Source organism: Streptomyces sp. NBC_01233 (genome assembly GCF_035989305.1).
Taxonomy (GTDB): domain Bacteria; phylum Actinomycetota; class Actinomycetes; order Streptomycetales; family Streptomycetaceae; genus Streptomyces.
The window spans coordinates 2,180,711-2,230,000 of sequence record NZ_CP108514.1 but is presented as its reverse complement, the minus strand read 5'-3'; the positions used below and the strand labels follow the sequence as shown (position 1 = coordinate 2,230,000).

Annotated in this window: 39 protein-coding genes, 2 rRNA genes and 2 pseudogenes (2 of these 43 only partly in view); 35 read left to right on the top strand and 8 right to left on the bottom strand. The window is 72.0% G+C overall.

Annotated features, from left to right (window positions below):
• From OG332_RS10230 to OG332_RS10215, 4 genes and pseudogenes are all read left to right on the top strand, one after another.
• A 23S ribosomal RNA gene (locus OG332_RS10230) occupies window positions 1-2,218 on the top strand; it begins 905 nt to the left of the window's first position.
• 106 nt (window positions 2,219-2,324) lie between these two features.
• Window positions 2,325-2,441 (top strand): 5S ribosomal RNA (gene rrf / locus OG332_RS10225).
• 105 nt (window positions 2,442-2,546) lie between these two features.
• Window positions 2,547-4,121: pseudogene (locus OG332_RS10220) on the top strand (hypothetical protein); the annotation flags it as partial.
• A gap of 60 nt (window positions 4,122-4,181) precedes the next feature.
• On the top strand, window positions 4,182-5,054 hold the full coding sequence (locus OG332_RS10215) for a tetratricopeptide repeat protein (protein WP_327419170.1): 873 nt from the start codon (window positions 4,182-4,184) through the stop codon (window positions 5,052-5,054).
• Between the two features lie 69 nt (window positions 5,055-5,123).
• On the opposite strand, the gene OG332_RS10210 is transcribed toward OG332_RS10215, so the two are convergent.
• The gene (locus OG332_RS10210; protein ID WP_327413148.1) at window positions 5,124-6,395 is read right to left on the bottom strand and encodes a DUF1015 domain-containing protein; all 1,272 of its coding nucleotides are present in this window, start codon (window positions 6,393-6,395) and stop codon (window positions 5,124-5,126) included.
• An 86-nt stretch (window positions 6,396-6,481) separates the two neighbouring features.
• On the opposite strand from OG332_RS10210, the gene OG332_RS10205 reads away from it, so the two are divergent.
• The 4 genes from OG332_RS10205 to OG332_RS10190 are packed head-to-tail and all read left to right on the top strand — an operon-like array spanning window position 6,482 to window position 10,534.
• Complete coding sequence (locus tag OG332_RS10205; protein WP_327413147.1) at window positions 6,482-7,519, top strand: HAD hydrolase-like protein; 1,038 nt, start codon at window positions 6,482-6,484, stop codon at window positions 7,517-7,519.
• A gap of 50 nt (window positions 7,520-7,569) precedes the next feature.
• On the top strand, window positions 7,570-8,628 hold the full coding sequence (locus OG332_RS10200; RefSeq protein WP_327413146.1) for a FecCD family ABC transporter permease: 1,059 nt from the start codon (window positions 7,570-7,572) through the stop codon (window positions 8,626-8,628).
• 2 nt (window positions 8,629-8,630) lie between these two features.
• Window positions 8,631-9,704 carry a FecCD family ABC transporter permease gene (locus OG332_RS10195; RefSeq protein WP_442816341.1) on the top strand — a complete coding sequence of 358 codons (1,074 nt, stop codon included), beginning with the start codon at window positions 8,631-8,633 and terminating at the stop codon, window positions 9,702-9,704.
• Window positions 9,701-10,534 carry an ABC transporter ATP-binding protein gene (locus tag OG332_RS10190; RefSeq protein ID WP_327413145.1) on the top strand — a complete coding sequence of 278 codons (834 nt, stop codon included), beginning with the start codon at window positions 9,701-9,703 and terminating at the stop codon, window positions 10,532-10,534. Before OG332_RS10195 ends, OG332_RS10190 begins: the two co-directional genes overlap by 4 nt.
• Before the next feature lie 140 nt (window positions 10,535-10,674).
• Here OG332_RS10190 and OG332_RS10185 read toward each other — a convergent pair whose 3' ends face one another.
• Window positions 10,675-11,022, bottom strand: coding sequence for an SCP2 sterol-binding domain-containing protein (locus tag OG332_RS10185; protein ID WP_327413144.1), 348 nt, complete (start codon window positions 11,020-11,022; stop codon window positions 10,675-10,677).
• A 64-nt stretch (window positions 11,023-11,086) separates the two neighbouring features.
• On the opposite strand from OG332_RS10185, the gene OG332_RS10180 reads away from it, so the two are divergent.
• From OG332_RS10180 to OG332_RS10160, 5 genes are all read left to right on the top strand, one after another.
• Window positions 11,087-11,347: a hypothetical protein gene (locus tag OG332_RS10180; protein WP_327413143.1), complete on the top strand. Its 261-nt coding sequence runs from the start codon at window positions 11,087-11,089 to the stop codon at window positions 11,345-11,347.
• Window positions 11,348-11,354: 7 nt separating this feature from the next.
• The gene (locus OG332_RS10175; protein ID WP_327413142.1) at window positions 11,355-12,170 is read left to right on the top strand and encodes a TlyA family RNA methyltransferase; all 816 of its coding nucleotides are present in this window, start codon (window positions 11,355-11,357) and stop codon (window positions 12,168-12,170) included.
• A complete protein-coding gene (locus OG332_RS10170; protein ID WP_319730088.1) occupies window positions 12,167-13,075 on the top strand; it encodes an NAD kinase in 909 nt (302 codons plus the stop codon). The genes OG332_RS10175 and OG332_RS10170 overlap by 4 nt, the downstream gene beginning before the upstream one ends.
• Window positions 13,076-13,193: 118 nt before the next feature.
• Window positions 13,194-14,918 carry a DNA repair protein RecN gene (recN, locus tag OG332_RS10165; protein ID WP_327419168.1) on the top strand — a complete coding sequence of 575 codons (1,725 nt, stop codon included), beginning with the start codon at window positions 13,194-13,196 and terminating at the stop codon, window positions 14,916-14,918.
• Window positions 14,919-15,160: 242 nt separating this feature from the next.
• Window positions 15,161-16,288: a glycosyltransferase family 4 protein gene (locus OG332_RS10160; protein WP_327413141.1), complete on the top strand. Its 1,128-nt coding sequence runs from the start codon at window positions 15,161-15,163 to the stop codon at window positions 16,286-16,288.
• Between the two features lie 329 nt (window positions 16,289-16,617).
• Here the strand turns inward: OG332_RS10160 and OG332_RS10155 are convergent, their stop codons facing one another.
• A complete protein-coding gene (locus OG332_RS10155) occupies window positions 16,618-18,243 on the bottom strand; it encodes a PucR family transcriptional regulator (protein WP_327413140.1) in 1,626 nt (541 codons plus the stop codon).
• A 181-nt stretch (window positions 18,244-18,424) separates the two neighbouring features.
• On the opposite strand from OG332_RS10155, the gene OG332_RS10150 reads away from it, so the two are divergent.
• The gene (locus tag OG332_RS10150; protein ID WP_327413139.1) at window positions 18,425-19,987 is read left to right on the top strand and encodes an APC family permease; all 1,563 of its coding nucleotides are present in this window, start codon (window positions 18,425-18,427) and stop codon (window positions 19,985-19,987) included.
• An 11-nt stretch (window positions 19,988-19,998) separates the two neighbouring features.
• Window positions 19,999-21,633 carry a flavin monoamine oxidase family protein gene (locus OG332_RS10145; RefSeq protein WP_327413138.1) on the top strand — a complete coding sequence of 545 codons (1,635 nt, stop codon included), beginning with the start codon at window positions 19,999-20,001 and terminating at the stop codon, window positions 21,631-21,633.
• A gap of 7 nt (window positions 21,634-21,640) precedes the next feature.
• On the opposite strand, the gene OG332_RS10140 is transcribed toward OG332_RS10145, so the two are convergent.
• Window positions 21,641-23,023 (bottom strand): FAD-binding oxidoreductase, encoded by a 1,383-nt coding sequence (locus OG332_RS10140; RefSeq protein ID WP_327413137.1) that lies wholly within the window; start codon window positions 23,021-23,023, stop codon window positions 21,641-21,643.
• A 181-nt stretch (window positions 23,024-23,204) separates the two neighbouring features.
• Window positions 23,205-25,010 (bottom strand): glycoside hydrolase family 15 protein, encoded by a 1,806-nt coding sequence (locus tag OG332_RS10135; protein WP_327413136.1) that lies wholly within the window; start codon window positions 25,008-25,010, stop codon window positions 23,205-23,207.
• 472 nt (window positions 25,011-25,482) lie between these two features.
• Between OG332_RS10135 and OG332_RS10130 the strand changes: the two genes are divergently transcribed.
• The 14 genes from OG332_RS10130 (at window position 25,483) to OG332_RS10065 (ending at window position 41,850) form a co-directional block, all read left to right on the top strand.
• Window positions 25,483-27,135, top strand: coding sequence for a CTP synthase (locus OG332_RS10130; protein WP_327413135.1), 1,653 nt, complete (start codon window positions 25,483-25,485; stop codon window positions 27,133-27,135).
• Window positions 27,136-27,211: 76 nt separating this feature from the next.
• A complete protein-coding gene (locus OG332_RS10125) occupies window positions 27,212-27,865 on the top strand; it encodes an NUDIX hydrolase (RefSeq protein WP_327413134.1) in 654 nt (217 codons plus the stop codon).
• A 432-nt stretch (window positions 27,866-28,297) separates the two neighbouring features.
• On the top strand, window positions 28,298-30,310 hold the full coding sequence (locus OG332_RS10120; RefSeq protein WP_327419167.1) for a tetratricopeptide repeat protein: 2,013 nt from the start codon (window positions 28,298-28,300) through the stop codon (window positions 30,308-30,310).
• A gap of 152 nt (window positions 30,311-30,462) precedes the next feature.
• Window positions 30,463-31,578: an alanine dehydrogenase gene (gene ald, locus OG332_RS10115; protein ID WP_327386192.1), complete on the top strand. Its 1,116-nt coding sequence runs from the start codon at window positions 30,463-30,465 to the stop codon at window positions 31,576-31,578.
• 368 nt (window positions 31,579-31,946) lie between these two features.
• Window positions 31,947-33,065, top strand: coding sequence for a ParA family protein (locus OG332_RS10110; RefSeq protein WP_319726258.1), 1,119 nt, complete (start codon window positions 31,947-31,949; stop codon window positions 33,063-33,065).
• Entirely contained in the window at window positions 33,050-33,589 is a 540-nt protein-coding gene (locus OG332_RS10105) for a hypothetical protein (protein ID WP_319726256.1), read from the top strand. The genes OG332_RS10110 and OG332_RS10105 overlap by 16 nt, the downstream gene beginning before the upstream one ends.
• 417 nt (window positions 33,590-34,006) lie before the next feature.
• Complete coding sequence (locus OG332_RS10100; protein ID WP_327413133.1) at window positions 34,007-35,416, top strand: segregation and condensation protein A; 1,410 nt, start codon at window positions 34,007-34,009, stop codon at window positions 35,414-35,416.
• A complete protein-coding gene (scpB, locus tag OG332_RS10095; protein ID WP_319726253.1) occupies window positions 35,413-36,048 on the top strand; it encodes an SMC-Scp complex subunit ScpB in 636 nt (211 codons plus the stop codon). The genes OG332_RS10100 and scpB overlap by 4 nt, the downstream gene beginning before the upstream one ends.
• Window positions 36,048-37,514, top strand: a complete 1,467-nt coding sequence (locus OG332_RS10090; protein WP_327413132.1) for a pseudouridine synthase — start codon at window positions 36,048-36,050, stop codon at window positions 37,512-37,514. Before scpB ends, OG332_RS10090 begins: the two co-directional genes overlap by 1 nt.
• 118 nt (window positions 37,515-37,632) lie before the next feature.
• On the top strand, window positions 37,633-38,241 hold the full coding sequence (gene pnuC / locus OG332_RS10085) for a nicotinamide riboside transporter PnuC (protein WP_327413131.1): 609 nt from the start codon (window positions 37,633-37,635) through the stop codon (window positions 38,239-38,241).
• Window positions 38,238-39,317, top strand: coding sequence for an AAA family ATPase (locus tag OG332_RS10080; protein ID WP_327413130.1), 1,080 nt, complete (start codon window positions 38,238-38,240; stop codon window positions 39,315-39,317). Before pnuC ends, OG332_RS10080 begins: the two co-directional genes overlap by 4 nt.
• Window positions 39,314-40,081: an NUDIX hydrolase gene (locus OG332_RS10075; RefSeq protein WP_327413129.1), complete on the top strand. Its 768-nt coding sequence runs from the start codon at window positions 39,314-39,316 to the stop codon at window positions 40,079-40,081. Before OG332_RS10080 ends, OG332_RS10075 begins: the two co-directional genes overlap by 4 nt.
• Window positions 40,078-41,088, top strand: coding sequence for an ADP-ribosylglycohydrolase family protein (locus OG332_RS10070; protein WP_327413128.1), 1,011 nt, complete (start codon window positions 40,078-40,080; stop codon window positions 41,086-41,088). Before OG332_RS10075 ends, OG332_RS10070 begins: the two co-directional genes overlap by 4 nt.
• A 3-nt stretch (window positions 41,089-41,091) precedes the next feature.
• Window positions 41,092-41,850 carry a nucleotidyltransferase domain-containing protein gene (locus OG332_RS10065; protein WP_327413127.1) on the top strand — a complete coding sequence of 253 codons (759 nt, stop codon included), beginning with the start codon at window positions 41,092-41,094 and terminating at the stop codon, window positions 41,848-41,850.
• On the opposite strand, the gene OG332_RS10060 is transcribed toward OG332_RS10065, so the two are convergent.
• A complete protein-coding gene (locus tag OG332_RS10060) occupies window positions 41,839-42,519 on the bottom strand; it encodes a nucleotidyltransferase domain-containing protein (protein WP_442816130.1) in 681 nt (226 codons plus the stop codon). The genes OG332_RS10065 and OG332_RS10060 overlap by 12 nt on opposite strands.
• 260 nt (window positions 42,520-42,779) lie before the next feature.
• Between OG332_RS10060 and OG332_RS10055 the strand changes: the two genes are divergently transcribed.
• Window positions 42,780-44,006, top strand: coding sequence for an IS110 family transposase (locus OG332_RS10055; RefSeq protein ID WP_327419166.1), 1,227 nt, complete (start codon window positions 42,780-42,782; stop codon window positions 44,004-44,006).
• Window positions 44,007-44,037: 31 nt separating this feature from the next.
• On the opposite strand, the gene OG332_RS10050 is transcribed toward OG332_RS10055, so the two are convergent.
• Complete coding sequence (locus OG332_RS10050) at window positions 44,038-44,511, bottom strand: Rieske (2Fe-2S) protein (protein WP_327413126.1); 474 nt, start codon at window positions 44,509-44,511, stop codon at window positions 44,038-44,040.
• An 83-nt stretch (window positions 44,512-44,594) separates the two neighbouring features.
• Window positions 44,595-44,936 carry a DUF952 domain-containing protein gene (locus tag OG332_RS10045; RefSeq protein WP_327413125.1) on the bottom strand — a complete coding sequence of 114 codons (342 nt, stop codon included), beginning with the start codon at window positions 44,934-44,936 and terminating at the stop codon, window positions 44,595-44,597.
• 115 nt (window positions 44,937-45,051) lie between these two features.
• Between OG332_RS10045 and OG332_RS10040 the strand changes: the two are divergent.
• The 5 genes and pseudogenes from OG332_RS10040 to der all read left to right on the top strand — a co-directional run.
• Window positions 45,052-45,513: pseudogene (locus OG332_RS10040) on the top strand (YidB family protein); the annotation flags it as partial.
• 132 nt (window positions 45,514-45,645) lie between these two features.
• Window positions 45,646-46,734: a prephenate dehydrogenase gene (locus OG332_RS10035; protein WP_327413123.1), complete on the top strand. Its 1,089-nt coding sequence runs from the start codon at window positions 45,646-45,648 to the stop codon at window positions 46,732-46,734.
• Window positions 46,735-46,994: 260 nt separating this feature from the next.
• Window positions 46,995-47,702 (top strand): (d)CMP kinase, encoded by a 708-nt coding sequence (gene cmk, locus OG332_RS10030; RefSeq protein WP_327413122.1) that lies wholly within the window; start codon window positions 46,995-46,997, stop codon window positions 47,700-47,702.
• Window positions 47,657-48,346 carry a lysophospholipid acyltransferase family protein gene (locus OG332_RS10025; protein WP_327413121.1) on the top strand — a complete coding sequence of 230 codons (690 nt, stop codon included), beginning with the start codon at window positions 47,657-47,659 and terminating at the stop codon, window positions 48,344-48,346. Before cmk ends, OG332_RS10025 begins: the two co-directional genes overlap by 46 nt.
• A gap of 75 nt (window positions 48,347-48,421) precedes the next feature.
• Window positions 48,422-49,290: the 5' portion of a ribosome biogenesis GTPase Der gene (der, locus tag OG332_RS10020; protein WP_327413120.1), read on the top strand. 595 nt of this gene lie beyond the right edge of the window; the window shows 869 of its 1,464 coding nt (coding positions 1-869); it begins with the start codon at window positions 48,422-48,424; the stop codon falls past the right edge of the window.

Below are 49,290 nucleotides of genomic sequence, written 5' to 3'. Positions count from 1 at the left end.
GATAGCTGGTTCTCCCCGAAATGCATTTAGGTGCAGCGTCGTGTGTTTCTTGCCGGAGGTAGAGCACTGGATAGGCGATGGGCCCTACCGGGTTACTGACCTTAGCCAAACTCCGAATGCCGGTAAGTGAGAGCACGGCAGTGAGACTGTGGGGGATAAGCTCCATGGTCGAGAGGGAAACAGCCCAGAGCATCGACTAAGGCCCCTAAGCGTACGCTAAGTGGGAAAGGATGTGGAGTCGCAGAGACAACCAGGAGGTTGGCTTAGAAGCAGCCACCCTTGAAAGAGTGCGTAATAGCTCACTGGTCAAGTGATTCCGCGCCGACAATGTAGCGGGGCTCAAGCGTACCGCCGAAGTCGTGTCATTGCAGCAATAGGGCCAACGCCCGCTGTGATGGGTAGGGGAGCGTCGTGTGCCGGGTGAAGCAGCAGCGGAAGCTAGTTGTGGACGGTTCACGAGTGAGAATGCAGGCATGAGTAGCGATACACACGTGAGAAACGTGTGCGCCGATTGACTAAGGGTTCCTGGGTCAAGCTGATCTGCCCAGGGTAAGTCGGGACCTAAGGCGAGGCCGACAGGCGTAGTCGATGGACAACCGGTTGATATTCCGGTACCCGCTTTGAAACGCCCAATATCGAATCAGGCGATGCTAAGTCCGTGAAGCCGTTCCGGACCCTTCGGGGAAAGGAAAGTGGTGGAGCCGACGAACCAGACTTGTAGTAGGTAAGCGATGGGGTGACGCAGGAAGGTAGTCCAGCCCGGGCGGTGGTAGTCCCGGGGTAAGGGTGTAGGCCGAGGGGTAGGCAAATCCGTCCCTCATTAAGGCTGAGACCTGATGCCGAGCCGATTGTGGTGAAGTGGATGATCCTATGCTGTCGAGAAAAGCCTCTAGCGAGTTTCATGGCGGCCCGTACCCTAAACCGACTCAGGTGGTCAGGTAGAGAATACCGAGGCGTTCGGGTGAACTATGGTTAAGGAACTCGGCAAAATGCCCCCGTAACTTCGGGAGAAGGGGGGCCATCACTGGTGATCGGATTTACTCCGTGAGCTGGGGGTGGCCGCAGAGACCAGCGAGAAGCGACTGTTTACTAAAAACACAGGTCCGTGCGAAGCCGTAAGGCGATGTATACGGACTGACGCCTGCCCGGTGCTGGAACGTTAAGGGGACCGGTTAGTGCGCTTTCGGGCGTGCGAAGCTGAGAACTTAAGCGCCAGTAAACGGCGGTGGTAACTATAACCATCCTAAGGTAGCGAAATTCCTTGTCGGGTAAGTTCCGACCTGCACGAATGGCGTAACGACTTCTCGACTGTCTCAACCATAGGCCCGGTGAAATTGCACTACGAGTAAAGATGCTCGTTTCGCGCAGCAGGACGGAAAGACCCCGGGACCTTTACTACAGTTTGATATTGGTGTTCGGTTCGGCTTGTGTAGGATAGGTGGGAGACTGTGAAGCGGCCACGCCAGTGGTTGTGGAGTCATCGTTGAAATACCACTCTGGTCGTGCTGGATGTCTAACCTCGGTCCGTGATCCGGATCAGGGACAGTGTCTGATGGGTAGTTTAACTGGGGCGGTTGCCTCCCAAAGGGTAACGGAGGCGCCCAAAGGTTCCCTCAGCCTGGTTGGCAATCAGGTGTTGAGTGTAAGTGCACAAGGGAGCTTGACTGTGAGACCGACGGGTCGAGCAGGGACGAAAGTCGGGACTAGTGATCCGGCGGTGGCTTGTGGAAGCGCCGTCGCTCAACGGATAAAAGGTACCCCGGGGATAACAGGCTGATCTTCCCCAAGAGTCCATATCGACGGGATGGTTTGGCACCTCGATGTCGGCTCGTCGCATCCTGGGGCTGGAGTCGGTCCCAAGGGTTGGGCTGTTCGCCCATTAAAGCGGTACGCGAGCTGGGTTTAGAACGTCGTGAGACAGTTCGGTCCCTATCCGCTGTGCGCGTAGGAATATTGAGAAGGGCTGTCCCTAGTACGAGAGGACCGGGACGGACGAACCTCTGGTGTGCCAGTTGTCCTGCCAAGGGCATGGCTGGTTGGCTACGTTCGGGAGGGATAACCGCTGAAAGCATCTAAGCGGGAAGCCTGCTTCAAGATGAGTATTCCCACCTCCTTGAGAGGGTAAGGCTCCCAGTAGACGACTGGGTTGATAGGCCAGATGTGGAAGCCCGGTAACGGGTGAAGCTGACTGGTACTAATAGGCCGAGGGCTTGTCCTCAGTTGCTCGCGTCCACTGTGTTAGTTCTGAAGCAACGAACAGTTGCTGGTTTCTAGAGCTAGAACATAACTACAAAGTGTGCTTGTTCGCTCGAAACCGATAGGGTTTCGGTGGTCATAGCGTTAGGGAAACGCCCGGTTACATTCCGAACCCGGAAGCTAAGCCTTTCAGCGCCGATGGTACTGCAGGGGGGACCCTGTGGGAGAGTAGGACGCCGCCGAACAATCTTTCAAAGGACCCTTGGTCCAGCGTTCAACGCTGGACCAAGGGTCCTTTTTTTGTTTCACCTCTTTACGCCGAAGCGCGGCCATGGGTTGGTTGCGCGAGAATGACTAGCGGTACCCCGAAGACAGGAGCTACACCCATGTCCAACTCTCCCGACGATCGTCCGGAGCGCGAGCCTCGGCGCAACGACGGCGGTGACAGGGGCGGCTACCGCGGGGGCCGTGACGACCGTGGTGGCGACCGTCCCCCGTTCCGTCGTGACGACCGTGGTGGTCGGCCGGCCGGTGCAGGCAGTGGCGGCGGCTTCCGTCGCGATGACCGTGGCGGGCGTCCCGCCGGCGGTGGTGGCGGCGGTTTCCGCCGTGACGACCGCGGCGGCGACCGTCCCAGCTACCCCCGCCGTGACGACGACCGCGGTGGTCGTCCCTCCGGTGGCGGTGGCGGCGGTGGTGGCGGCGGTTTCCGTCGTGACGACCGTGGTGGGGACCGTCCGTCGTACCCGCGTCGCGATGACCGTGGTGGGGACCGTCCCAGCTTCCCGCGTCGTGACGACCGTGGTGGCGAGCGTCCCTCGTACCCGCGTCGTGATGACGAGCGCGGTGGTTTCCGCGGCGGTCGCGACGACCGTGGCGGCGACCGCCCGAGCTACCCCCGCCGTGACGACCGTGGTGGCGAGCGTCCCTCGTACCCGCGTCGTGATGACGAGCGCGGTGGTTTCCGCGGCGGTCGCGACGACCGTGGTGGCGACCGTCCGTCCTACCCGCGCCGCGATGACCGTGGCGGGGACCGTCCGTCCTACCCGCGTCGTGACGACCGCGGTGACCGTCCCACCGGTGGCGGTGGCGGCGGTTTCCGCCGTGACGACCGTGGTGGCGACCGTCCGTCCTACCCGCGCCGCGACGACCGTGGCGAGCGTCCCTCCGGTGGCGGTGGCGGCGGTTTCCGCCGCGACGACCGTGGCGAGCGTCCCTCCGGTGGCGGTGGCGGCGGTTTCCGCCGTGACGACCGTGGTGGCGACCGTCCGTCGTACCCGCGTCGTGACGACCGTGGTGGCGAGCGTCCCTCGTACCCGCGTCGTGATGACGAGCGCGGTGGTTTCCGCGGCGGTCGCGACGACCGTGGTGGCGACCGTCCGTCCTACCCGCGCCGCGACGACCGCGGTGACCGTCCCTCCGGTGGCGGTGGCGGCGGTTTCCGCCGTGACGACCGTGGTGGCGACCGTCCGTCGTACCCGCGTCGTGACGACCGTGGTGGCGAGCGTCCCTCGTACCCGCGTCGTGACGACCGTGGTGGGGACCGTCCCAGCTTCCCGCGTCGTGACGACCGTGGTGGCGAGCGTCCCTCGTACCCGCGTCGTGATGACGAGCGCGGTGGTTTCCGCGGCGGTCGCGACGACCGTGGTGGCGACCGTCCGTCGTACCCGCGTCGCGATGACCGTGGCGGGGACCGTCCGTCCTACCCGCGTCGTGACGACCGCGGTGACCGTCCCACCGGTGGCGGTGGCGGCGGTTTCCGCCGTGACGACCGTGGCGGCGACCGCCCGTCCTACCCGCGCCGCGACGACCGCGGTGGCGACCGTGGCGGGTTCCGTGGTGGCCGTGACGATCGCGGTGGTGACCGTGGTGGCTACCGTGGTCGCGATGACCGTGGCGGCGACCGTGACTTCCGCTCCGACCGTGACCCGGTCAAGCGGCTTCCGATCGACGAGGACGTCACCGGCCTCGAGATCGACGCCGATGTGCGCCAGGAGCTGCTGAGCCTGCCCAAGGGCCTGGCCGAAGAGGTCTCGAAGAACCTGGTCATGGTCGCGCGCCTGATCGACGAGGACCCCGAGCAGGCGTACGCGTACTCGCGCATCGCCCTGCGACTGGCCTCCCGTGTCGCCGCCGTCCGCGAGGCCGCCGGCTTCGCCGCGTACGCCACGCAGAAGTACAGCGAGGCCCTCGCGGAGTTCCGCGCCGCCAAGCGCATGACCGGCTCGGTCGAGCTGTGGCCCGTCATGGCCGACTGCGAGCGCGGCCTCGGCCGTCCGGAGCGGGCGCTGGCCATGGCCGGCGAGCCCGAGGTGCAGAAGCTGGACAAGGCCGGCCAGGTCGAGATGCGTCTGGTCGCGGCCGGTGCCCGGCGGGACCAGGGGCAGCTCGAAGCGGCCATCGTGACGCTGCAGAGCCCGGAGCTGGCCTCCAGCTCCGTCCAGCCGTGGACCGCGCGCCTGCGGTACGCCTACGCCGACGCCCTGCTGGCCGCCGGTCGTGAGGACGAGGCGCGCGAGTGGTTCGGCAAGACCCTCGAAGCGGACAAGGACGGGGCCACCGACGCCTCGGACCGCCTCGCCGAGCTCGACGGTGTCGAGTTCGTCGACGCTGCGATCGACCTGTCCGACGTCGATGTCGATGTCGACGGCGACAGCGACAGCGACGTCGAGATCGAGGACGAGATCGAGGACGAGATCGAGGACGAGATCGAGGACGAGGCGGAGATCGCCGCGGCCGAGCGCGCCTCCGACGTCGCCGAGTACTACGACGAGGACGACGAGGAGTACGAGCCGCTGGAGCAGTCCGCGACCGACGCCGACGCCGACGCGCAGGACTCGGGCCGCGACAAGGCCTGAAGCACGGTGAACGAATGAGAAGGGCGGTACCCCCGGTGGGGTACCGCCCTTCTTCATGTCCGGAGGCGTTCAGCCCAGGCCGCGCAGGACCAAGCCGGTGGCTGGTTTCGGTCCGAAGGAGGTGGACTTCCGGGGCATGGTGACGCCCTGGCGGGCCAGGTCCCGTACGACCTCTTCCCGTACGGGGTGCAGCAGGACGGCGGTGCCCCCGTGGCGTTCGGCCATGGCCACGGTGGACGCGGCGTCGTGGATGTACGTGATCTCCTCGGGGGCGTCCGGAACGTGCCAGAGGGCGTCGAGCAGGGTGGCGTGCAGGACGGTGGCGTCCAGCCGGCGCCAGGCCTCCGGGCGGTCGTGGCGGACCGTGCGGTCGAGGAGCGCCAGGTCGGGATCGGTGACCAGGTGGAAGGTGCCGTCGCCGGTGAGGAGGAAGGCGTTGCCCCGTTCCGAGGCGTCCGCGAGGGCGTCCAGTGCCAGCGGGAGCGGCCCGTCGACCGCAGTGATGCGGAAGTGGCCGCCGAGGGCGGCGAGGGCGTCGGCGACCGGGAGCCGGCGCAGCATCCGGTGGATGGCGCGGACCTGGAGCGGGTAGCGGGCGGTGTCCACGAGGAGGACCAGGCCGAAGTCCCAGGCCGTGGGGGAGCCGTGCTCCTCCTGGAGGCGCAGGTAGGTCGCCCAGCGGTGGTGGCCGTCGGCGATGAGGGCCTGGCGGTGGCTGAGATCCGCCGTGACGGTGGCCAGCTCGTCCGGGTCCGTGATGGCCCAGAGGCGGTGCTGGAAGCCGTCCTCGGTGGTGGTGGACAACAGCGGTGCGCGCCGGGCGGTCCGCTCGACGACCGCGGCCGCGCCCGTGTCGGGGTCGTCGCCCCGGTAGGTGAGCAGGAGCGGTTCGAGATTGGCGGAAGTGGCCCGCATCAGGCCGGCCCGGTCGGTGACCACGTCCGGCATGACGTCCTCGTGGGGGAGGACGATGCCGGCGTCCGCGGCGGACAGGGCGAGGGCGCCGATGACGCCGCGCTGGAGCAGGCCGGCCCTGTGCTGCTCGTACACGTAGAGCGCGGGCTCGGGGTCGGCGCTGAGGATGCCCTCGGCGAGCCAGTCGTGCAGGGTGCGGGCGGCCTGTTCGTTGCGTGCGGCCGGGGTGCCGGCCTGCGGGAGGATCAGGCGGACGATGTTGTGCGGGTCGGCGGATTCGAGGTGGTCGACTCCGTCGGGGCGCACGACCACGTCGTACGGCGGGGAGGTGACGGCCGCGAGGCTGCCGACACGCTCCGGGACGTAGCGCAGGCCATGGAACGGGATCAGTCGCAGCCCTTGGTCCGCGGTGCCAGGTGTGGTCATTGCTGCATGGTAAGTCGCGTCTCGCCATGCGGGATGATCGGGGCAGTGCAGAATCGGACAAGATCGATCCATGAGGAGCGGACGCGATGACCCGGCAGAGCAGGACCAGTCCCGCGGCGAGTGAGCAGAGTCTGCACCAGGCGTACGACACCGCCCTGCTGGACCTCGACGGGGTGGTGTACGCGGGCGGCGAGGCCATCGCGTACGCCGTGGAGTCCCTCGCCGCGGCCCGGGCCGACGGGATGCACCTCGCCTACGTCACCAACAACGCGCTGCGGACCCCGGACGCCGTCGCGGAGCACCTGAGCGAGCTGGGCATCCCGACGGAGGCCGCCGAGGTGATCACCTCGGCGCAGGCGGTGGCCCGGCTGATCGCAGAGCAGGTGGAGCCGGCGTCGAAGGTGCTGGTGATCGGCGGGGAGGGGCTGCGGGTCGCGCTGCGCGAGCGCGGGCTCGTGCCGGTGGACTCGGCCGAGGAGGCGGGCCTGGCGGCGGTGGTGCAGGGGTACGGAGGGCCCGATCTGCCCTGGGGGCGGTTCGCGGAGGCCTCGTACGCGATCAACCGCGGGGTGCCATGGTACGTGTCGAACACCGACCTGACGATCCCCGGGGCGCGCGGGATCGGGCCGGGCAACGGGGCCGCGGTGGAGGTCGTACGGATCGCCACGGGCGCGGAGCCGCAGGTGGCGGGCAAGCCGCTGCCCCCGATGCACCGGGAGACGGTGCTGCGGACCGGGGCGGAGCGGCCGCTGGTGGTCGGGGACCGGCTCGACACCGACATCGAGGGAGCCTTCAGCGGGGAGGTGGACTCGCTGCTGGTGCTGACCGGGGTGACGGACGCGGAGCAGTTGGTGCGGGCCGAGCCGAGGCACCGGCCGACGTACGTGGACCGGGACCTGAGGGGGTTGCTGACCGGGCAGCCGGAGGTGGAACCGGTCGCGGAGGGGTTCCGCTGCGGAGGCTGGACCGCGGTCGCGCTGAACCGCGGCGTGCTGGAGCTGCGCGGGGACGGCGGGGATCCGGTCGACGGGCTGCGGGCGCTGTGCGCGGCGGCCTGGACGGCGGCCGGGGACGGAGCCTGCACGCTGGATGCGGCGAAGGCGCTGGCCAGGCTGGGTCTTTAGGGCGCAAGGGGGGATCCGGCCGGGGTGCAGGCTAGGTTAGCCTAACCTGCGTGTTGGTCGAGAGTCCCCCCGAATCCGAACCGAGCGCGGCGCCCGAACGGGCCGCCGCCGCCCGCCCCCGCCATGCCGCCCGCGCCGCCGGTCTGCTCGCCGCCCTCGTGGTGCTGGCGCTGATCGCCGTCGTGAGCATCGCCGTGGGCGCCAAGCAGATGCCACTCGGCGAGGTCTGGCACGGCCTGTTCGCCTACGCGGGGACGCCCTCCGACGTGGTGGTGCGGGACCTGCGGGTGCCGCGCACGCTCCTCGGCCTGATGGTCGGCCTCGGGCTCGGTCTGTCCGGTGCCGTGATGCAGGCGCTGACCCGCAACCCGCTGGCCGAGCCCGGCATTCTCGGCGTCAACGCCGGCGCCGCGGCCGCCGTGGTCTCCGCGATCAGCTTCTTCGGCGCGACGTCGATCCGTGAGTTCGTGTGGTGGGCCTTCCTCGGCGCCGCCGTCGTCTCGGTCGTCGTGTACGTGCTCGGCGGCAGCCGCAGTGCGACCCCGGTACGCCTCGCGCTCGCCGGTACGGCGGCCAGCGCGGCCCTGGTCGGCTACATCAACGCCGTGCAGCTGATGGACAGCAAGGCGCTCGACAAGCTCCGCTTCTGGACGGTGGGTTCGCTGGCCTCGGCCAACATGGACACCGTCCGGCAGGTGGCCCCCTTCCTGCTCGTCGGCGCGGTGCTCGCGCTGTCGTTGGGCCGGCCGCTGAACGCGATGGCCATGGGCGACGACACGGCGCGGGCGCTCGGCGCGCACCTGACGCGGACCCGGATCGGCGCCGTGGTCGCCATCACCCTGCTGTGCGGTGCGGCGACCGCCGCGTGCGGGCCCATCGTCTTCATCGGGCTGATGATCCCGCACCTCGTCCGGGCGTTCACCGGTCCCGACATGCGCTGGGTGCTCGCGTACTCGGCCGTCCTGTCACCCGTCCTGCTGCTCGGCGCCGACGTCGTCGGCCGTGTCGTCACCCGGCCCGCCGAACTGCAGGTCGGCGTCGTGACCGCGCTCATCGGCGGCCCCGTCTTCATCTACCTGGTTCGGCGCAAGAGGATGGCCCAGCTGTGACCGTGACCGCGACCGTGGACGACACCTCTCGCAAGGGCCGGTCCGGGCCCCGTCCGCTGCACCTGCCCGGCGGGATCTCGCTGCGCGTCGAGGGGCGCGCGCTGGCCGTCGGGCTCCTGCTCGCCGCCGTGACGCTCGCGCTGGCCGTCGTGCTCATCGGCACCGGCGACTTCCGGATCGCACCGTGGGACGTCGTCCAGACCCTGCTGGGCAACGGCACGCCCGCCAACGACTTCATCGTCAACGACCTGCGGCTGCCGCGGGTCCTGGTCGCCCTGCTCGTCGGCGCCTCCCTCGGGATGGCCGGAGCGGTCTTCCAGTCGGTCTCCCGCAATCCGCTCGGCTCACCGGACCTGCTGGGCTTCGGCTACGGCTCGGTGGTCGGCGCGCTCGTCGTCATCATCCTGTTCAAGGGCGATGCCACCGAGGTGGCCGTCGGCGCGCTGATCGGCGGCCTGCTGGCCGGAGCCGCCGTCTACCTGCTGGCGTACAAGCAGGGCATCCAGGGCTACCGGCTGGTGCTGGTCGGCATCGGCGCCTCCGCCATGCTCATCGCCTTGATCCAGTACCTGATCACGAAGGCCCAGATGATCGAGGCCACCCGCGCCATGGTCTGGCTGACCGGCTCGCTGGCCGGCCGCGACTGGGCCCAGGTGTGGCCGCTGCTCGCGGTCTGCGCGGTGCTCTTCCCGCTCGTCCTCGGGCAGGGCAGGGCCCTGCGGATGATGGAGATGGGCGACGACGCCGCGTACGCCCTCGGGGTACGGGTGGAGCGGACGCGGCTGCTGCTGATGCTCGCGGCGATCCTGCTCACCACCGCGGCGAGCGCGGCGGCCGGGCCCATCAGCTTCGTCGCGCTGGCCGCGCCGCAGCTGGCCCGGCGGCTCACCCGCTCGCCCGGCGGGAACCTGCTGACGGCCGCACTGATGGGCTCGGTGCTGCTGATGGTGTCCGACTGGGCCTCGCAGCGCGCCTTCGGCGCCGACCAGTTGCCGGTGGGCGTGGTGACCGGGCTGGTCGGCGGTCTCTACCTGCTCTGGCTGCTCGTCACCGAGCGCAAGGCGGGACGTATATGAACCTGATGAGGAGTACGCAAGTGCAGCGGCTGACCGCGGAGAACGTGACGCTCGGCTACGACCAGCGGGTCATCGCCGAGAACCTGTCGGTGGAGATCCCCGACAACTCCTTCACGGTGATCGTCGGCCCCAACGCCTGCGGCAAGTCCACGCTGCTGCGGGCCCTGTCGCGGATGCTGAAGCCGGCCGCCGGGCGGGTGCTGCTGGACGGGCAGGTGATCGGGTCGATGCCGGCGAAGAAGGTCGCCAAGACTCTGGGGCTGCTCCCGCAGTCCTCGATCGCGCCGGACGGCATCACGGTGGCCGACCTGGTCGCGCGCGGCCGGTACCCGCACCAGGGGTTGCTGCGGCAGTGGTCGGCCGAGGACGAGCGGGTCGTGAACGAGTCCATGGCCTCGACCGGGGTCGCCGAACTCGCCGACCGCGCCGTCGACGAGCTGTCGGGCGGGCAGCGGCAGCGGGTGTGGATCGCGATGGCGCTGGCGCAGCAGACGCCGCTGCTGCTGCTCGACGAGCCGACGACGTACCTGGACATCCAGCACCAGATCGACGTGCTGGACCTGTGCGCGGAGCTGCACGAGAACCAGGGGCGGACGCTGGTCGCGGTGCTGCACGACCTGAACCACGCGGCCCGCTACGCGACGCACCTGATCGCGATGCGGGGCGGGAAGGTCGTGGCGGAGGGGCCGCCGGCGGAGGTGGTCACGGCGGAGCTGGTGGAGAAGGTGTTCGGCCTGAAGTGCCAGATCATCGACGATCCGGAGACGGGGACGCCGCTGGTGATTCCGGCTGCGCGGCGTTCGCGTGCGGGGGCTCACGTGGTGGTGTAGGGGTGCGGGCCGGCTGCTGGGGCGCCGCCCCGGACCCTCCCCCAGACTCCGTCCGGGGGACCTTCACGCCTCAAACGCCGGCGGGGCTGGAGTGGTGCGGGCGGGGCTGAAAGTTCGGGGTTCCGCGCCTTGAACACTGCCTACAGCAGGCTCTTGAGGCGTAGGAGGTCGCGGAAGCCGGCTTCCAGTTTGACTCGGCCGGAGGCCCAGGCCTTGGCGAACTTGAGGTCGCCCGCGACCAGGGCGACGAGGTCGTCGCCCGTCATCGCGAGGCGGATCTCGGCCTTGGCGGCCGGAGGGCCGGGGGCGACCGCGTCCACGCGGATGCGGCCTCCGTCGAGGCGGCCCGTGAACGTCTCGTCGAGGTCCGTGATGTGGCAGCTCAGGGAGCGGTCGAGCGCGGCCGCGCCGCGTACGCCGCCGTCGGCCCGGGCGAGATTGCCGGAGAGGGTGTCGAGTGCTTCGCGGCACTCCTGGATCGTAGCCATCGTGATCACGACCGTACCGCAGAGCCATGCGTGGTCGCGGGGCGCTTCGGGGTAGCGTCGGGGCATGACCGACGAAGCCCAGGGCGCAGCAGAAGCCGACCGCGAAGCCTCCGCCGGGCCCGCGGGGCCCGTGGCGCTGGGCGTTGTACGCACTCCCACCGGACACTCCGGCGTGGACGCGCGCCTGGCGCGCCTGGCGGACGCGGACCACCTCGCTGCGGACGGACACGTCGAGGTGTACGAGGATGTCCACCGGGGGCTGCGCGAGGCGCTGACGGCGCTGGACGCACCGCCCGTCCCCGGTCCGTACGAAAACAGGAGCTGAACCGAACGTGGCAGGAGTGGCACGCCGCCGCCTGGACGCCGAACTGGTACGCCGCAGCATGGCCCGCTCGCGCGAGCACGCCGCGCAGCTGATCGCCGCGGGCCGGGTGACCGTGGGCGGCACCACCGCGACCAAGGCCGCCACCCAGGTCGAGACGAGCGCGGCTCTGGTCGTCCTCAAGGACGACAGCGATCCCGACTACGTCTCGCGGGGCGGCCACAAACTCGCGGGCGCCCTGGCGGCCTTCCAGCCGCAGGGGCTGCGCGTGGAGGGCCGCCGCGCGCTGGACGCCGGGGCCTCCACGGGCGGGTTCACCGACGTGCTGCTGCGCGCGGGCGTCGCCCACGTGGTCGCCGTCGACGTCGGCTACGGGCAGCTCGCCTGGTCGCTGCAGAGCGACGACCGGGTGACGGTCAAGGACCGGACGAACGTGCGCGAGCTGACGGTCGAGCAGATCGACGGGACCGCGGTGGACCTCGTCGTCGGTGACCTGTCCTTCATCTCCATCGGGCTGGTGCTGCCCGCGCTCGTACGGTGCTGCGCGTCCGACGCGGACCTGGTGCTGATGGTCAAGCCGCAGTTCGAGGTCGGCAAGGACCGGCTGGGCAGCGGCGGAGTGGTGCGCAGCCCGGAGCTCCGGGCGGAGGCCGTGCGCGAGGTCGCGGCGCAGGCGGCGAAGCTCGGTCTGGGCGTCGTCGGGGTGACGGCGAGCCCTCTGCCGGGGCCGTCGGGCAACGTCGAGTACTTTCTGTGGCTGCGGGCGGGGGCACCGGCACTCGACCCGGCGGATGTTGACCGTGCAGTGGCGGAGGGGCCGCAGTGACAGATTCAACGGGGGAACGCACCGTCTTCCTGCTCGCGCACACCGGGCGGCCGGCGGCCATCCGCAGCGCGGAGCTGGTGGTCAAGGGGTTGCTGCGCTGCGGGCTGGGCGTACGCGTCTTCGCGCACGAGGCGGTGGACCTGCCGCTGCCGCCCGAGGTGGAGCTCGTGACCGAGTCCACCCCGGGGGTGCTCGACGGGTGCGAGCTGCTGATCGTGCTGGGCGGGGACGGGACCCTGCTGCGGGGCGCGGAGTTCGCGCGCGCCTCGGGGGTGCCGATGCTGGGCGTCAACCTGGGCCGGGTGGGGTTTCTCGCCGAAGCCGAGCGCGACGACCTGGACAAGGTCGTGGACCGGGTGGTGTCGCGCTCGTACGAGGTCGAGGAGCGGATGACCCTCGACGTGGTCGTGCGCACGAACGGCGACGTGGTCCACCGGGACTGGGCACTGAACGAGGCCGCGGTCCAGAAGGTGTCCCCGGAGCGGATGCTGGAGGTGGTCCTGGAGATCGACGGGCGCCCGGTGACCGGCTTCGGCTGTGACGGGATCGTCTGTGCGACTCCGACGGGCTCGACGGCCTACGCCTTCTCCGCGGGCGGGCCGGTGGTCTGGCCGGAGGTGGAGGCGCTGCTGATGGTGCCGATCAGCGCGCACGCGCTGTTCGCGAAGCCGCTGGTGACCTCGCCCACCTCGGTGCTGGCGGTGGAGGTGCAGAGCGGCACCCCGCACGGCGTGCTGTGGTGCGACGGCCGGCGGATGCTGGAGCTGCCGTCCGGGGCCCGAGTGGAGGTCCGGCGCGGGGCGGTGCCCGTGCGGCTCGCCCGGCTGCACCACGCGTCCTTCACGGACCGGCTCGTCGCGAAGTTCGCACTGCCCGTGTCCGGTTGGCGCGGGGCGCCCCACTAGCGGGTGTCCCGGCGTGTCGCCCTTCGCCCTTAATAGCACATCCGTTCGGAGAACTCGGGGCGGGTGACGTCACATGGCACCGGTGAAACCTCGGTATCGTCGTCCCGTGCTTGAGGAGATGCGGATACGGTCGCTCGGGGTCATCGACGACGCGGTGGTCGAGCTGTCGCCCGGTTTCACCGCGGTGACCGGCGAGACCGGCGCGGGCAAGACGATGGTCGTCACCAGCCTCGGGCTGCTGCTCGGCGGTCGCGCCGACCCGGCCCTGGTGCGGATCGGGGCCAAGGCCGCGGTGGTCGAGGGCCGCATCGTCCTGCGCCCCGGCGCGCCCGCCGCCCTACGCGCCGAGGAGGCCGGGGCGGAGCTCGACGACGGCGCCCTGCTGATCAGCCGGACCGTGTCCGCCGAGGGGCGTTCGCGCGCCCACGTCGGCGGCCGCTCCGTGCCCGTCGGCCTGCTCGGCGAGCTCGCCGACGACCTGGTCGCCGTGCACGGGCAGACCGACCAGCAGGGGCTGCTGCGCCCGGCCCGGCAGCGGCAGGCGCTCGACCGGTACGCCGGGGACGCCGTCGCCGTCCCGCTGGAGAAGTACGGCTCCGCCTACCGCAGGCTGCGCGCCGTCGCCGTCGAGCTGGAGGAGATCACCACCCGGGCCCGGGAGCGGGCCCAGGAGGCGGACCTGCTGCGCTTCGGGCTGGACGAGATCGCGGCCGTGGAGCCGGTGACCGGCGAGGACACCGAGCTGGCGGCCGAGGCCGAGCGGCTCGGGCACGCCGAATCGCTGGCCTCGGCGGCGCAGCTGGCGCACGCCGCGCTCGCGGGCAATCCCGAGGACCCGGAGGCCATCGACGCGAACATGCTCGTCGCGGGCGCCCACCGGGCCCTGGAATCCGTACGGTCGCACGACCGGGCGCTCGGCGCGCTCGCCGAGCGGATCGGGGAGCTGGGCATCCTGCTGTCCGACGTGGCCGGAGAGCTGGCGGGCTACGCCGACGACCTGGACGCCGATCCGCTGCGGCTGGCCGCGGTGGAGGAGCGGCGGGCGGCCCTGACCCAGCTGACCCGCAAGTACGGCTCCGACGGCACCGTGGAGGCCGTACTGGAATGGGCCGAGCAGGGCGCGGCACGGCTGCTGGAACTGGACGGCGACGACGAGCGGATCACGGAGCTGACCGTCGAACGCGACGGGCTGCGCTCCGAACTGTCGCTGCTGGCCCAGGCGCTGACGGACGCCCGGGTGGAGGCGGCGACCCGCTTCGCCTCCGCCGTGACGGAGGAGCTGGCCTCGCTGGCGATGCCGCACGCCCGGGTGACGATCGACGTCCGGCAGGCCGAGGACCCCGAAGGGGTGGACGTGGACGGCCGCCCGGTCGCCTACGGACCTTCCGGCGCGGACGAGGTCGAACTGCTGCTGGCCCCGCACCCCGGCGCCCAGCCGCGGCCGATCGCCAAGGGCGCCTCGGGCGGTGAGCTGTCCCGGGTGATGCTCGCCGTGGAGGTCGTCTTCGCCGGCTCCGACCCGGTGCCGACCTACCTCTTCGACGAGGTCGACGCGGGGGTCGGCGGCAAGGCGGCGGTCGAGGTGGGCCGGCGCCTGGCGAAGCTGGCCAGGTCGGCGCAGGTCGTGGTCGTCACGCACCTGCCGCAGGTGGCGGCCTTCGCGGACCGGCAGCTGCTCGTCGAGAAGACCAACGACGGGTCCGTCACCAGGAGCGGGGTCACCGTCCTGGAGGGCGAGGACCGGATCCGCGAGCTGTCGCGCATGCTGGCGGGGCACGAGGACTCGGTCTCCGCGCGGGCACACGCCGAGGAACTGCTGGCGGCGGCGCGCGCGGACGCGTGAGCCGGCCCGCGGCGACACGGATTCAGGAGGGCCCGGCGCGCACCGCGCGGGGGCCCTCCGCCGTGTCAGCGGCCGTTCGCGGGCGGGCCGCCGGGGTGACGCGATGCTAGGCCGTGTGGGTGAGGCTGGGGGGTGTCCGGCGGTATCTCGTACGGGATCCGCACCCGTATGGTCCCGGAACGCGCGTGCGGACTGGCATCCTTGGCGACATCTCTGACTCCCACACCCTGGAGCTTCGGCCCGTGAGCAGCTCCCCGGTCTCCACCTCCCTCCCGGCACAGCCCTACGGGCGCCAGCCGCTCCGCACCGTCCAGGTCCTCGGCGACGGCGCGGGCGCTGGCAGCTGCGCGCACGTACGGTCGCTCGCGACCGGGCTCGCCGCACGCGGCGTACGGGTCACGGTGTGCGCGCCCGTCCAGGCGGAGGGGGAGTACGACTTCACCGGCGCCGGGGCGCAGTTCGCGCCCGACGCGGCGGGCGTGCTGCGGGCCGCGTGCGCCGGAGCGGACGTCGTGCACGCGCACGGAGTGCGCGCCGGGATGCGCGCCGCGCTGGCCATACGGGGCCGCCGGGTGCCGCTGGTGGTGAGCTGGCACGGCGACGGGCCGACGGCCGCGGGCGCGCTGGGACGACTGAGCCGGATGCTGGAACGGCACGTGGCACGGGCCGCGGCCGTCGTCCTCGGGGCTTCCTCGGACCTGGTGGACCTCGCGCGGCTGCGGGGCGCCCGGGACGCGCGGCTGGCGCCGGTGGCGGTACCGGCGGGCCCGGACGGCCCGGACGGCCGGGGCGCGGCGGACCCGGACAAGGTGCGGGCGGAACTCGGGGCGGTCGGGCGGCCTTTGCTGATCACCGTCGGGAGCCTGGTCCCGCACCGCGGGTACTCCCTGCTGCTCGACGCGGCACGGGAGTGGCGGACGCTGGACCCGGCCCCGCTGCTGGTGGTCGCGGGCGAAGGGCCGCTACGGGCCGAACTGTCGCGGCGGATCGAGGCCGAGGGGCTCCCGGTACGGCTCCTGGGGCGCCGCCGGGACGCGGCGCAGCTGCTGGCAGCGGCGGACCTGGCGGTGCTGCCGAGCCGGCGCGAGGCGCGGGCCCTGCTGGCGCAGGAGGCGCTGCGGGTGGGCGTGCCGCTGGTGGCCACGGCGGTGGGGGGCGTGCCGGAACTGGTGGGGGAGGGTGCGGTGCTGGTCCCGCCGGGGGATGCGGAGGCGCTGGCCGCTGCCGTGACGGGCCTGCTGGCGGATCCTGCGCGGCGGGCGGCACTCGCCGATGCGGGGCGGGTGCAGGCGGCGACGTGGCCGTCCGAGGACGACACCGTCGCGCAGGTCCTGTCCGTCTACGACGAACTGATGGAACGCCGCCGGTAGCCTCCCGGCGGGGCTGAAAGACCGGGGCTCCGCCCCGGACCCTCCCCCAGGCTCCGTCCGGGGGGACCCCCGCGCCTCAAACGCCGGCGGGGCTGGATCTGCCCGGTGGGGCTGGATCTTTCAGCCGGTCCGGCGTTTGAGGACCGGGTCCGGGCAGGGCCCGGGTGGGGGTCCCTCCCAGACGGAGTCTGGGAGGGAGGTGGAAGGGCGGGTGGGGGACGGCCCCGCAGGGCCGCCTCCACGTGCCGCCCAGGGGCCGACGGACGGAGTCCGGCGCAGCCGTCCGAAGCCCGGGAGGCGCGCCGGCGCCGAGCGGTGCGAGGAGGGCGTCAAGAAGGAGACGGCGTGTGGCGGCGGGCGCGGAGGGCCAGGCTCAGGGAGAGGACCGTCTCCGGGTCGTCCAGGTCCGTTCCCAGGAGTTCCGAGATGCGGGCCAGGCGGTTGTAGAGGGTCTGGCGGTTGAGGTGGAGCTCGCGGGCCGTCTCCGCCTTGCGGCCCGCATGGGCCAGGTAGGTCTCCAGGGTGGGGAGGAGAGGGGGGCGGGACGTGGTGTCGTGGGTGCGGAGCGGGCCGATCGCCCGGTCCACGAAGGCCGCCAGGTCGGGGTGTTCGCGCAGCCGCCACAGGAGGAGGTCGATGTCCAGCCGTCGCGCGTCGTACCAGGGCCGGGCCGGCAGGCCGTGGGCCGCGGTGGCGGTCTCCGCGGCGTGGCGCAGGCCCGCCGAGGCGGCCGCCCAGCCGCCCGCGACGCCGACGACCACGGCCGGCGGTGCGGTGGCCCGGTCCAGGCCCGCGCGTTCGACGCCCGCCCGCAGCGCGGCCGAGACCCGGTCCGCCACCGCCGTGCGCTCCGACTCCGCCCGGAGGGACACGAGGAGGGGGACCCGGCCCTCGACCGGGCGGACGCCCAGCAGGACCGGCACTCCGACCGACGAGAGCTCCTCCAGGACCGCGCGGGCCAGGACGGCCCAGTTCCCGGACGGGCCGAGGTCCGAGGAGAGCCGCATGACCACCGGCAGCAGCGGCCCCGCGCCCGGCTTGAAGCCCAGGACGCGGGCCTGCGCCGGGGCGTCCTCCGCCGAGATGCGGCCCTCCGCCAGGTCCGTCAGGAAGTCGCCGCGGCCGCGCGCCGCCAGCTCCTCCTCCTGCCGTGCCTGCATCAGCACGACGGCGAGCACGCCGGCCGTGCGCTCGGCCGCCATCCGGTGCACCGGCAGCAGCGGAGCCGAGACCCCGACGAGGACGACGCGGGCCCGGACCGTTCCCGTGCCGTGCCCCCCGCCCGGTACGTCGACCACCACGGTGTTCGCCGACGGCTCGGCCTCGCGCTGGCCCCGTAGGCCCTCCCACACCTGCAGCGGGTCCGCGCCGGCGTCCCCGGCCACGTTGCCCGCCGCGTACAGCAGCTGCCCGTCGGGGGTCTCCAGGAAGACCGGGTTCCCGGTGAAGTCGGCCAGGATCCGCAGCACCTGCGGGATGCCCCCGCCGCCCAACAGGGCTTCCGTGCAGCGCCGGTGGACCTCCTCGGCCCGCTGCAGGAGCGCGTAGTGGTGGTTGACGATCTCGGTGTGGACCTCCTCCGTCACGGTGACGAAGGGGACCTCCCGGTGGAGCTGGACCAGGGGCAGCCCCGCCGTGCGCGCGGTCTCCACGATCGTCGCCGGCAGCCGGGTGAAGCGCGGTCCCAGTTCGACCACCAGCGCGGCGATCCCGCGGTCCGCGAGGCGGCGTACGAAGGCACGCTGCTCGGCGGGCCGGGTGCCCAGGCCGAGGCCCGTGGTCAGCAGCAGCTCGCCGCCCTTGAGCAGGGAGGCGATGTTCGGGACCTCGCCCGCGTGGACCCAGCGGACGGTCCGGCCCAGCCGGTCGGCGCAGGCCACCACCTCGGGCAGCCCGCTGCGCAGTCCCGGCAGCTCCAGTGCCCGCTGAACCGTGATCCCGCCCTGGTTGTCCATATCGCGGGACGCTACCGGGCGCCTTGTTCCGATCACATCACCCCCCGGTTAAGGAGGCCCGTGTACCCCCATCCGGCCCGACAACTCGTCGCCCCGGCAAGGAGATTATCGGACCACGTGCCGATTGTGGCGTGCGTCACCCAGGGAGAGAGTGGGCGCCCTCCACACGGAAGAGGACGCAATGAGCAGAGGCATCACGGGCGAGTCGCCGCAGGGATCCGCAGCCCCGCAGGTCCAGCGGCTCAAAGCCAACTCCGTCGGGCTGGTCGGCGTCGTGTTCATGGCCGTCGCCACCGCCGCCCCGATCACCGCGATGACGGGCAACCTGCCCATCGCGGTCGGCTTCGGGAACGGCACCGGCGCTCCCGCCGGTTATCTCTTCGCCACCCTGGTGCTGACGGTCTTCTCGGTCGGCTACGTCGCGATGGCCAAGCGGATCACAGCCGCCGGCGCCTTCTACGGATACATCTCGCACGGCCTCGGACGCATCGCCGGAATGGCGTCGGGGATGCTCGCCGTCCTCGCGTACATCGTCTTCGAAGCCTCGATCGTCGGGGTTTTCTCCTACTTCGCCAAGACCACCGTCCACGACCAGTTGGGCGTCGACCTGCCCTGGATCCTCTACGCGGTCGCCATGCTGGCCGTCACCGCCGCCCTCGCGCACTTCGACATCAACCTCACCGCCAAGGCCCTCGGCGTGATGCTCATCGCAGAGATCGCCGTGCTGTTCGCCGTCGCCACCGCCGTCCTGATCGCCGGCGGCGGCCCCGAGGGGATCCCGCTCGAACCCGTCAACCCGAAGAACGCCTTCACCGGTACCTCCGCGGGCCTCGGGCTCTTCTTCGCCTTCTGGTCCTGGGTCGGCTTCGAGTCCACCGCCATGTACGGCGAGGAGTCCCGCGACCCCAAGCGGGTCATCCCGAAGGCGACCCTCATCTCCGTGGTCGGCGTCGGCCTCTTCTACATCTACGTCTCCTGGATGACCATCGCGGGCAACGGCCTGGCGAAGTCCGTGGAACTGTCCGCCTCCGCCAGTCCCCTCGACCTCTTCTTCGCCCCCACCCAGGCCTTCATCGGCGCCTGGGCCGTCGACGCCTTCCAGTGGCTGCTGCTCACCGGCTCCTTCGCCTGCGGCATGGCCTTCCACCAGTGCGCCGCCCGCTACCTCTACGCCATCGGCCGGGAGGGCTTCCTGTCACCGAAGCTCGGCCGCACCCACACCAAGCACGGCTCGCCGTACGTGGCCTCGGTCGTGCAGACCGCCATCGCCACCGCGCTCGTCGCCGGCTTCTGGCTCACCGGCCAGGACCCCTACCTGCACCTCTACACGCTGCTCGCGATCCTCGGCACGATGGCGATCCTGATCGTCCAGACCCTGTGCTCCTTCGCCGTCGTCGGCTACTTCCGCAAGAACCACCCGGAGGACCGGCACTGGTTCCGGACGCTGACCGCGCCGCTGCTCGGCGGTGCCGGCATGATCGCCGTCGTGGTCCTGCTGGTGATCAACATGGAGACCGCGGCGGGCAGCGCGGCCGGCTCGGTCTTCTTCAAGCTGATCCCGTGGATCGTGGGCGCCGTATTCCTCGGCGGTCTCGGCCTCGGCCTGTGGCTCAAGGCGAAGGCGCCCGGGCGCTACGAGATCATCGGCCGGATCGTCCTGGAGGACGCCGCCGAGCGCCCGGGCGACGCCGCCCCGCCGGCCCGGACCGCCCCCGAGCCCGCCCCGTCCGCCGCGAACCTCTGAGGAGCCCCGCCATGGCCCGTACGCCCGTCATGCACGCGCTGCGCCGGCTCGCCGCCGAGCACGCAGCCGCCCGGCGCCTCGCGCTGCCCGCCTCCGAGGTCCGCGGCTCCACCCGCCGTGAACTCCTCGGGCGCGCGGCCGCTCTCGGCCTCGGCACCGCCCTCGCCTCCACCGCGGGGGCCGCGACCGCCCGCGCCACCGGAACCGCCCCCGACAAGAAGCCCGTCGGCCCGGCCCGCGTCGCCGTCATCGGCGCCGGCATCTCGGGCCTGACCGCCGCCCTCACCCTGAAGGACGCGGGCGTCGCCTGCACCCTCTACGAGGCCAACCCGAACCGGGTCGGCGGCCGGATGTGGACCGGGGCCGACCACTGGGCGTACGGGCAGACCTCCGAGATCGGCGGCGAGCTGATCGACACCAGCCACAAGAAGATCCTGGAGCTGTGCCGCCGCTTCGGTCTGCCCGTCGAGGACTTCCTCGGCGGCGGCCCCAACGGGGCCGAGGAGGTGCTCTGGTTCAACGGCGAGTACTACCCCCGCCACCAGGCCGACGAGGACTTCAAGGCCGTCTACCAGGCGCTGCGCCGCGATCTCTCCGAAGCGGGCGAGGTCGGCTGGAACAGCACCACGCCGACGGGCACGGCCCTCGACAACATGACCCTGTACGAGTGGATCGAGACCCGGGTCCCGGGCGGCCACGGCTCCCGGCTCGGCCGCTTCATCGACGTGGCCTACAACGTCGAGTACGGCGCCGACACCGACCGGCAGTCCGCCCTCGCCCTGGTCCTCCTGATGGGCTACCAGACGAACCCCGGCAACTTCAACGTCTGGGGCCTGTCCAACGAGCGCTACCACATCACCGGAGGCAACGACCGGCTGCCGAACGCCATCGCCGCGGCCCTGCCCGCCGGATCGATCGTGATGGGCCGCGAGCTGGTCGCCGTGCGGGCCAACGCCGACGGCACCCAGACCCTGACCTTCAACGACTCGGGGTCCGTACGCACCGCCGTCGCCGACCACACCGTCCTGTGCCTGCCGCTGCCGATCCTGCAGCGCATCGACACCTCGCAGGCCGGTTTCGACCCGCTGATGCGCAACCTGCTGCGCGACGCCCGGATGGGCCACTGCACCAAGCTGAACATGCAGTTCACCGCGCGGCCCTGGCGCGGCACCGGTCCCTGGCCGGGCGTCTCCGCGGGAGACTGCTTCACCGACTCCGACGTCCAGCAGACCTGGGACACCACCAAGGTGCAGCCCGGAACCGGCGGGATCCTCCTGCAGTACGGCGGCGGCACCCTCGCCGGATCGCTGACCCCCGCGACCCCCTTCGCCACGGAGGCCGACCCGTACGTACGCGCCCTCGCCGACCGGATGCTGACCGGCATCGACGCCTTCTACCCGGGCACCAAGGCCGTCTGGACCGGCAGGGCACAGCTCTCCGCCTGGCACCGCAACCCGTACTCGCTCGGCGCGTACTCGTACTGGCCCACCGGCTACCTGCACCGTTACGCCAAGTACGAGGGCACCGCGCAGGGCAACGTCCACATCGGCGGCGAACACTGCAGCTACGACTACCAGGGGTTTATGGAGGGCGGCGCCACCGAGGGCGAGCGCGCGGCGCGGGAGGTGATCGAGGCCCTGACCTGATCCCGGGTCAGGCCGGCCGGATGTTGTGGTTGAAGCGGAAGACGTTGTCCGGGTCGTACTGCCGCTTCAGCGCGCCCAGCCGCTGCATGTTCGCGCTGCCGAGGCCGGAGACCACCCGGTCTCCGCCCTCGTCCCCGGTGAAGTTCAGGTACACCGCGCCGGTGCTCCACGGCTCGGCGTCGGCCCGGACGTCCTTGACCCACTGCCGGCACCTCTCGTCGTCGGCCGCGTCCTCCCAGATCCCGAACGGGTGCACCGCCCAGGGCGCGTCGCGGTACGGCACCGGGTAGTCGGCCGGGCCGGAGGCGATCGCGCCGCCCTGCGGGAAGACCAGGTGCTGGGTGCCGGTCGGCACCGGCATGGACTCGGCGCGGGCGCAGAAGGCGTCCACGAACGCGTCCGGGAGACCGGTGAGGTACTCCGCCGACCAGTAGTTCCGCATGCCGGGCGGGTCGTCGATCATGCACTGGAGGTCGGCGTACGGGATGGCCGTGACGATCTCGGACTCGTGGGGGATCGCCAGCAGCGGCCGCGCCAGCTCGCGCATCTCCCCCTCCGGGCCCGCGTACGTCAGCAGCGCGCCGGCCAGCAGCAGGCCGACCAGGTGCGGCGGTACGAACTCCTCGGGCGGGCCGGTCACATAGAGGGCGGCGCCGGAGGCCTCCGGCGGTCCGGCCTCGATGACCTCCCGGAACGCGCGGACCACCTCGGGCCCGCGCTCCGGCAGGTACAGGACGAACGCGATCGACATGTGCGGCAGTTCGTGCAGGCGCAGGGTCAGCGAGGTGGCGATGCCGAAGTTCCCGCCGCCTCCGTGCAGCCCCCAGAACAGCTCGGGGTGGTCCTCGGCGGTCGCGTGCAGCAGCTCGCCGTCCGCGGTGACCAGGTCCACGCCCAGCAGGTTGTCCACCGCCAGGCCGAACTTCCGGTCCAGCCAGCCGGTTCCGCCGCCCAGCACGAAGCCGCCGACTCCGGTGGTGGAGGCCCGGCCGCCGGTGGTCGCCAGGTCGTACGGCTGGCAGGCCCGGTCCAGGTGGCTCATCGTGGCCCCGCCCTCGACGTGCGCGGCCCTGGCCGCCGGGTGGACCGTCACCTCGTGCATCCGCCGCAGGTCCACGACGAGACCGCCGTCGTTGAGGGACATCCCGGCCACGCTGTGCCCGCCGCCGCGCACGGCGACGTTCAGGTCCAGGTCTCTCGCGAAACGCACGGCGGTCACCACGTCCGCCGCGCTCTCGCACTGGGCGATGACGGCGGGTCTGCGGTCGATCATCGCGTTGAAGACCGTCCGGGCCTCGTCGTACCCCGGGTCCTCCGGGGTGAACACCGCGCCGGACAGGTCTTCGCGGAGCGCGGTCAGGGCCGCGCCCGCCTTCGAGAGGGGAGCCATGGCTGCCCCTTCCACAGGAGGGCATAGGACCCTTCCAGCGTAGGGGGCGGGGAGCGGCGGGGCGCGGTGAGCACCCCGTGCCCCGTACGCCCGGACGGGAGCCGGCCCGCAAGCCCGGGGCCCCGTACACGAGGTGGCCCGGCCCGCGTGCGCCCGGCCCGTGTACGCCCGGGGAGCGTGCTCACCCCCCGTAGGCCCCGCTCGCCGTCAGCCGCAGCGCCGTGTCGATGAGCGGAACGTGGCTGAAGGCCTGCGGGAAGTTCCCCACCTGCCGCTGGAGTCGCGGATCCCACTCCTCCGCCAGCAGACCCAGGTCGTTGCGGAGCGACAGCAGCCGCTCGAACAGCCGGCGCGCCTCGTCCACCCGGCCGATCATCGCCAGGTCGTCGGCCATCCAGAACGAGCAGGCCAGGAAGGCCCCCTCGTCGCCCTCCAGGCCGTCCACGCCGGCCTCCTCGCCCGCCGTCGGGTAGCGCAGGATGAAACCGTCGGGCGTGGACAGCTCGCGCTGGATCGCCTCGATGGTGCCGATGACCCGCTTGTCGTCCGGCGGCAGGAAGCCCATCTGCGGAATCAGCAGCAGGGAGGCGTCCAGCTCCTTCGACCCGTACGACTGGGTGAAGGTGTTGCGCTCCTTGTCGTAGCCCTTCTCGCACACGTCCTGGTGGATCTCGTCGCGCAGCTCGCGCCACCGCTCCAGCGGCCCGTCCGCGTCCCCGCTCTCGATCAGCTTGATCGTGCGGTCCACGGCCACCCAGGCCATCACCTTCGAGTGCACGAAGTGGCGGCGCGGGCCGCGCACCTCCCAGATGCCCTCGTCCGGCTGGTCCCAGTGGGTCTCCAGGTAGCGGATCAGCTTGAGCTGGAGCAGCGAGGCGTAGTCGCTGCGGGCGAGGCCCGTCATGTGGCCCAGGTGCAGGGCCTCGGTGACCTCGCCGTAGACGTCGAGCTGGAGCTGGCCCGCGGCGCCGTTGCCGACGCGGACCGGGCGGGAGTTCTCGTAGCCGGGCAGCCAGTCCAGCTCGGTCTCGCCGAGCTCCCGCTCGCCCGCGATCCCGTACATGATCTGCAGGTTCTCCGGGTCCCCGGCCACCGCGCGCAGCAGCCACTCGCGCCAGGCGCGGGCCTCCTCGCGGTAGCCGGTGCGCAGCAGCGAGGAGAGGGTGATGGCCGCGTCGCGCAGCCAGGTGTAGCGGTAGTCCCAGTTGCGGACCCCGCCGATCTCCTCGGGCAGGGAGGTGGTCGGCGCGGCGACGATCCCGCCCGTGGGGGCGTACGTGAGGGCCTTGAGGGTGATCAGGGAGCGGACCACGGCCTCCCGGTACGGCCCGTGGTACGTGCACTGGTCGACCCACTCGCGCCAGAAGTCGGTGGTCGACTCCAGGGCCGCCCCGGCGTCGGGGAGCTCCGGCGCGCCCTTGTGCGAGGGCTGCCAGCTGATGCTGAAGGCCATCCGGTCGCCGGGTCCGACGGTGAAGTCGGAGTACGTCGTCAGGTCCTTGCCGTACGTCTGGGCCTCGGTGTCCAGCCAGACCGAGTCGGGGCCGGCGACGGCGACGGTGCGCCCGTCGACCTTGTGCACCCAGGGCACGACCCGCCCGTAGCTGAAGCGCATCCGCAGCGCCGAGCGCATCGGGACGCGCCCGCTGATGCCCTCCACGATGCGGATGAGCTGCGGGGCGTGGTCCTCGCGGGGCGGCATGAAGTCGATCACGCGGACCTTTCCGCGGGGCGTGTCCCACTCCGACTCCAGCACCAGGGAGTCACCGCGGTAGCGGCGGCGGTCGGCACGCGGGGCCTCGGAGCCGGCCGGATACGCCGGGCCGATCCGCCAGAACCCGTGATCCTCGGTGCCGAGAATGCTCGCGAACACGGCATGGGAGTCGAAGCGTGGCAGGCAGAGCCAGTCCACCGCCCCGTCCCGGCAGACCAGCGCCGCGGTCTGCATGTCCCCGATCAGTGCGTAATCCTCGATGCGCCCGGACACGTTGCATCTCCAGTCGAACGGCCACGTCCGCCCCGAAGGGCGCTTGCATTGCGCGGTTGCGCGGTCACCTGTGGGTGGGGATCTCCGCGTTGAGCCCATGATTCCGCATATCGGCTCGGTTAGGCCGTCTGACGGACTGCCCGGCGGTGATGTGTGCAATATCCGAGCAGGATATGACGGCACCCTAGTGATCTCCTTAAGCCGCGGAAGAATGCGGATGGGCCGAACGGGTGAGGATGTGCCACGCGGCCCCGGCGCACTTCGGCGCCCTGCTACCAGCCGCTGACGCCGCGTGGCCGGAGGCGGACCGGCCCGGGCGCTGATAGGCTGGTACCCCGTGGACCGGTGGTCTGCCTGTGCGAATCAGGAGCCCCGAAACCGCAGCTTCGGCGCCCCCTGAGACCCTTCCGGATCGACGGAGGCCGGCGCCGGACGCACCTCACCTCGCGACCACGGGAGCCCCCTCTTGGCGATGCCGCCCAAATCCATGACGACCAAGCACATCTTCGTCACCGGGGGTGTCGCTTCCTCCCTCGGCAAGGGCCTGACGGCCTCCAGCCTGGGTGCGCTGCTGAAGGCGCGCGGTCTTCGGGTCACGATGCAGAAGCTCGACCCGTACCTGAACGTCGACCCCGGCACGATGAACCCGTTCCAGCACGGCGAGGTGTTCGTCACCAGCGACGGCGCCGAGACCGACCTGGACATCGGCCACTACGAGCGCTTCCTCGACGTCGACCTCGACGGCTCGGCCAACGTCACCACCGGCCAGGTCTACTCCACGGTCATCGCCAAGGAGCGGCGCGGCGAATACCTCGGTGACACCGTGCAGGTCATCCCGCACATCACCAACGAGATCAAGCACCGCATCAGGCGCATGGCGACCGAAGACGTCGACGTCGTCATCACCGAGGTCGGCGGCACCGTCGGCGACATCGAGTCGCTGCCGTTCCTGGAGACCGTCCGCCAGGTCCGCCACGAGGTCGGCCGCGACAACGTCTTCGTCGTGCACATCTCCCTGCTGCCCTACATCGGCCCCTCCGGCGAGCTCAAGACCAAGCCGACCCAGCACTCGGTCGCGGCCCTGCGCAGCATCGGCATCCAGCCCGACGCGATCGTGCTGCGCGCCGACCGTGACGTCCCCACCTCCATCAAGCGCAAGATCTCGCTGATGTGCGACGTGGACGAGGCGGCCGTGGTCGCGGCCATCGACGCCAAGTCGATCTACGACATCCCGAAGGTGCTGCACACCGAGGGCCTCGACGCGTACGTCGTGCGCAAGCTCGACCTGCCCTTCCGCGACGTCGACTGGACGGTGTGGGAGGACCTGCTGGACCGCGTCCACAACCCCGACCACGAGGTCAAGGTCGCGCTCGTCGGCAAGTACATCGACCTGCCCGACGCCTACCTGTCGGTGACCGAGGCGCTGCGCGCCGGCGGTTTCGCCAACAAGGCCCGGGTCCAGATCAAGTGGGTCACCTCCGACGACTGCAAGACCCCGGACGGCGCCGCGGCGCAGCTGGCCGACGTGGACGCGATCTGCGTGCCCGGCGGCTTCGGCGACCGCGGTGTCAACGGCAAGGTCGGCGCGATCACCTACGCCCGCGAGAACAAGATCCCGCTGCTCGGCCTGTGCCTGGGCCTGCAGTGCGTGGTCATCGAGGCCGCGCGCAACCTCGCGGGCATCGAGGACGCGAACTCCACCGAGTTCGACGCCTCCACCCCGCACCCGGTCATCTCGACCATGGAGGAGCAGCTGGCCTTCGTCGAGGGCGCGGGCGACCTGGGCGGCACCATGCGTCTGGGCATGTACCCGGCGAAGCTCGCCGAGGGCTCCATCGTGCGCGAGGTCTACGGCGACCAGGCGTACGTGGACGAGCGCCACCGGCACCGCTACGAGGTCAACAACTCCTACCGCGGCGAGCTGGAGAAGAAGGCCGGTCTGGTCTTCTCCGGCACCTCCCCGGACAACAAGCTCGTCGAGTACGTCGAGTACCCGCGCGAGGTGCACCCCTACCTGGTGGCCACCCAGGCCCACCCGGAGCTGCGCTCGCGCCCCACGCGCCCGCACCCGCTGTTCGCGGGCCTGGTCAAGGCGGCCGTGGAGCGGCAGCAGTCCGCGAAGTGAGCGCCTGACCGCATAACGTAGACAGCCGGGGCACGGATCGTGCCCCGGCTGTCGCGTTCTCGGGAAGGTATCGGCCATGGCCATGGGCAACGACATCGGCAACGACATCGTGGACACACCGGAGTCGTGGGAGGTCGTCGCCTCGCGCACCCCGTTCGAGGGCGCGAAGACGTCCGTCAAGTCGGACCAGGTCCGGATGCCCGACAGTTCGGTGGTGCGCCGCGACTACCAGGTGCACCCCGGCTCGGTGTGCGTGCTGGCCCTCGACGAGCAGCAGCGGGTACTGGTCCTGCGCCAGTTCCGGCACCCGGTACGGCACCGGCTGTGGGAGCTGCCGGCCGGGCTCCTGGACGTGGCGGGGGAGAACCCGCTGCACGCGGCCCAGCGGGAGCTGTACGAGGAGGCACACGTCAAGGCGGAGGACTGGCACGTCCTGGCCGACTTCTACACGTCCCCGGGAGGGTCGGACGAGGCGGTACGGGTCTTCCTGGCGCGGAACCTCGCGGAGGCGGAGGGGGCGCGGTACGAAGTCTCCGACGAGGAGGCGGACATGGAACTCGCGCGGGTGCCTCTCGGGGACCTGGTACGCGGGATCCTCGCGGGCGAGCTGGGCAACCCGGGGCTGGTGACGGGGGTCCTGGCCCTGTCAGCCGCCCTGGCTTCCGAGGGCGGCATCGAAGCCCTCCGCCCGGCCCTGGCCCCGTGGCGGGCCCGCCCGTACGAGGCGTAGCCCGCAGGCCGAGCCGCCGCCGGGGGCCCTGCCCCCGGCCCCTCCCCCGGACTTCGTCCGGGGGGACCCCAGCGCCTCAAACGCCGGCGGGGCTGAAAGATCGCCTCAAACGCCGGCGGGGCTGGGTGGTGCGGCGGGGCTGGAAAATTCAGCCCGTCCGGCGTTTGAGGACCGGGGTCCGGGGCGGAGCCCCGCGGAACGGTGGAAGGGCGGGTGGGGGGCGGCTCCGCGCAGCGGCGGGCCCGCAGCCGGCGGACGGCCCGGGCACGCCCCGAAGCCCCGCCCGGGGGACGACGGACGGAGTCCGGCGCAGCGGCGGGAAGCCGGGGAGGCCCGCCAGGGCGGAGTCCGCGCGAGCGGCACGTGAAAAAGAGGACCATCCGCTGGTCCGATTGGGGGATTTGCCCGCCGCGCTCCACACGGGTCGTCGCTCTGCGTGAACTACGCTCGCCATCCGAAGGCAGGGAGAGGAGCGGATCCGTGACGGATTTCGTCGGGCGGCGGCGTGAGCTCAAGGAGCTGCGCGAGGACATCGCGCGGACCGGGCTCGACACCCTCTCCGGCCGGAAGGCCAAGGCGCCCCGGGCGAGGGTGCTGCTCGTCGCCGGGCGGCCGGGCTCCGGCCGGACGGCCCTCGCCGAGGAGTTCGTCCGCGAGGTCGCCGAGGAGTATCCCGACGGGGTGCTCCGGACCCGGCTCACCCGCCCCGGAGGGGAGACCGTGGCCACCGAGCGGGCCGTCAGGGGCCTGCTGGAGGGGCTGGGGCGGCCCACCCCGCCCGGGGCCGGCGAGGACGAGCTGAGCTCCGCCCTGCGCACCGCGCTCGACGGGCGGCGGGTGATCATCCTGGTCGACGACGCCGCCGATCCGCATCAGGTCGACGCCCTGCTCCCGGACACCCCCGAGTGCCTCGTCGTGGTCACCGCCGAGGGGCCGCTTACGGGGATCCCCGACGTGCGGCCCTGCACCCTCGGCGGGCTCGACACGCCTTCCGCCGTGGAGCTGCTCGCCCAGCACATCGGCGACACCCGCGTCACCGCCGACCCCCGGGCCGCCGAGGCCCTCGCCGAGGAGTGCGGGGGCCAGCCCGCCGCGCTCTGCCTCGTCGGCGGATGGCTCGCCGCCCACCCCAAGGCCTCGGTCTCCGACGTGGCCAAGCAGCTGCACGAGATGCCGGCCAGTACCGGCGGCCCGCTCGCCCGGTGCTTCCGGCTCGCCTACGAGTCCCTGCCGCAGCCCGCCCAGCGGACCCTGCGGCTGCTGCCGCTGGCCCCCGCCGGCCTCGTCGACTCGCACACCGCCTCCGCCCTCGCCGGCTGCTCCGTGGCCGCGGCCCAGGCCACGCTGGACGATTTCGCCGGGCTGGGGCTCGTACACCCGGCCCACGACGGGCTGTTCCTGCTGCCCGGCTGCCTCGCCCCCCTGCTCCAGGCCCTGCTGGAGGCCAAGGAGCGGCCGGCCGAGGTCCAGCTGGCCCGTGCCCGGATGCTGGAGCGCACCGTACGGCTGCTGCACTCCTGCCGGGCCATGGCGGTGGTCGGCGAGGAGGACGTGCGGGAGGTGCTGGACGGGCTGCCGCGCGCCCTGCGGTTCCCGGACCGGCGGGCCGCCGCCACCTGGCTGGACACCCGGCTGCCCGCGCTCGACGCGGCGGCCTCCCTGGCGGTGGCCGACGGGGAGCTGGACACCCTGGCCCGCCGGCTGGTCGCGGCCCTCGTACGGGCCCTGGCGGAGCACCGGGGCACCGCCGGGGCCGCCCCCGAGCTGTACGGGCTGCACCGGCTGGTCCTGGACGTGGCGGAGCGCCGCGACCTGCACCGGGAGCAGGCCGCGGCGCTGCTGAACCTGGCCGACCTGGACGCCGAGACCGGCCGGACCCAGGAGGCCCTGGAGCGCTACCGGGCCGCGCTGGACGCCGGAAGGGCGGCGAACGATCCGTACGCGACCGGCCGGGCGATGGAATCCGTAGGCGGCGCGTACCAGGAGCTGGCGGACTGGCACCGGGCCGCCGACTGGTTCGGCCGGGCGCTCTCCCAGGCCCTCGCGCGGGGGGAGCGCGCGGACGAGGCCCGGCTGTACGGGCGGCTCGGGAACGTGCACACGTATGCGGGCCGGTACGGGGACGCGCTGCGCAGCTGGCGGGCCGCCGCCGCGGGCTACCGGAAACTGGCCGATGTGCCGGGTCAGGCAAAGGCGTTGAGCGAGATGGCGCGGGTCCAGGAGTACGCGGGACGGCCCGAGGAATCGCTGCACACCTGCCGGGAGGCGGTGGAGCTCGCGCGCAGGGCCGGCGACCAGCGGCTTCAGGCCGCGCTGCAGGTCCGGCTGGCCGACACGCTCGACCGGCTGGGCGACCCCGCAGCCGCAAGGCTGCACCGCTCCGCAGCCGACAGATTGCTGGGAGACGACCCCGCAGCCTGCGAAATCCGCAGTGATATCGACTGAGATTATTTGTTTGCAAGGCTAGACAGCGCGTCGTCCTTCATTAGACTGGCTTCACCACGACATCCCGTGGTGCATCCCGTTGCGCGTTTTTGTGGGCGGGTATGTATGGAAGTGCCCCGAAAAATCCCCTGAGCCAAGGACCGTGATCGACGATGAAGGTCGGCATCCCCCGCGAGGTCAAGAACAACGAGTTCCGGGTCGCCATCACGCCCGCCGGCGTGCATGAGCTGGTCCGCAACGGCCACCAGGTCTTCATCGAGCAGAACGCCGGTGTCGGCTCCTCGATCACGGACGCCGAGTACGTCTCGGCCGGTGCGGAGATCCTCGGCACCGCCGACGAGGTCTGGGCCACCGCCGACCTGCTGCTGAAGGTCAAGGAGCCGATCGCGGAGGAGTACCACCGCCTCCGCAAGGACCAGACGCTCTTCACCTACCTGCACCTGGCGGCCTCCCGCGAGTGCACGGACGCCCTGCTGGAGTCCGGCACCACCGCCATCGCGTACGAGACGGTCGAGCTCGCGAACCGCGCGCTGCCGCTGCTCGCCCCGATGTCCGAGGTCGCGGGCCGACTGGCCCCGCAGGTCGGCGCCTACCACCTGATGCGCTCGGCCGGCGGCCGCGGCGTCCTCCCGGGCGGTGTCCCCGGCACCCACGCCGGTGAGTGCGTGGTCATCGGCGGCGGCGTCTCCGGCTGGAACGCCGCGCAGATCGCCATCGGCATGGGCTTCCACGTGACCCTGCTCGACCGCGACATCAACAAGCTCCGCGAGGCCGACAAGATCTTCGGTACGAAGATCAAGACGATCGTCTCCAACGCCTACGAGCTCGAGAAGGCCGTCGTCGAGGCCGACCTCGTCATCGGCGCGGTCCTGATCCCGGGTGCGAAGGCGCCGAAGCTGGTCACCAACGAGCTCGTCGCCAAGATGAAGCCCGGAAGTGTACTTGTCGACATTGCGATCGACCAGGGCGGCTGCTTCGAAGACTCCCGTCCGACCACTCACGCCGAGCCGACCTTCCAGGTCCACAACTCGGTCTTCTACTGCGTCGCCAACATGCCGGGCGCGGTGCCGAACACCTCCACCTACGCGCTGACGAACGCCACGCTGCCCTACATCGTGCAGCTCGCGAACCTCGGCTGGGTCGAGGCGCTGCGTCGTGACCCCGCGCTCGGGCTGGGCCTCAACACCCATGACGGGCAGGTCGTTTACGGTCCCGTCGCCGAGGCCCACGGCCTCGAGACCCTCGAGCTGAGCACGCTGCTCGGCTGACGCGTCAACGACTGACGTCAATCTCACGTATCCGGCCGGACCTTGCCCGCAAGGTCCGGCCGGACGCGTTTGCGGCGTGTTCCGAGACCCCGCTCAACTCGCCTCGAACGTAACCCTTTAACCCTTTCGCGCACCCGCGAAACTTCGCAGCGACAGCTCGCACGCCCTTGACAGAGTGGTGTTCGGTTGCCGACACATCGCGCCGGGTCCGGCGGATTGTGTTGCCGCTGAGTGGTGACACGCCATAGAGTCGCCAACCGTCGGCATGGTGCCACGCTGACCTATCGATAAGTGTCCTGGTCACGTCCGAGGAGGTAAGACGACTTGTGAATGAGTCGACATTTGCCCCTGGGGGTGGTCGAGCAGGGATGCCCGAGCGGGGCCAAGGCCCCACCGGGCTCGAAGCCGTCGGCTCCGTCGCGGTACGCACCTTCGCAAACCACCAGCACATGACGACGCCCCAAAAGAGCATGGACGGCCTAGACGTGAACTCCAGGGCCGGCGACCTGAGCGGCGAAAAGCCCACTGGTTTCGCCGACTACGACAATGTGCCCGAGGGGCACTTCTACGACCCCGACGCGGAGTACGAACCGGACCCCGAGTACGCGGCCACCCTCGCCCCCGACGCTGCCCGCCAGCGCCGTGAGCGGATCGGCCCGACCGGACGCCCGCTCCCGTACTTCCCGATCCCGGGTCCGCTGACCGACCACGGTCCGGCGAAGATCATCGCGATGTGCAACCAGAAGGGCGGCGTGGGCAAGACCACGTCGACCATCAACCTGGGTGCCGCGCTCGCCGAGTACGGGCGCCGCGTGCTGCTCGTCGACTTCGACCCGCAGGGCGCACTGTCCGTGGGTCTCGGCGTGAACCCGATGGAACTCGACCTGACGGTCTACAACCTGCTCATGGAGCGGGGCATGTCGGCCGACGAGGTGCTGCTCAAGACGGCGGTCCCCAACATGGACCTGCTGCCGAGCAACATCGACCTGTCCGCTGCGGAAGTGCAGTTGGTCAGTGAGGTCGCGCGCGAGTCCACCCTGCAGCGGGCCCTGAAGCCCCTGATGGCCGACTACGACTACATCGTGATCGACTGTCAGCCCTCGCTCGGTCTGCTGACCGTGAACGCCCTGACGGCGGCTCACAAGGTCATCGTGCCGCTGGAGTGCGAGTTCTTCGCGCTGCGCGGCGTGGCGCTGCTGACCGAGACCATCGAGAAGGTGCAGGAGCGGCTCAACCCCGAGCTGGAGCTCGACGGCATCCTCGCCACGATGTACGACTCCCGTACGGTGCACAGCCGTGAGGTGCTGGCGCGCGTCGTCGAGGCCTTCGACGACCACGTCTACCACACGGTCATCGGCCGTACGGTGCGCTTCCCGGAGACCACGGTCGCCGGTGAGCCGATCACGACGTACGCGTCCAACTCCGTCGGCGCCGCCGCCTACCGCCAGCTGGCCAGGGAGGTGCTCGCCCGGTGTCACGCCGAGTGAGTCTGCCCGGAGCCGACGAACTGTTCCGTACGACCGGGGGGATGGCGCTCCAGTCGTCCTCGCCGCGGCGCGGGGTCGAGGAGGCACCCGTCGCGGAACACTCGGCCAGTTCGGCCGAGGGCACGGCGGGGGAGGGCCGCAGCCGGGAGGCTGAGGCCGGTACGGCGTCCGGCGGGCCCGTCGTGGGGCAACCGCGGCGACCGCAGGAAGGTTCTGTCAGCCCCGCCGGCCCGGCCGGCGGGGCGGTCACCGCCCCGACCGGCGCGACCCGCCGGGGCAAGGGACAGGGCCGCGGCGCGAACCGGCGGCCCAGCGGCCGCGAACGGCACGACGAGAAGATCACGGTCTACGTCTCCGCCGAGGAGCTCATGGACCTGGAACACGCGCGGCTGGTGCTGCGCGGGGAGCACGGGCTCGCCGTCGACCGCGGCCGCATCGTCCGTGAGGCGGTGGCGGTCGTCCTCGCCGATCTCGAATCCCGCGGGGACGCGAGCATCCTCGTACGGCGGCTGCGCGGCCGCTGACCGGCCTGCGGCCGGGCTTCCCGGAGCCCCGGCACCCCCGCCGGGTTCCGGGCCCCACCCGGACGCCGAGGCCCAGCCGGGCCCGGCACCCCACCTCGCCGCGCCGCCGGGACCACCCGGCCCGGGCGAACGCGGCCGCACCTCGCGGCGCTGCCGGACGGCGCAGTACGTCCGTACGCCCAGCGCGGGCGCCGGCCCTCCGCCCTGCGAGGCCGCGCCCCGGCGGGGCCTTCCGGCCACACCGGCGGCGTTGCCGGACGGCGAAGTACTGCCGTACGTCCCGTGCGGCCGCCCTGTGCCGTGCGATGCGCCGCACCGGACGCCGCGCCCCGGCGGGACTTTCCGGCCGCAGCACTAGGCTGCTCGTGGCTGTCACCCAGCCCGCCGCCGCTGCCCCTGCGCACCACCTGGACCGCAATGCCCTTCCCCGCCGAATCCGGCCGACCGCCCCGGCGACTGCTGGGGCGCGGCCCCGGCAACCCCGACGCGGCCGACGGGGGAGTGGGCCCCGAAGCCCCTGACGAGCCCGCTGCGCGGCCCGCGGCGGCGGAGGGCGGCCCGGAGCCCCGCCCGGCCCCCGGCCCCCCGGAGGGGCCCGCAGACCCCCAGCAGGAGCAACGTGGGCCGAAGCAGGCCGACCCGGCGCCTGACGACACCCCCGCCGGCAACCCCGCCACAGGCGCCGAGGCCGCTGCCGCCCCCGCCAGGGGCGCCGCAGCCCCGGTCGCAGGTGGCGAAGCCGAGCCTGATGTGCCCGCTGTGCGGCTCGCGGTGGTGGACGGCGGGGCGGAGCCCCGGGAGACCTCCGGGCCCTCCGGAGGGCCCACAGGCCCGCAGCAGGAGCAGCCGGGGCCGAGGCAGGCCGACGCGGCGGCGGGCGGCGGCCCGGCCGGGGTCGAGGGCTCTCCCGCCTCGGCCGGAGGCGACCCTGCCGTGGGCGCGGACGCTGCCGGCTCGGCCGGGGGCGCCGCCGCAGCCCCCGCCGCAGGCGGCTCGGCCCGGGCCGGAGTGCCTGCCGGCCCCGCCGGAGGCGACGGGCGGTTCACGTTGCGGCTCGACAACTTCGAGGGGCCCTTCGACCTGCTGCTCCAGCTGATCTCGCGGCACAAGCTCGACGTCACCGAGGTGGCGCTGTCCAAGGTCACCGACGAGTTCATGGCCCACATCCGGGCCATGGGGCCGGACTGGGATCTCGACCAGACCACCGAGTTCCTCGTCGTCGCCGCCACCCTCCTCGACCTGAAGGCCGCCCGGCTGCTGCCGGCCGCCGAGGTCGAGGACGAGGGGGACCTGGCCCTCCTCGAGGCCAGGGACCTGCTGTTCGCGCGCCTGCTGCAGTACCGCGCGTACAAGCAGATCGCCGAGATCTTCGAGAGGCGGGCCGAGGCCGAGGGGAGGCGGTACCCGAGGACCGTGGGCCTGGAGCCGCACCACGCGGACCTGCTGCCCGAGGTCGTCATCAGCATCGGAGCGGAAGGGTTCGCCCGGCTCGCCGTCAAGGCCATGCAGCCGAAGGCCAAGCCCCAGGTGTACGTGGACCACATCCACGCGCCCCTCGTCAGCGTGCGCGAGCAGGCCGGGCTCGTGGTGCGGGTGCTGAAGGCGCGCGGGGAGGCCACCTTCCAGGAGCTCACCGAGGACGCCCACGACACGCTCACCGTCGTCGCGCGCTTCCTGGCCCTCTTGGAGCTCTACCGGGAGAAGGCGGTGGTCCTCGACCAGGAGGAGGCACTGCAGACCCTCACCGTGCGCTGGAGCGGCGGGGACGGCGACGGCATGCCGACCGTGACCGACGAGTTCGACCAGATCGTGGAGGCGAAGGATTGAGCAGCGAAGCGAGCGCGGTGGCCGCGCTGGAGCTGAAGCCGGCCCTGGAGGCCGTGCTCATGGTCGTGGACGAGCCCGCGACCGAGGCGCACCTCGCGAAGGTGCTGGAGCGCACCCCGCGCGAGGTCGCGCACGCGCTGCGCGAGCTCGCCGACGAGTACACGGCCGCGCGCCGGGGATTCGAGCTGCGGCTGGTCGCGGGCGGCTGGCGGTTCTACAGCCGGGCGGAGTACGCCCCGGCCGTCGAGGGCTTCGTACTGGACGGCCAGCAGGCCCGGCTCACCCAGGCGGCCCTGGAGACCCTGGCGGTCGTCGCGTACCGCCAGCCGGTGAGCCGGTCGCGGGTCTCGGCGGTGCGCGGAGTCAACTGCGACGGGGTCATGCGGACCCTCCTCCAGCGCGGTCTGGTGGAGGAGGCGGGGACGGAACCCGAAACAGGTGCGATCCTGTACAGGACGACGAACCACTTTTTGGAGCGGATGGGCCTACGAGGCCTGGACGAGCTCCCGGAGCTCGCGCCCTTCCTCCCCGAGGCGGACGCGATCGAAGCCGAGACGCAAGAAGGTGTGCCGTCGTTCGATCCGGACTCACCGGATACCGATGAAGACGACGACAAGACGACGGAACTTTGATGCGAAGCAGCGGCAACGGCAACGGTGGCGGCAACAGGAACAGCGGCGGCGGCGGTGGTGGCGGACGCGGCGGTAACTCCCGCGGCGGCTCCTCCTCCGGCGGCGGCAACTACCGCGGCGGCGGCTCCTCCGGCGGTGGCGGCTCCCGCGGCGGCTCCTCCGGCGGTGGCAGCTCCCGCGGCGGCTCCTCCGGCGGTGGCCGCAGCGGCGGCTCCCGCGGCGGCAGCTCCGGCGGCTACCAGGGCGGCGGCTCCACCGGAGGCGGCGGCGGTTACCGCGGCGGCAGCTCCGGCGGCTACCAGGGCGGCGGCTCCACCGGAGGCGGCGGCGGTTACCGCGGCGGCAGCTCCGGCGGCTACCAGGGCGGCGGCTCCGGCGGCGGCTACCAGGGCGGCGGCTCGGACGCGCGCGACCGCGACCAGGCTCCGCCGCCGCGGATCCGCAACCCGCGCCCCGAGGAGCGCCGCTACGACGTGGGCCCCGAGGGTGAGCGCAGCGGTCGCAGCGGCCCCAAGGCCGGCGGCGGCGGTGCCCGTGGCGCGGCCGCGCGCGGTGGCGCCAAGGGTGGCCCCAAGACCTCCAAGACCCCCGGCATCGGCGGGGCCGGCGGCCCGCGCAGCGGCCCGGGCAGCCGCAGCGGCCAGTCCCGCCCGCGCGAGCTGGACGCGCGCATCGAGGAGCGCGTGCGCGACCGGTACGCCGACAAGCCCGTGATCAAGACCCCGAAGACCTTCCCGGGCGCCGAGGAGGAGGGTGAGCGTCTGCAGAAGGTGCTCGCCCGCGCCGGCATGGGCTCGCGCCGCGCCTGCGAGGAACTCATCGAGCAGGCCCGCGTCGAGGTCAACGGCGAGATCGTGCTGGAGCAGGGCAAGCGCGTCCAGCCGAAGGACGAGATCAAGGTGGACGGCCTGACCGTTGCCACCCAGTCGTACCTGTTCTTCGCGCTGAACAAGCCCGCCGGTGTCGTCTCCACCATGGAGGACCCCGACGGCCGCCAGTGCCTGGGCGACTACGTCACCAACCGTGAGACGCGTCTCTTCCACGTCGGCCGGCTCGACACGGAGACCGAGGGCATCATCCTGCTCACCAACCACGGTGAGCTGGCCCACCGCCTCACGCACCCGAAGTACGGCGTGAAGAAGACCTACGTCGCCGCGATCACCGGCCCGCTGCCGCGTGAGATCGGCAAGCGCCTCAAGGACGGCATCGAGCTGGAGGACGGCTACGCCCGCGCCGACCACTTCCGGGTCGTCGACCAGGTCGGCAAGAACTACCTGGTCGAGGTGACCCTCCACGAGGGCCGCAAGCACATCGTCCGCCGCATGATGGCGGAGGCCGGCTTCCCGGTCGAGAAGCTCGTCCGGACCTCCTTCGGGCCGATCGAGCTGGGCGACCAGAAGTCCGGCTGGCTGCGCCGCCTGACCAACACCGAGGTCGGCATGCTGATGCGCGAGGTCGGTCTGTAGACCCCCCCGCTCCCCGAGAAGAGCCCGCAGTGCCCCGTGCACTGCGGGCTTTTCGCTTGCCCCGACCCCACACTCCTGTTTATAGTCGCTATGACTATTAAAGGGAGTGGGAGCCGGCATGAACTGGACTTTGAGCTGGACCGAGGTGCTCGGCTTCGCCACCGGCGCCCTGTGCGTCTGGCTGGTCGCCCGGCAGCACGTCGCCAACTGGCCGATCGGCATCGCCAACAACGTCTTCTTCATCGTGCTCTTCGCCCAGGCCGGCCTCTACGCCGATGCCGGGCTCCAGATCGTCTTCATCGCCCTCGCCGCCTACGGCTGGTGGTCCTGGACCCACGGGGGTGGACCAGGATCCGCCGAGGCCCTGCCGGTGCGCCGCACCACGCGCACCGAATGGGCCGGGCTCGCCGCGGCGGGGGCGGTGGCGGTGCTCGGGCTCACGCTGCTGCTGAGCCGGGCCACCGACTCCACCGTCCCGTTCTGGGACGCGCTGACCACCGGGCTCTCGCTCGTCGCCACCTACGGGCAGTGCCGCAAGCTCGTGGAGTCCTGGTGGCTGTGGATCGCCGCCGACCTCGTCTACATCCCGCTCTACGCGCACAAGGGGCTCTACCTGACCTCGGCGCTCTACGTCGGCTTCCTCGTCCTGTGCGTGGCCGGACTCCTAGGCTGGCGGCGCACGCTGCGCGCGGCGGACGCCCGTACGGCTGTGGAGACGACGGCATGAGACGCCACGGGCACGGCCTGGTCCTCGGCAAGTTCTACCCGCCGCACGCCGGGCACCACCACCTCGTGCGCACCGCCCAGGACCAGTGCGAGCGGCTGACGGTGCTGGTGTGCGCGGCCTCGGTGGAGTCGGTCCCGCTCGCAGACCGGATCGCCTGGATGCGCGAGGCGCACCCCGGGGCCGAGGTCGTCGGCGCGGTCGACGACATCCCGGTCGACCTGCACGACCCGGAGATCTGGGAGGCGCACATGGCCGTCTTCCGCGGCGCGGTCCCCGGACGGGTGGACGCCGTGTTCACCTCGGAGGAGTACGGGAGCGAGCTCGCCCGGCGGTTCGGCGCCGAGGAGGTCCTGGTGGACCGGGAGCGGACGCTGTTCCCGGTGTCCGGGACGGCGGTCCGCAGGGACCCGGTCGGCTCCTGGGAGTTCCTCGGGCCGGCCGTGCGCGCCGCGCTGACCCGGCGGGTCGTCGTCCTGGGCGCGGAGTCCACCGGGACCACCACGCTGTCGCGCGCCCTGGCGGACCACTACCGGCGGCTCGGCGGCGTCTGGGCCAAGACCGGCTGGGTCGCCGAGTACGGCCGCCGGTACAGCGAGGAGAAGCTGGCGGCGGCCCGCGCGGCCGACCCGGCGGCGTCCTGGGCGGACGTGTCCTTCACCTCGGAGGAGTTCCCGGTCATCGCGCGCCACCAGGACGCGGACGAGGAGCGGGCCGCCCGGCTCGGCTCCCCGGTGCTGTTCTGCGACACCGACTCCTTCGCGACCGGGATCTGGCACGAGCGGTACATGGGCGACCGCAACCCCGAGGTCGAGCGGGCCGCCGCCCTGACCCGACGGGACCTGTACCTGCTGACCGACCACGCCGACGTGCCCTTCGAGGACGACGGGCTGCGGGACGGACCGCAGCTCAGACCCTGGATGACCGGGCGGTTCCGGGCGGAACTGGAGCGCACCGGGAGGCGTTTCCTCGTCGTGCGCGGGGACCGGGCGGCCCGGCTGGAGACGGCCGTCGCTGCCGTGGACGAGCTGCTGGCCGAGGGCTGGCACTTCACCGACCCCCTTCCGGAGAACCGATGACCGCCGGCTATGACCCTCCCCCAGCCTCCGGCCGGGGGGACCCCCATCTCGCTCCGCTCGCCTTCGAGCCGTTCGCGGTGACGGTCGACCTGGCCGTGTTCACCGTGCGCGACGGGGCCCTGCACGTGCTGCTGATCCGGCGCGGCCAGGAGCCGTACGCGGGGGCCTGGGCGCTGCCCGGGGGCTTCGTCCTGCCGCGGGAGTCCGCGGAGGCCGCCGCCCGGCGCGAACTGGCCGAGGAGACCGGCCTGCCGGAGCGGGTGGTGGCGGCGCTCCACCTGGAGCAGCTGCGCACGTACAGCGAACCGGACCGGGATCCGCGGATGCGGGTGGTCTCGGTGGCCTTCACGGCCCTCGTCCCGGACATGCCCGAGCCGGCGGCGGAGGGCGGCGGGGACGCGGCGCACGCCCGCTGGCTGCCGGTCGGGGAGGTCTGCGACCTCGCCTTCGACCACGCCGTGATCCTGGCGGACGCACGGGAGCGGATCGGCTCGAAGCTGGAGTACACCTGCCTGGCCACCGCCTTCTGCCCGCCCGAGTTCACCCTGGGCGAGCTCCGGGCCGTCTACGAGACCGTCTGGGACACCGCCCTCGACCGCCCCAACTTCCGCCGCAAGGTCCTGACGACGCCCGGGTTCGTCGAGGCCGTGCCGGGCGCCGCCCGGCTGACCGGCGGCCGCGGCAAACCGGCCGCCCTCTACCGGCCCGGCCCGGCGACCGCCCTCCATCCCCCTCTGCTCCGACCGGAAGGACCTACCCGATGACGAAGCGAGCCGCGACGGGCGCCCTGATCGGCCTGGCCCTGGGCGACGCCCTCGGCTTCCCGACCGAGTTCAACGACGTGCCCTCGATCCTGGCCAAGACGGGCCCGTGGCGGGAGATGAAGCTCCCCCGCCCGGCGATCGTCACGGACGACACCCAGATGACCCTCGCCCTCGCGCGCGGGATGCGCACCGCCGCGGAGCGCGGCCCGATCGGCCCGCTGCGCCTGGCCCGCCCGGTCCGCGAGGAGTTCGTCGACTGGTACCACTCCCCGGAGAACAACCGGGCACCCGGGAACACCTGCCTCAAGGCCTGCAGCCTCCTGAACCTGCCCGAGCGGGACTGGCGGGAGGCCAGCCAGGTCGGCTCCAAGGGCTGCGGCGCGAACATGCGCGTGGTCCCGGTCGGGCTGGTGCCGGGCTGGACGGACGAGGAGCGGGCGGGCGCCGCCCAGCTCCAGTCGGCCCTCACCCACGGCCACCCGACGGCGCTCGCCGCCTCCGACCTGACGGCGCGGGCGGTGCACCTGCTGGCCGCGGGCACCGAGGTGACGGGCCTGGTCGGACGGCTGCGCTCGTACGCCCTGGAGAACCGCACCCGCTACCACGAGCGCTGGCTCGGCGACCTCTGGATGCGGACCGCCAGCGACGCCTCGCCCGAGTCCTTCATGGCGCGGGGCTGGGACGAGTGCCTGGCGGCCTTGGACCGGCTGGCGGCCGCCCTGCGGTCCCCCTCCCCGGAGACCGACCCCTGCCTGACCACCGGCGACGGCTGGATCGCCGAGGAAGCCCTCGCCACGGCCCTCCAGTGCTTCCTCCTCTTCCCCGACGAGCCCCTCCTGGCCCTGCGCCGGGCGGCCTGCACGCGGGGCGACTCGGACTCCATAGCCTGTCTCGCCGGCGCCTTCGCCGGAGCCCACCTCGGCGCCGACGTCTGGCCCCGGGACTGGGAGGGCCGCATCGAGTACCGGGACGAACTCCTGGCCTTCGGCACCCTTTGGGATGCTTGATCCATGCTGGACGCACTGAGTATCGACCTGACCCCCGTCGTGGCGGAGCAGCCCGATCCGCTGCTCTTCGCCACGGTGTCGGGCGCCCACCTGTACGGCTTCCCGTCCCGGGACTCCGACATCGACCTGCGGGGCGCCCATCTCCTGCCGGCGCAGGCCCTCCTCGGCCTGCGCGAACCGGAGGAGACCCGCACCCGCATGTGGGACCGGGACGACGTGGAGATGGACCTCGTCACGCACGACCTGCGCAAGTTTGTCCGCCTGATGCTGAACCGCAACGGCTACGTCCTGGAACAGCTGCTCTCCCCGCTCGTGGTCCACACGACACCGGCGCACGAGGAGCTGATCGCGCTGGCCCCGGGCGTGCTGACCTCCCACCACGCCCACCACTACCGGGGGTTCGCCAACACGCAGTGGCGGCTCTTCGAGAAGGCCGCCGAACTCAAGCCGCTGCTCTACGCGTTCCGGGCGCTGCTGACCGGCATCCACCTGATGCGGTCGGGCACGGTGCAGGCGCACCTGCCGACCCTGCTGGCCGAGGTGCCCGAGGCGCCCCCGTACCTCGCCGCCCTGATCGAGGCGAAGGCCGCCGCCGAACACGGGGGCTACGAGGGCCCGGCCGTCGGCGGGGTGCGCGCGGACTTCGAGGCGCTGCACGCGGTCCTGGACGGGGCGCGGTCCGCCTCCGCGCTGCCCGAGCACGGGTCGGCGTACGACGCCCTCGACGAGTTCGTCGTACGGCGCCGGGCGCTACGCGACTGACGCGCGGCGGGCCCGCACCAGGAAGTCCTCGACACGGGCGAGGTCCGGCTCCGCGGGCAGGGGAGTGGTGGCCAGGGCGGTCTCGGTCTCCTCCTGGAGACGGGCCATCCAGGCGTCGACCTCGTCCCAGGCGAGCTCCCCGCGGCGGACGGCGAGGAGGCGGTCGCGGTGCGGGCCGGCATCGATGCTCAGGCGGCCCGTGCGCAGCAGGTCGCGGCAGGACAGCAGCAGGCGCAGCAGGTGCATGGCGTGCTTCCAGCGCGGGGCGCCGTGGACGCGGACGTCGGCGAGGAGTTTGCCGTGCTGGGAGGCGGCGTACCGGCTGAAGGTGGTGTGGGCCCGGCGGGAGAGGAAGGCCTCGCGCAGCGAGAGCAGTTCCTCACCCACCGGCGTGAGCTCGTCCACCAGGGGGGAGTGCAGGCACTCCAGGATGTTCGGGTTGGCCCGCAGCGCGAGTGCGCAGAAGCGCTCCAGCTCCCAGGAGAACTCCTCGTCCCGCGGGCCCTCCACGTGCGTGGGGGGCTTCTCGAACCGCCAGAACAGCGGCGTCGGGGCGAGGTAGACACCGCGCCGGTCGGTGTCGCTCGCCTCCGTCGCCAGCCCGAACGCCCGGGAACCCATCACACACCGGTAGACCGTGTGGTCCCGTACCAGCGTCAGATCGTCCATCCGGGGAGGGTAGACGCCTAATGGGAGCTACGGAACCGGGGAATGCTCGGTTCCGTAGCCGCCAGCTGGTGAGCACTTTCGACGCCGGAGCCTTCGAGCTCTGAGGTCAGACCGTGCCCTTGCTGGTCGGCCGGGAGGCCAGACCGCTGATGGGGTGGCGTGCCCGCCCCACGGGGCGTGAGCACTGGATCCATTAGGCCGCGTGCCGTGCCTTCCGCAGGCTGCACCGCTGGGTGAAGTACGTGACCGGGGAGGGTCTGTTGCTGCTGATCGGTGATGACTGGGCCGAGGACCACCATGATGTCGAGGTCCAGGACGAGACCGGCCGGAAACTGGCCGCCGCGAACCTGCCCGAAGGAGTGGCGGGCATCGCGAAACTGCACGAACTCGTCGCCCGCCACGGCGGTGAGGACCTGGACCCGGCCGGCGTCGTGGTCGCAATCGAGACCGACCGCGGCTCGTGGGTGCAGGCCCTGATCGCCTCCGGCTACCAGGTGTTCGCGGTCAACCCCCGGCAGGTCAACCGCTTCAAGGAACGGTATGGCTCCTCCGGAGCCAAGAGCGACAAGGGCGACGCGCACGCGCTCGCCGACATGGTCCGCATCGACCGGGCCCAGCTGCGGCCGGTGGCCGGCGACAGCGAGGCGGCCCAGGCCGTCAAGGTCGTCGCCCGCGCCCACCAGACCCTCATCTGGGAACGCACCCGCACCTTCCAGCGGCTGCGCACCACACTGCGCGAGTACTTCCCCGCCGCCCTGAACGCCTACTCGGACCTGACCCTGACCAGCACCGACGCGCTGGAACTGCTGATCAAGGCACCCACCCCGGCCACGGCGGCGAAGCTGACCCGCACCCAGATCACCGCCGTCCTGACCCGCCACCGCCGCCACAACCGGGACGCGAAAGCGGCCACCGTCCAGAGCGCGCTGCGTGAGCGGCAGCTCGGCCTGCCCGAGCCGGTCACCGCCGCCTACGCGGCCGCCGCCACCGCTCACGCCCGTCTGATCATCGCGTTGAACGAGCAGATCGCCGTGATGGAAGAGCAGGTGAGGGCACATTTTCTGGCGCACCCGGACGCTGAGATCTACCTCTCGATGCCCGGCATCGGTGAGATCGTCGGCGCCCGGGTGCTCGCCGAGTTCGGAGACGACCCCACCCGATACACGTCCGCGAAGGCCCGCAAGAACTACGCCGGCACGAGCCCCATCACCAGGGCCTCCGGCAAGAGCCACACCGTCCAGGCCCGCTACGTCCGCAACAACCGGCTCGCCGACGCGCTTCAGACCCAGGCGTTCTCCGCCCTGCGGTCCTCACCCGGCGCCCGCGGCTACTACGACAGGCAACGCGCCCGTGAGGCCGGCTACAACCCCGCCCTCCGCCAGCTCGGGAACCGGCTCGTCGGCATCCTCCACGGCTGCCTCAAAACCCGCACCCGCTACGACGAAGCGACCGCTTGGTCCCACCACACCCACCCCCATGCCGCTTGACACCAAACGACATGGGGTGTCTGACCTGCCGCTATGCGAGCGAGATATTGCCGTCCGCCGCGACCTTGATCTTCTTCTCCGCCAGTCCCTTGGTGGACGGACCCTTGGTCACCGCGCCGTCCGCGATCGCGAACTTGCTGCCGTGGCAGGAGCAGTCGATGCTCCCGTTCTCCACCTTGTTCACCAGGCAGCCCTGGTGGGGGCAGACCGCCGTGAAGCAGCGGAAGGACCCGGCCGTGGGCTGGGTGACCACGAGCTTCTCCTCCTTGAGGATCGTGCCGCCGCCCTTGGGCACGTCGGCGGTCTTGGCGAGGACCTGCGCGCCCGCCGAACCGGATTCCGGGGTGGCGGCGGTCGAGGCGGCGGGTGCGGACGCCGAGCCGTTCGATTGTCCCTCGGGGGACTTCTCACCGTCGCTGCCGCAGGCGGTGAGCGCACCGCCTGCCAGGGCGGCCGCGCCCGCCGCCAGTACCGTGCGCCGGGCGGTGTGCGTGGGGTCGCTCATGAGTCTCTCCTCGCGTTGTGGCCGGGAAGGGCGTGCAGCATCCTGGCCTGCGGCGAGCCTCAGGTGAAGCGTGCCGCGCCGTCTCACCGGACCGGTTCCCATGGGGCCAGTGAGGCAGGACTGCCAGGAGTGCGTACGACCTCCCACACGTGGATCACGGCCTCCCGGTTCAGCGGGCCGTGAACATGTGGGTAGCGGACGCCCGATTCACCCTCCCGGCGGACCTCCGCGGTCAGGGCGTCCTCGTCGAGCTCCACCGCGAGCAACGTACCCGGCACCCCGCGGTAGTGCGCGTCGGCGATCGCGAGCGCCGTGGGGCGATCGGCCGAACAGTGCACGAAACCCTCCGAGTCCAGCGAGGGCGGGGCGAACGGGAGCCCGGGCGCGGCGGCCCAGTCGGCGAGCGGGACGATGTGGAAGATCATGCCGATCGTTCTACCGCAGCGGCCGGAGGCCCGCGCATCAGGTGGCGACATGAGGCGGTACGGGTGACATTGTCCGTGACTCGAAGCCGGGTACGGCGCTGCCGCGCGGCCCGGCCCCTCTTCGAAAGGCAGGACCATGGCGGGTAACGACCTCGGCTCCCTTCTCGGCGGCCTCCTCGGGGGCGGCGGCGGCCAGGGCGGGAGCGGCGGCGGGGCCGACATCCTCGGCTCGCTGCTCGGCGCGCTGACGGGCGGCGGCGCCGGCCAGGCGGCCGGCGGCAACGGCGCGAACAATCCGCTCGGCGGCCTGCTGGACATGCTGACCAAGTCCGGCCTCGCCGACCAGGCGCAGTCCTGGATCGGCACCGGGGAGAACAAGCCCGTCAGCGCCGACCAGATCAAGGAGGCGCTGCCGGACGGGGCCCTGCAGAAGGCCGCGGAACAGGCCGGCATCTCGCCGGAGCAGGCCGCCGACCAGATCGCGCAGGTCCTGCCGCAGGCGGTCGACAAGCTGACGCCGCAGGGACAGGTCCCGTCCGGCTCGCTGGAGGACATCATCAAGGCGCAGGTGCTCTGACCGTCGCGGACGACGGTCCGTCAGGGCCCGGCCGCCGTCCCACCGGACGGACCGCCGGGCCTTCGCGCGTCCGCTCTGGCTACCCTGGCCAGGCAGTCCCGTCACCGTGCCGTACGCAACCCTGGAGCGCCCGTGAGAACTGCCGTCGTCATCGGAACCGGACTGATCGGCACCTCCGCGGCGCTCGCCCTGGCGGCGCGCGGGATCACCGTGCACCTCGCCGACCACGACCCGGACCGGGCCCGCACGGCGGCCGCCCTCGGGGCCGGCACCGACGAGGCGCCCCAGGGCCAGGTCGACCTCGCGATCGTCGCCGTACCGCCGGCCCACGTGGCGGCGACCCTGGCCGACCTGATCGGACGCAAGGCGGCGCGGGCCTACGTGGACGTGGCCAGCGTCAAGGGCGGTCCGCGGCGGGAGCTGGCGGCGCTCGGCGTCGACCTCGCCGCGTACATCGGGACGCACCCGATGGCGGGCAAGGAGCAGTCGGGACCGCTCGCCGCCACCGCGGACCTCTTCGAGGGCCGCCCGTGGGTGCTGACCCCGACCCGGGACACCGAACACGAGGTGCTGAACCTCGCGCTGGAGCTGGTGGCCCTGTGCCGGGCCGTCCCCGTGGTGATGGACGCGGACGCGCACGACCGGGCGGTGGCGCTCGTCTCGCACACCCCGCAGCTGGTCTCCAGCATGGTCGCGGCCCGGCTGGAGGAGGCCGACGAGACGGCGGTCCGGCTGTGCGGGCAGGGCATAAGGGACGTGACCCGGATCGCGGCCTCCGACCCCCGGATGTGGGTCGAGATCCTCTCGGCCAACCCGGGACCGGTGGCCGACGTCCTCGCCGGGATCGCGGCCGACCTGGAGGAGACCGTGGAGGCGCTGCGGGGCCTCCAGTCGGCCGACGTGGAGAAGCGGCGCGGCGGCGCGGCGGGCATCGAGGACGTGCTGCGGCGCGGGAACGCGGGCCGGGTGCGGGTGCCGGGCAAGCACGGCGCGGCGCCGACGGTCTACGAGATGGTGGCCGTGCTCATCAGCGACCAGCCGGGGGAGCTGGCGCGGATCTTCGCCGATGCGGGGCGGGCGGGGGTCAACATCGAGGACGTGCGGATCGAGCACGCGACGGGGCAGCAGGCGGGGCTCGTGCAGCTGATGGTGGAGCCGCGGGCGGTGGCCGGCCTGACGGCCGAGCTGCGGGAACGGGGCTGGGCGCTGCGGCAGCAGTAGCGGTGCGGTGCCGCCGCCGGGGGCTCTGCCCTTATCAGGGCCAGGGTTTCGCCGCGGACGAGGATCGGGGCTCGGCCCGGGATCCTCCCCGGACTCCGTCCGGGGAGGATCCCCCACGCCTCGAACGCCCGCGGGGCCGGACGGTGCGGCGAAGCCGAAATGCAGGGCGGGGCCGGGAGCTGTCGGGGGGCCGGTAACCTTGGGGAGGGGCGTTTTGCCGCGCCCGGACACGTACGCGCAACCAGGAAGGTGCCCGCACCGTGGAAACCGCAGCTCCGTCCGCCGTGATCGTCGCCATCGACGGTCCCTCCGGCACGGGCAAGTCCAGCACCTCCAAGGCCGTGGCCGCCAAGCTCGGGCTGCGCTACCTGGACACCGGTGCCCAGTACCGGGCCATCACCTGGTGGATGATCACCAACGGTGTCGACACCGACGACCCGCAGGCCGTCGCGGTCGCCGCCGGCAAGCCGTCCATCGTGTCCGGCACCGATCCGGCCGGCCCCACGATCACCGTCGACGGGCTGGACGCCGCCGGGCCGATCCGGACCCAGGAGGTCACCTCCAAGGTCAGCGCCGTCAGCGCGGTCCCCGAGGTGCGCACCCTGATCACCGAGCTGCAGCGCTCCATCGCCGCCGCGGCGGCCCTGGAGGCCGACGGGATCGTCGTCGAGGGCCGGGACATCGGCACCACCGTCCTGCCCGACGCCGACCTCAAGATCTTCCTGACCGCCTCCGCCGGGGCGCGGGCCGCCCGGCGCAGCGGAGAGCTCCGCGGCAAGGAGGCCACCGACCTGGCGGCCACCAAGGAGGCGCTGATCAAGCGCGACGCGGCCGACTCCGGCCGCAAGACCTCCCCGCTGGCCAAGGCCGACGACGCCGTCGAGGTGGACACCACCGAGCTCACGCTCGACCGGGTGATCGAATGCGTCGTGACCCTGGTCGAAGAGAAGCGGGCGGGCCGCAAGTGAGCGAATCGCCCTCCCTCACGGGTGCGGCGGTCGGCAGGCGCATCGGCATCGGGCTCATGTACGGGCTGTGGAAGCCGCGCGTACTGGGCGCCTGGAAGGTGCCCGCCTCCGGTCCCGTGATCCTCGCCGTGAACCACTCGCACAACATAGACGGCCCGATGGTCATGGGCACCGCGCCGCGGCCCCTGCACTTCCTGATCAAGAAGGAAGCGTACGTCGGCCCGCTCGGCCCCTTCCTCGACGGGATCGGGCAGGTCAAGGTCGACCGCACCGGCGCCGACCGGACGGCGATAGGCCGCGCCCTGAAGGTGCTCGACAACGGAGGGGCCCTGGGGATCTTCCCCGAGGGCACCCGCGGCGAGGGGGACTTCGCCTCGCTGCGCGCGGGTCTCGCGTACTTCGCGGTCCGCAGCGGAGCGCCCATCGTGCCCGTGGCCGTCCTCGGCAGCAGCGAGAACCGCGGAAAGCTGATCCCGGGGCTGCCGCCCTTCAAGAGCCGGGTCGACGTCGTCTTCGGCTCCGCCTTCGACGCCGGCGACGGCACGGGCCGACGTACCCGTACCGCGATGGACGAGGCCACCACACGCATCCAGGACCGGCTGACCGCCCACCTGGCCGACGCCAAGCGCCTCACCGGGCGCTGAGCGAGACTTGAACCAGTAGTGGAACCGCGCTGCGCGGGTACCACCGACCACCACGAACGACGAGGAACGGACTTCATGAACGACCAGCACGACCACGGAGCACTTGGCGATGCCGAGTACGCGGAGTTCATGGAGCTCGCCGCGGAAGAGGGCTTCGACATCGAGGAGGTCGAAGGCGCCATCGAGGAGGCGGGCCACGGCCCGCTGCCCGTCCTCGCCGTCGTGGGCCGCCCGAACGTCGGCAAGTCGACCCTGGTGAACCGGATCATCGGCCGCCGCGAGGCGGTCGTCGAGGACAAGCCCGGCGTCACCCGCGACCGCGTCACGTACGAGGCCGAATGGGCCGGCCGCCGCTTCAAGGTCGTCGACACCGGCGGCTGGGAGCAGGACGTCCTCGGCATCGACGCCTCCGTCGCCGCCCAGGCCGAATACGCCATCGAGGCCGCCGACGCGGTCGTCTTCGTCGTCGACTCCAAGGTCGGCGCCACCGACACCGACGAGGCCGTCGTACGGCTGCTGCGCAAGGCGGGCAAGCCCGTCGTGCTGTGCGCCAACAAGGTCGACGGCCAGAGCGGCGAGGCCGACGCGGCCTCCCTGTGGTCGCTCGGCCTCGGCATGCCGCACCCGGTCTCCTCGCTGCACGGCCGCGGCACCGGCGACATGCTCGACGCCGTCCTGGAGGCCCTGCCCGAGGCTCCCGCGCAGACCTTCGGCGGCGCCGTCCCCGGCGGCCCGCGCCGGATCGCGCTGATCGGCCGTCCGAACGTCGGCAAGTCCTCGCTGCTCAACAAGGTCGCGAAGGAGGACCGTGTCGTCGTCAACGAGCTGGCCGGCACCACCCGCGACCCGGTCGACGAGCTGATCGAGCTCGGCGGCATCACCTGGAAGTTCGTCGACACCGCCGGCATCCGCAAGAAGGTCCACCTGCAGCAGGGCGCCGACTA

Coding starts and splice junctions, on each gene's coding strand:
- OG332_RS10210 (WP_327413148.1), bottom strand. CDS start 6,395: ATGACCACACCTGGCACCGCGGACCAAGGGCTGCGACTGATCCCGTTC.
- OG332_RS10205 (WP_327413147.1), top strand. CDS start 6,482: ATGACCCGGCAGAGCAGGACCAGTCCCGCGGCGAGTGAGCAGAGTCTG.
- OG332_RS10190 (WP_327413145.1), top strand. CDS start 9,701: ATGAACCTGATGAGGAGTACGCAAGTGCAGCGGCTGACCGCGGAGAAC.
- OG332_RS10185 (WP_327413144.1), bottom strand. CDS start 11,022: ATGGCTACGATCCAGGAGTGCCGCGAAGCACTCGACACCCTCTCCGGC.
- OG332_RS10180 (WP_327413143.1), top strand. CDS start 11,087: ATGACCGACGAAGCCCAGGGCGCAGCAGAAGCCGACCGCGAAGCCTCC.
- recN (WP_327419168.1), top strand. CDS start 13,194: ATGCGGATACGGTCGCTCGGGGTCATCGACGACGCGGTGGTCGAGCTG.
- OG332_RS10155 (WP_327413140.1), bottom strand. CDS start 18,243: ATGGACAACCAGGGCGGGATCACGGTTCAGCGGGCACTGGAGCTGCCG.
- OG332_RS10150 (WP_327413139.1), top strand. CDS start 18,425: ATGAGCAGAGGCATCACGGGCGAGTCGCCGCAGGGATCCGCAGCCCCG.
- OG332_RS10145 (WP_327413138.1), top strand. CDS start 19,999: ATGGCCCGTACGCCCGTCATGCACGCGCTGCGCCGGCTCGCCGCCGAG.
- OG332_RS10140 (WP_327413137.1), bottom strand. CDS start 23,023: ATGGCTCCCCTCTCGAAGGCGGGCGCGGCCCTGACCGCGCTCCGCGAA.
- OG332_RS10130 (WP_327413135.1), top strand. CDS start 25,483: ATGCCGCCCAAATCCATGACGACCAAGCACATCTTCGTCACCGGGGGT.
- OG332_RS10125 (WP_327413134.1), top strand. CDS start 27,212: ATGGCCATGGGCAACGACATCGGCAACGACATCGTGGACACACCGGAG.
- ald (WP_327386192.1), top strand. CDS start 30,463: ATGAAGGTCGGCATCCCCCGCGAGGTCAAGAACAACGAGTTCCGGGTC.
- OG332_RS10110 (WP_319726258.1), top strand. CDS start 31,947: ATGCCCGAGCGGGGCCAAGGCCCCACCGGGCTCGAAGCCGTCGGCTCC.
- OG332_RS10100 (WP_327413133.1), top strand. CDS start 34,007: ATGCCCTTCCCCGCCGAATCCGGCCGACCGCCCCGGCGACTGCTGGGG.
- OG332_RS10090 (WP_327413132.1), top strand. CDS start 36,048: ATGCGAAGCAGCGGCAACGGCAACGGTGGCGGCAACAGGAACAGCGGC.
- pnuC (WP_327413131.1), top strand. CDS start 37,633: ATGAACTGGACTTTGAGCTGGACCGAGGTGCTCGGCTTCGCCACCGGC.
- OG332_RS10080 (WP_327413130.1), top strand. CDS start 38,238: ATGAGACGCCACGGGCACGGCCTGGTCCTCGGCAAGTTCTACCCGCCG.
- OG332_RS10075 (WP_327413129.1), top strand. CDS start 39,314: ATGACCGCCGGCTATGACCCTCCCCCAGCCTCCGGCCGGGGGGACCCC.
- OG332_RS10070 (WP_327413128.1), top strand. CDS start 40,078: ATGACGAAGCGAGCCGCGACGGGCGCCCTGATCGGCCTGGCCCTGGGC.
- OG332_RS10065 (WP_327413127.1), top strand. CDS start 41,092: ATGCTGGACGCACTGAGTATCGACCTGACCCCCGTCGTGGCGGAGCAG.
- OG332_RS10060 (WP_442816130.1), bottom strand. CDS start 42,519: ATGGACGATCTGACGCTGGTACGGGACCACACGGTCTACCGGTGTGTG.
- OG332_RS10050 (WP_327413126.1), bottom strand. CDS start 44,511: ATGAGCGACCCCACGCACACCGCCCGGCGCACGGTACTGGCGGCGGGC.
- OG332_RS10045 (WP_327413125.1), bottom strand. CDS start 44,936: ATGATCTTCCACATCGTCCCGCTCGCCGACTGGGCCGCCGCGCCCGGG.
- OG332_RS10025 (WP_327413121.1), top strand. CDS start 47,657: ATGCGTCGTGACCCTGGTCGAAGAGAAGCGGGCGGGCCGCAAGTGAGC.